Below are 55,045 nucleotides of genomic sequence, written 5' to 3'. Positions count from 1 at the left end.
CTGGGCGCTTCGCTCAGTCTGCTGGGGCCGTGCATCCAGATCGCCGGCTGCGTGCTGGCGCCGGCCTCGCCCTTTCCACTGCTGCTGGGGCACGCGGTGTATGCGCTGGGCCATGGCCTGCACCAGCCTTGCGGCCAGGCGGGCGCGGTGGGTGGCCTGCCGCCGCAGCTGGCCGGGCGGGCCGTGTCGTGTTCGGGCTTCGCGATCATGTGCGTGGCCTTCTGCGCCGGCCAGCTGGCGGCGCAATTTGTCGATCCGACCATGCGCCACGGTGCCTGGCCGATGGTGTTGCCCATGGCGCTGGCAGGCGTTGTGCTGGTCCTCATCGCCTTTGTCTGGCTGCCGTGGCTGTACCGGGTGCGGTCAGCGCAGAGGGTTCAGCCCCGGTCATGACACTGTTCATGCATCCGCGCGGTATTCCCCCCGATGCTTCATGAACCGGTGGTAGGACATGCGCAGGTGCAGCTGCATCACCTGGCGTGCCAGCTCCCCATCCCTGGCACGTATGGCGATCACCAGGTCGCAGTGGTGGTGCAGGCTTTGCACCAGCTCTTCGGGCGTGTAGATGTAGAACGACCGCTTGATGATCGGCATGTCGATCATCGTCGCCAGCATGGTCTTGAGGCGCGGCGAGCCCGATGCCTCGATCAGCGCGTGGTGAAAATCCCGGTTGGCTGACTGCACCTCGCCAATGCCGTCGTGGCCAGCGGCAATGCCGGCCTCCATGCGCTGGTTGCTGGCCTCCAGCTCATCGGCCAGCCCCTCGCCGCCGCGCGTGGCCGCGAGGAATGAGGCGTACGGCTCCAGCAGCATGCGCAGCTGGAAGGTCTCCTCCACATCCCAGTCGCTCCACTCCGACACGCGGATGCCCTGGCCCGCGCCATCGGTGGCCAGGCCATCTTCCACCAGGCGGTGCAGCGCATTGCGCACCGGCGTGCGGCTCAGTCCCAGGTCGCGGGCAATGGGCTCCTCCTTGAGCTGTTCGCCGGGTCGGTAGTGGCCGCCGATGAGCCGCTGCCGCAGAACCTCGTACGCCTTGTCTTTCACGTTTTGCACTGTGTTTGCACCAAGTGGGTGGGGATGGTGCGCCGATTCTAGGTGACGACGGAGGGGCTCGCTGCGCTGCGCTCCATTCGGAAAAATACAAAACAAGTACAAATATCCGCAGTTCTACGGGAAATCTCTATGAGTGGATCGCAGGTGCACTCCATAGACTGCGCGAAATGTTTTAAATTTGTACTTTTATGAAGTTCGCAATACTGGGTGGTGGAATGGTCGGCGCCTGCTACATGCAGGCCTTTGTGGAGCAGGGGCACAGCCTGGTGGGCCTGTGCGACCTGCAGCCCAACGCTGCGGTGGCCGACGCCGTGCAGGCCGCTGGTGCGCAGGTGCATACCGCGCCCGGTGCCTGGCTGGCCGAGGCCGACGTGGTGGTGAGCGCCGTGTTCGGCACCGTGGCGCGCAGCCTGTTCGAGGCCTGCCTGCCCCATCTGCGCGATGGCGTGGTCTATGTGGACATGACCACGGCCGACCCGCAGGAGATGCGCGAATGCGGCGAGCTGGCCCGGCGCGTCGCCCAGGGCAGGGCGGTGCACTTCGTGGACGTGGCCATCACCGGCGCGGTCAACCTGGGCGGCAGAAAGACGCCGCTGCTCGTGGCCGGTGGCAAGGCCGGTTTTGTACAGGAATTGTTCTTGCCCCTTGGCGGCTCGGTTCGCGTGGTGGGCGGGCAGCCGGGCGATGCCGCCGCGCTCAAGCTCCTGCGCAGCATCTACACCAAGGGGACCGAGGCGCTGGCCGTGGAGTGCCTGGTGACGGCCCAGCAGATGGGCCTGCGCGAGCAGCTGCATGCCGTGCTGCAGGACATCGACGAGACACCGCTGCGCACGCTGATGGAGTCCATGGTGCGCACGCACATCCCGCACTCCGCACGCCGCCGCAACGAGGTGGCCGAGGCCCGGCAGCAGATGGCCCGCAACGGCCTGGCGCCCATCGCCTCGCCCGCCGTCGAGGCGCTGTTCGCCGCCACGGCCCGGGCGCATGCGGCGCAGCCGTTCACCGGCACCTCCACCGACGAGGCCATCGATTGGCTGGGCAGCCACGTGCTCGCCAGCCAAGCCTGATCAACGTACCCCTGCGCCAACCGACACCACCAAAGGAGACATCCGCAATGACGACCCCGACCCGACGCCGCCTGGCCCTCGCCGGCCTGCTGGCACTGACCGCTGCCGCCATGGCCCCGGCCCATGCCCAGGGCACCTATCCGCAGCGGCCTATCAGGTTCATCGTGCCCTTTCCGGCCGGTGGCGGCACCGACAACCTCACGCGGCTGGTCGGCACCAAGCTCACCGAGGCCCATGGGTGGGCCATCGTGGTGGAGAACAAGCCCGGTGCCGGTGGCAACCTGGCTCTGGACCAGGTGGCCAAGGCCCCCGCCGACGGCCTGACCCTGGTGATGGCGCAGACCGACAACGTGGTGCTCAACCCGCTGCTGTACTCCAAGCTCACCTACAACCCCGACAAGGACCTGCGCGCCGTGGCCCTGGTCGCAGCCGGCCCGGCCGTGCTCGTGGTGAATGCCGATTCGCCGTACAAGTCCCTGGACGACATCGTCCAGGCGGCGAAGAAGGACCCCGGGCGCCTGAGCTTTGCCACGCCGGGCACCGGCACCATTTCGCACCTCATCAGCGAGGCCTGGCAGAAAAGCTCGAATGTGAAGTTCACCCACGTGCCGTTTCGCGGCATGGCGCAGGCCATGCCCGACCTGCTGGGCGGGCGCATCGACATGTACATGGGCTCCGTCCCCACGCTGCTGTCGCACATCCAGTCGGGCAAGGTGCGCGCCATCGGCGTGACCACCGCGAGCCGCTCCAAGCTGCTGCCCAACGTGCCGACCTACACCGAATCCGGCATCAAGGGCGTGGAGCTGGCCAGCGTCTGGGGCGTGATGGCCCCGGCCGGCACTTCCGACGCCATCGTCAAGCAGCTCAACGAAGCCATCAACAAGGTGGTGAACGCACCCGACACGGCCAGGAAGATCGCCGACTCCGGTGCCGAACTCATCACCGGCACACCGCAGGACATGGCCAGGCTCTACGCCAGCGACCGCGCACGCCTGGCACCCATCGTCAAGAGCTCTGGCACCACGCTCGATTGAGCGGCACGGCTTTCATTCCATCCACTCTGAGAACCACACCATGATCGGTCTTCAAATTCTGAAGCGGCAACGCGCTGTCAGCCTTGATATTGCCAGGCGCTATCTCGACGTGCCTGTTGCCAACGTCAGCGACTGCATGGCCCGCATGACGGCTGGCGGCGCGCGGTTGCGCCCCATGCACGGCGGCGGGCGCATGGCCGGCCCCGCGTTGACCATCAAGACACGCCCGGGCGACAACCTCATGCTCCACAAGGCACTTCAACTGGCCAGCCCAGGTGACGTGATCGTGGTGGATGCGGGGGGCGACCTCACCAACGCACTCATCGGAGAAATCATGGTCGGAGACGCCATGCGTCGTCAGCTGGGCGGCATCGTGATCAATGGCGCGATCCGGGACGCGGCATGGATTCGTGCAGGCAGCTTCCCGGTATTCGCCGCGGGCGTCACGCACCGCGGACCCTACAAGGACGGCCCTGGCGAAATCAATGTGCCCATCGCCATCGATGGCATGGTGATCGAGCCCGGTGACCTCATGATTGGCGATGACGATGGCTTGCTGTGCGTACCGCATGCGCAGGCGCAGGCCCTGCTGGATGCAGCACACGGAAAGCAGGTCGTTGAGGCCAGGATGGTGGCCGACATCGCTGCCGGCACCTACAGCGCGCCATGGATCGACGAGACGCTCAAGCGTCTGGGGTGTCCGATTCAGCCGTAGGGCCGGCGCTACATCATCCATACAGCACTCATCCAGCACCCATCACCCGTCCGCCTCAGGCCTCGGCCAGCGCCTTCAGATGGCTTTCCAGGCCGCCCGTGCCGCTGGCCGCGTTCACATGGTCGAAGTAGCCGTACCAGCCGCTGGCCTTGATGCCCGCCAGCAGGGCATCGCGCGCGGCGGTATCGGGAAAGCGCCAGATGCCCAGGAAGCGGTGCGGGCTGGCCTGGTCCAAGCCGCGCTCGGTCTCGGCCAGGGCCAGCACCTGCACGCCCATGACAGCCAGGCTGCCCATGGCGCTGGCAACCGCGTCCAGAAACTGCTGGCGCTGCGCGGCGGGCAGGGCCAGCCAGGCGGGGTTGGGGGAATAGAGCTCGACCAGATAGTGGGACATGGTGTTTCCTGGGGTTGAGGCGCTGTGCGTCGGTTGTGGTGTTGGCATATTGTATGGTGACTAATTATATGTTGGCATCATGGCATGCGGCCTGTGCCGTCCATGGCTGTGCTCTGGCGCTGTCTTCCATCAGGGGTTTGCGCATATCCATATGCGGCAGGCTTGTTTGCGAGAGCCGGGCGGTCCTTTAGGCTGGCGCGCTTTGGCCACGCCATGTCCATCCCCGTCACAACCGTCCAATCCGATTCCCGCCCCGGCGCCTTTGCCATTTCATCCCAACCCGCCACGGCCTTGCACCGTGCCACGCCCGCCACGCTGGCGGCCGTGCTGGAGCAACTGCCCTCGGCCCAGGCCCGATGGGCGCGCGCCGCAGGCTTTGATGCGCAGCCGGGCCGCATCCTGCTGTTGCCCGGCATGCAGGCTGAAGTGCAGAGGGAAGGGCAGAGCGAGGGCGCTGCCCTCGCTGGCGTGCTGGTCGGCGTGGACCCGGACCAGCCGCTGTGGCAGCTGGCCGGCCTGCCGGCTGCGCTGCCGCCCGGCACCTACACGCTCACCGATGCGGATGAGGCTCAGAGGCCGCATCTGCTCCTGGGCTGGGCACTGGGCGCGCTGCCATCGACCCGCCAGGCGCGGCAGTCGGATGCGGCAACCGCTCCATCACTCGCTCTATCACTCGCTCGGTTGGTGGCAAGCCCCGATGAGCAGGCCGCCGTCGCGCCAATGGCCGCCGCCATTGGCGAGGTGCGGCGGCTGGTCAACCTGCCTGCCAACCAGCTGGGTCCCGAACAGCTGGCCCAGGCCGTGGCCGACCTGGCCGCGCGCCATGGCGCGCGCTACCGGCAATGGGTGGGCGACGAGCTGCCTGCCGCAGGCTTTGCGCTGGTGCACGCCGTGGGCCGGGCGGCCCAGACGGCGGCCCAGGCGCCGCGCGTGGCCGAGCTGACCTGGGGCGATGCCGCGCTGCCCCATGTGGTGCTCATCGGCAAGGGCGTGTGCTTTGACTCCGGCGGGCTGGACCTCAAGCCCGCCGCAGGCATGCGCTGGATGAAGAAGGACATGGGCGGCGCTGCGCACGCCCTGGCCCTGGCCGATCTGCTGATGCAGGCGGGCCTGCCCATCCACCTGAAGCTGCTGGTGCCTGCGGTGGAGAACGCCGTGGGCGCCGGTGCGCTGCGGCCCGGCGACATCATCGAGGCCGGTGACGGCCGGCGCGTGGAGATCGAGAACACCGATGCCGAAGGCCGGCTCCTGCTGGCCGATGCGCTGCACCACGCCATTCGCAGCGCGCCCACGCCGCCCGCGCTGCTGATCGACCTGGCCACGCTCACGGGCGCTGCGCGCACGGCGCTGGGGCCGGACCTGCCCGCGCTGTTCAGCAACCATGACGGCTGGGCCGAGGCCCTGCTGGCCCAGGGCCGCGCGCAGGCCGACCCGCTGTGGCGCCTGCCCCTGTGGGCGCCGTACCGCCGCCTGCTCCGCTCCGACCAGGCCGACCTGCTCAACGCCGCCAGCACGCCGCAGGGCGGCGCCATCACGGCTGCGCTGTTCCTGGAGAGCTTTGTGCCGCCCGAGCTGCCCTGGCTGCACCTGGACCTGTTCGCCTGGAATCTGGAGGAGCGCCCCGGCCGTCCCAGGGGCGGCGAGGCCCAGGGCCTGCGCGCGCTGTACGCCCTGCTGTCGCAGCACTTTGCATCTGCGCGCAGCGCATTTGCATAGGCGCAATCGGGCTTTGCGGCGGGCTGGTGGCTCCACACAATCGGCCGTCTGGTGCAGCCGGCGCGGCACCCGCCGCCGCCTTTCTGCGATCTTGTTCCGGCTGCCAGGACACTTCATGACCCAAAGACGCTTCCTGCCTCGCCTTTCCCTGCTGCGCACCCACTTGCGCACCCTGCGAACTTCCGCACTGCTTCCCGCCCTGGCCGCAGCCTTGCTGTGCGCACCGCCCGCCCAGGCCGAAACCCTGCGCTGGGCGCGCTCCACCGACGCATCCACGCTGGACCCGCATGCGCTGAACAACGGCCCCAACCACAACCTGCTGCACCAGATCTACGAGCCGCTGATCATCCGCACGGCCGATGGCAAGCTGCTGCCCACCCTGGCCACGTCCTGGGCGCTGACTGCCGACCCCTCGGTCTGGGAGTTCAAGCTGCGCAAGGGCGTGAAGTTCCATGACGGGAGCCTGTTCACGGCCGACGACGTGCTGTTTTCGCTGCGCCGCGCGCGCTCGGCCACCTCGGACATGCGCTCGCTGCTGACCTCGATCACCGACGTGACCAAGGTCGATGCCTTCACCGTGCACATCAGGACCAACGGGCCCAACCCGCTGCTGCCGGCCAGCCTCATCAACATCCAGATCCTGAGCGCCGCCTGGGCCAAGGCCCATGGTGCCGAGCAGCCGCAGAACGCGCTGGCCAAGGAAGAGAACTACGCCACGCGCAACGCCAACGGCACGGGGCCCTATGTCATCGCCTCGCGCGAGCAGGACACGCGCACCGTGCTGCGGCAGTTTCCCGGCTACTGGGGCAAGGGGCTGTTCCCGCTGGAGATCGACGAACTGGTCTACCTGCCCATCAAGTCCCAGGCCACGCGCGTGGCGGCGCTGCTGTCGGGCGAGGTGGACTTCGTGCAGGACCTGCCCATTCAGGACATTGCGCGCCTGAGCGCCGACCCGCGCTTTCGCATCAACCAGGCCGCCGAGAACCGCACCATCTTCCTGGGCCTGAACGTGGGCACCGCCCCGCTGGCGCATTCCGATGTGAAGGACAAGAACCCGCTGGCCGACCTGCGCGTGCGCCAGGCCTTCCAGCTGGCCATCGACCGGCAGGCCATACAGCGCGCCGTGATGCGCGGCCTGTCCGTGCCCACCAACATCATTGCGCCGCCCTTTGTGCACGGCTACGAGAAATCCTTTGGCGCCGTGGGCAAGGCCGACCTTGTCCAGGCCAGGAAGCTGCTGGCCGACGCCGGCTACCCCAACGGCTTCGGCATCACCCTGCATTGCACGAACGACCGCTACCTGAACGACGAGGCCATCTGCCAGGCCATCGCCGGTTTTCTGGGCCGCATCGGCGTGAAGACCGCCGTGTCGTCCCGGCCGCTGGCCATCCAGACGGCGGCCATCAACAACCAGGAGACGGATTTCTACCTCTACGGCTGGGGCGTGCCCACCTATGACTCGGCCTATGTCTTCGACTACCTGGTGCACACGCGCGGCAAGAATGGCCGGGGCAACACCAATGCCACGCGCTACAGCAATGCCGAGCTGGACAGCCAGATCGTCTCCCTGGCCTCCGAGGGCGATGCGCGCAAGCGCGATGCCACCATCCACTCCATCTGGAGCACGGTGCAAAAGGAGCTGATCTACCTGCCGCTGCACGACCAGATCCAGACCTATGCCATGGTGCGCAAGTTCGACATCCCGGTGAATCCGTCGAACACGCCTTACTTCAAGCTGTTCAAGCAGCCCGGTGCGCGCCAGGCTGCGGTGGCTGGCGCGCAGTGATGCCCGCGCATTCATGAGCGCGATTGCGCAATCGCCGCACAGGTCTCAGCAATGCCTGCGGCCATCGCTCCTACGCTTGCACCCTTGTCAATGCAGGAGTGCAGGCGGATATGGACTGGATGGTGTTGGGGCTGCTGGCCGGCCTGGTGTTGGGGGCATATGACTTTCTGACCAAGCTGGCGCTGGGGGAAAAGTCCGTGCTGGAGGTGGTGTTCTGGTGCTCGGCGCTGGGCGCGCTGCTGTGGCTGCCTTTCGTGGCGATGGGCGATTCCTCGTCCGCCGCGCTGGACCTGCGCCAGCAGATGCTGCTGCTGCCCAAGTCGCTGATGATGGTGGCCACCTGGGTGCTGTCGTACTACTCGGTGAAGGCCTTGCCGCTGTCCATCTCTGCGGGCGTGCGTGCCAGCGGGCCGCTGTGGACGGCGCTGGGCGCGGTGCTCCTGCTGTCCGAGCAACTGGGCTGGTGGCAATGGCTGGGGCTGGCGGTGTCCATGGCCTCGTACTACCTGTTCTCCCTGGTCGGCCGGAAGGAGGGCATAGGCTTTGGCCGCAATCTCTGGGTGCTGTGCATGCTGGCGGCCACGCTGCTGTCCTCGGCCAATGCCCTGTACGACAAGCACATTCTGGCCACGCTGCGCATGGACCTGGTTGCCGTCCAGGCCTGGTCTGCGCTGCAGCGCGGCGCCCTGGCCTTGCTGCTGTTGCCCTGGATCTGGCGCGGGCTGGAGCTGCGCAGCCTGCTGGGACGCAACTGGGCCGTGCCCGCCATTGCGCTGGCCTATGTGCTGGCCGAGTCCATCTACCTGGCCGCCGTGCAGATGGAGGGCGCGCAGATTGCCGTGATCTCGGTGCTGCGCCGCGCCAATCTGGTCATGGTGTTTGCGCTGTCGGCACGGTACTTTGCCGAACGCCATCTGCGGCCCAAGGCGGCGGCCATGGCGGGCGTGCTGCTGGGCATTGCGCTGACCATGGCGCGCTGAGGATGTGAGGGCGTGAACGTGTGAACGTGTGAAGCGTGAACGCGGGTGGCGGGCGGCGGCGCCCGGCTATCCGGCCTCGGCCGCCACCGCACGAATCCAGTCCATGACGGCCGCGCCATGGCGCGAGACCATGGCGCGCTCGGAAGCCAGCAGGAAATAGCTCTGGCTGCAGGGGATGGCCGTGTCCGAGACGCGCACCAGGCTGCGCTCGGCCAGCAGGCGCTGGACCAGGGAGCGGCGGCCCAGCGCAATGCCTTGCAGGTTCAGCGCCGCGTCCAGCATGAAGCCCGTGTCCGAATAGCTGAGCTGGCGCTGGGCTGCCGAGATGCGCAGGCCCGCGGCCTGCAGCCAGGGCTCCCAGGGTTGGCGGCTGTGCGAGAGCAGGTTGGCCCGCCGGAACAGCCCGGCCAGATCCAGGCCCTCGAACTGCTCCAGGTAGCGTGGCGCGGCCACGGCAAACCATTCGTCCTCCAGCAGGCGCTCGCAGTGGAATGCCAGAGGTGCCTGAGGCGCCTGGTGTGCAAAGCGGATGGCGATGTCCGCCTCGCCCTGCTGGAGGTTGACGGTGCGCGTGGTCGGATCGATGGCGATGGAAACGTCCGGGTGGCTGCGCTGAAAGGCCGTGAGCGACGGCACCAGCCGCAGCCGTGCGAACGAGGGCAGGGCGCTGATGCGCACCACGTCGCGCCCCTGCACCAGGCTGCCGAAGGTGGTCTCCAGCGCCTGCAGCGGGGCGCGGGTCTGCTGGTGCAGCCAGGCTCCCTCGGCGCTGAGCGTGACCACGCGCGTGGTGCGGTGGAACAGCGGGGTGCCCAGCAGCTTTTCCAGTTCGCGGATGCGGTGGCTGACGGCGCTGTCCGAAAGGTTCAGTTCTTCGGCCGCCTGCTTGAAGCTCTGGCTTCGCGCCACGGCATCGAAGGCGGCGATGAGGTGAAGGGGCGGGATGTTGCGCATGGCTGGCCGGCATCGTACTGGAGCCGGGCGCGCCGGTGGCCGGCGCCTTCATCCGTGCTCTCATTTTTTGCAAACAGTGACCCCTGAAAACCGCCCATCTCGGACACGGCGCCCCATTCGCAGCGGACAATCGTCAGGCCAGGAATATGACGGGATTTCGACAGTTCCCGCCGCCTGCTGGCCAGCCAAGGACTACCGCGCATGACAGAAGACCCCCGCCGAGATTCCCCCGCAGATGCCGCCCCCGCCGCCGCCCAGGCGCCGCAGACGGCCACGCAGCTGCGCATCGGCACCGTCGCCAAGCTCAATCTCGCCGACTTCCAGAACGCCGTGCCCGCGCTGCTGGAGCTGGCCATCGTCAACGAGGGCGAGCTGCCGCTGCAGGCGCTGAGCCTGCACCTGGCCTCGGAGCCTGCCTTCATCAAGCCGCGCACCTGGCGCCTGGAGTCGGTGGCCGCGCACAGCACCTATGCGCTGACCGACCTGGATGTGGCGCTGGACGGCGCCTTGCTCTCGCGCCTGACCGAGGCCGAGCCCGCCGTGCTGCGGCTGGAGCTGCGCAGCGGCCAGCCGGCAGAGACGGTGCTGGCCCGGCACGAACACCCGCTGGAACTGCTGGCACGCAACCAGTGGGGCGGCCTGGGGCATTTGCCCGAGATGGTGGCGGCCTTCGTGCAACCCAACGATCCGGCCGTGGACCGCATCCTCAAGGGCGCGGCGCAGGCGCTGGAGGCGGCGGGCAAGTCCGGCGCCATCAACGGCTATGAACAGGGGCCGCAGCGGGCCTGGGAACTGGCCTCGGCCATCTGGACCTCCGTGCTCCAGAAGAAACTCAACTACGCGCTGCCGCCGGCCAGCTTCGAGCATGCGGGCCAGAAGATACGCGGCGCGACCCAGGTGCTGGATGCGGGCCTGGCCACCTGCCTGGACCTGACGCTGCTGTTCGCCTCCTGCCTGGAGCAGGCGCACCTGAACCCGCTGCTGGTCTTCACGCGCGGCCATGCCTTCGTGGGCCTGTGGCTGGGCAGGCAGGAATTCTCGACCGCCGTGGTCGATGACATCACGGCCGTGCGCAAGCGGCTCAAGCTGCAGGAGCTGGTGGTCTTCGAGACCACGCTGGCCGCGCAGGGCCAGGCCGTGGCCTTCAGCCAGGCCATTGCCCAGGGCGCGCGCCAACTGGCCGAAGAGCATGAGGACCAGTTCGAGCTGCTGGTGGATGTGCGGCGCGCGCGCATGCAGCGCATCCGCCCGCTGGCGCTGGCCCAGCCGCAGGACGCCGCGCCCGAGGCCGGCGAAGGCCAGGTCGAGCCCCGACTCACCGTGGAGCCGCCGCCCGAACTCCTGCCGCAGGCGCAGACACGCGAAGTGCCCACCTCCCAGCTCGATCCCAAGGACAGGCTGGCGCGCTGGCAGCGCCGGCTGCTGGACCTGTCGCTGCGCAATGCCCTGCTCAACTTCAAGCCCGGCAAGAAATCGCTGCTGCTGCAGGTGGCCGCGCCCGCGCTGGAGGACACGCTGGCCCGGGGCCAGGTGCTCAAGCTGCTGCCCAGCCCCGAGCTCATGCAGGGCAAGGACCCGCGCAGCCAGCCATTGCACGAGGCGCGCAGCCTGGAAGACCTGCGCGGCGCGCACGCCGAAGAGGCGCTGCAGCGGCGCGAGGTCTTCATCGACCTGGAGCCGCTGGAGCTGGACAGCCGCTTTGTGGAGCTGTTCCGCGGCGCGCGCAACGCGCTGCAGGAAGGCGGCGCCAACACCTTGTTCGTGGCCCTGGGCTTTCTGGTCTGGAGCCGGCCCGACAAGCCCGATGTGCGCGTGCGCGCGCCGCTGATCCTGCTGCCCGTCACGCTGGAGCGCAAGAGCGCGCGCTCGGGCTTCACGCTGCAGGCGCATGAGGACGAGCCGCGCTTCAACCCCACCCTGGTCGAGATGCTGCGCCAGGACTTCCAGCTGGAGCTGGGCGTGCCCGCAGGCGACCTGCCGCGCGACGAGGCCGGGCTGGACATCACCGGCATCTGGGCCCGCGTGCGCGAGGCGATCAAGGACGTGCGCGGCTGGGAGGTCAGCGAGGACGTGGTGCTGTCCATGTTCTCCTTCGCCAAGTACCTGATGTGGAAGGACCTGGCCGAGCGCGCCGACCAGCTGCGCAGCTCGCCCGTGGTCGCCCACCTGATCGACACGCCGCGCGAGCCCTATCGCTCGGAGATCGCCTTTCCCGACACGCGGCGGCTGGATCAGGAGTTCGCGCCGCAGCAGGTCTTCAGCCCGCTGCCGGCCGATTCATCGCAGCTGTCGGCCGTGATGGCCGCTGCGCGCGGCAAGGACTTCGTGCTCATCGGCCCGCCGGGCACGGGCAAGAGCCAGACCATTGCCAACCTGATCGCGCAATGCCTGGCCGAGGACAAGCGCGTGCTCTTCGTGGCCGAGAAAATCGCCGCGCTGGACGTGGTCTACCGCCGCCTGCGCGAAGTGGGCCTGGGCGAGTTCTGCCTGGAGCTGCACTCCAACAAGAGCCGCAAGCTCGACGTGCTGGGCCAGCTGCAGAAATCCTGGGACTCGCATGGCCAGGTGGATGCCGAGGCCTGGGCCGCCAAGGCCAGCCAGCTCGGCCGCCTGCGCGAGCAGCTGTCGGCCTATGTGGAGCGCCTGCACCGGCGCCACGCCAACGGCTGGACCATCTACCGCGCCATTGGCGCCGTGGCCGGTGGCGAGGCGCTGCCGCGCTTGGGATTTCACTGGCCCACGCCCCAGGCCCATGACGAAGCGGGCCTGGCCCTTTTGCGCGAGACTGCGGGCCGCCTGCAGGCCAATGCCCAGGCCGTGGGCGCGCAGCATCTGAAGGACGGGCCGCTGGCCACGGTGCAGGCCAGCGACTGGTCCGTGCGCTGGCAGCAGCAGATGGTGGATGCCGCCCAGGCGCTGCACGATGCAGGCCAGGGCTTTGCCGAGGCGGCGCAGCAGCTGGGCCGGCTGCTGCGCATCGAGTGGCCGGCGCTGGGACGCCAGGCGCGCTCGGCGCTGGGCGTGATCGCGCGGGCGCTGCCTGCGGCCGCAGGCCGCAACCTGGCTTTCTGCGTGCTGCCTGACGGCGCGCGCATTGGCGAATCCCTGCAATCGGGGCTGCAGCTGCTGGCGCAGCACGGTGATCTGTCCGCACAGATTCCGGCGCCCTGGCCGGCCGAGCTGCAGGCGCGCCTGGCCCAGGCACTGGACCTGCTGGCGCAGCGCCGGCGCCTGCAGGCCGGGCTGGGCACGCCCTGGCCCGTGGCCCTGGGCGATGAGCTGGAGCGCGGCCTGCAGTGCATCGACGAGATCGCGGCGCTGCGCCAGGGCCTGTCCGTCAAGTACGGCGCGGGCGTGGGCCAGCTCAATGTCTCGCAGCTGCAGCGCGAATGGGCCAGGGCCGGCAAGTCCTTGTGGCCGCTGTCCTGGCTGGGCAGGCGCAAGGTGCGCGCGGCGCTGGAGGCCACCATCGAAGGCGCGGGCGAGCCGCGCGTGGCCGATGACCTGGCCGCCCTGGTGCGCATCCGGGGCCTGCGCGAGGAACTGGACCAGATCCAGCCCGGCGCCGCAGCCGACGGCCTGTGGGCCGGACACCGCACGCGCACCGACCATGCGCGCAGCGCCCTGAAGGCCAATGCGGCCCTGCTGGCCGCGCGTGCGCAGAAATCCTTCTCGCTCGACGGCCTGGAGGCCGTGGCCGAAGGCCATGGCGGCGAGCGCTGGGCTGCCGAAGTGCAGCGCCTGCAGGCCCTGTACCAGATCGACCGCCAGCTCGATGGCTACCTGCCGCTGACCGATGCCAGCCACGGCCTGTGGCGCAGCCTGGAAACCGATGCCCAGGCCTTGCAGGACGCGCTGGCCTTCGAGCGCGAGCGCCTGCAACTGACGCGGAGCGGCAGCCTGATGGCATCGCACGCCGCCGTGGCCCAGGGCCGCTGTGGCGCGGCGCTGCAGCAGGCCCATGCGCAGCTGGCGGCCCGCAGCGCCATCGAGGAACAGCTGCTGGCGCTGGACGAGCTGCGCTTGCGCTGCCCCGGCGTCTGGGACGGCCTGGACACGCGCCCGCAAGCCGTGGAGCATGCGCTGCGCCTGCAGGGATCGCTGCAGGCAGGGCTGACCGGGCTGGGCTGGCAGGAGGCCGAGCTGGCCCAGGCACGCCAGGCCCTGCACCAGGTGCTGGCCTTGCGCAGCGCCGAGCTGGGCGAGGGCGCCGCGGTCGGCATGGCCTGCCAGCAGTTGCTGGACAGCCTGGCCGGCCTGCACGCGGCCATAGACCCCTTCAGCGCGGCGGCAGCCCATGGCGAGCCGCAGCAGCGTGCCCTGGCCCAGCGCACGGCCGAGCAGCTGGCGGCCACGGCGGGCGGCGTGCTGGCCGGGCAGGGCGGCCTGCATGCCTGGTGCGCCTGGCGCAATGCCCAGGCCACGGCCCGCGCGGGCGGGCTGGGTGCGCTGGCCGACGCCATCGAGTCCGGCAGCCTGGCGCCGGCCCAGGCGCCCCAGGCCTTCGAGGTCAACTACGCGCGCTGGTGGCTGGCGCTGGCCGTGGACGAGGACGAGGTGCTCAAGCGCTTCGTCTCTGCCGAGCATGAGCGGCGCATTGCCGACTTCCGCGCGCTGGACGATGAATTCACCTCGGTCACGCGCCAGTGGATACGTGCGCGGCTGTGCGCGGGCCTGCCGTCGGCCGACAGCATCCAGCGCAACAGCGAGTGGGGCATCCTGCGGCGCGAGATCACCAAGAAGCGCCAGCACCTGCCGCTGCGCCAGCTGCTGGAGCAGATCCCCTCGGCCGTGCTGCGCCTGACGCCCTGCCTGCTGATGAGCCCGCTGTCCATTGCCCAGTACCTGAGCGCCGAGACCAGCAACTTCGACATCGTCATCTTCGACGAGGCCTCGCAGATCCCCGTCTGGGACGCCATCGGCGCCATGGCGCGTGCGAAGCAGGTGGTCATGGTGGGCGACCCCAAGCAGCTGCCGCCCACCAGCTTCTTCGGCCGCGCCGACACCTCCGACACCTTCGACGACGACACGCAGGGCGTGGAAGGCGACATGGAAAGCATCCTGGACGAATGCCTGGGCGCCAGCCTGCCCACGCGCAACCTGTCGTGGCACTACCGCTCGCGCCATGAAAGCCTGATCGCCTTCAGCAACCACCGCTACTACGGCGGCGGGCTGGTGACCTTTCCCTCGCCCGTCACCGATGACCGCGCCGTCAGCTTCCACGCCGTGCAGGGCCGCTATGAAAAGGGTGGCGCCCGCATCAACCAGCCCGAGGCCAAGGCCCTGGTGGCCGACCTGGTGGCGCGGCTGCAGTCGCCGGGGTTTGCGCAGTCGGGTGCCACCATCGGCGTGGTCACCTTCAACTCCGAGCAGCAAAGCCTGATCGAGGATTTGCTGGACGAGGAGCGCCGCAAGGACCCGGGGCTGGAGCCGTTTTTCTCCGATGCGCTGCTGGAGCCCGTCTTCGTCAAGAACCTGGAAAGCGTGCAGGGCGACGAGCGGGACATCATGTACTTTTCCATCACCTACGGGCCCGATATCTCGGGCGCCGTGTCCATGAATTTCGGCCCGCTCAACCGCGATGGCGGCGAGCGGCGGCTGAACGTGGCGGTGACGCGCGCGCGGCAGGAGCTGCGCATCTTCTCCAGCCTGCGCGGCGAGCAGATGGACCTGTCGCGCACCCAGGCGGCGGGCGTGCGCGATCTCAAGCACTTCCTGGAATTTGCCGAGCGCGGCCCGCGCGCGCTGGCCGAGTCGCACCATGGCAGCCAGGGCGATTTCGACAGCCCGTTCGAGGCCAGCGTGGCCCAGGCGCTGGAGCGCAAGGGCTGGCGCGTGCACACGCAGATCGGCGCATCCTCATTCCGCGTGGACCTGGGCGTGGTGCACCCGGACCATGCGGGCAGCTACCTGGCGGGCGTGGAGTGCGACGGCGCCACCTACCACCGCTCGGCCACGGCGCGCGACCGCGACAAGCTGCGCGAGCAGGTGCTGCGCGGCCTGGGCTGGCAGATACTGCGCATCTGGTCCACGGACTGGTGGGTCAACCCCGGCGGCACGCTGGAACGCATCCACGCGGCGCTGACCGCGCTGCTGGAGCAGGACCGGCGCAAGCGTGCGGCCGAGGTTGTCGAGGCGCCGCAGGCGGCTGCAGTCGCCGAGGCAGAGCCAGCGCCAGAGACGCCAGAGACGCCTGAGGCGTCCGAGGCATCCGTGGAGGACGGCGAGGCGCATAAGGTCTGAAAGTCGGCCGTGCGCATGAAATGGACACTTGCTGAAGCCAGAGACACCAAGGAAGGGCCGCCCCCGCACCGAGGGTGTCGTCCCCCTCCCCCGCAAAGCGGGTAGAGAGGGGGAAGGCGCGAAGCGCCTCAGGGGGTGTCAGTACTTGTCCGGAACGTACATGTGCTGGGGAACGGGGTTGCGTGTGTATTCGGGATTGCGCGTGCGCTCGGGCAGCACGATGGCCGGGTGCTCTATCTCTTCGTAGGGCAGCTGGGTCAGCAGGTGGGAGATGCAGTTGAGCCGGGCCTTCTTCTTGTCCACGGCCTGCACCAGCCACCAGGGCGCCTCGGCGATGTGGGTGCGCTCCAGCATGGCTTCCTTGGCCTTGGTGTAGTCCTCCCAGCGGCGGCGGCTCTCGAAGTCCATGGGACTGAGCTTCCACTGCTTGAGCGGGTCGTGCACGCGGCCGAGAAAGCGCAGGTGCTGCTCGTCGTCGGTGATGGAGAACCAGTACTTCACCAGCGTGATGCCCGAGCGCACCAGCATCTTCTCGAACTCGGGCACGGAGCGGAAGAACTCCTCGTACTCCTCGTCGGAGCAAAAGCCCATCACGCGTTCCACGCCCGCGCGGTTGTACCAGCTGCGGTCAAAGAGAACGATCTCGCCGCCCGCAGGCAGGTGGGAGACATAGCGCTGGAAATACCACTGCGTGCGCTCGCGGTCATTGGGCGCGGGCAGGGCGGCCACGCGGCACACGCGAGGGTTCAGGCGCTGGGTGATGCGCTTGATCACGCCGCCCTTGCCGGCCGCATCGCGGCCCTCGAAGAGAATGACCACCTTTTTCCTGTGGTGCTGCACCCAGTCCTGCAGCTTGACCAGCTCGCCCTGCAGGCGCAGCAGTTCGCGAAAGTAGGTCTGGCGGCTCACGGAGTCGGCACCGTCCAGATCGTCGCCACCGCTGCTCAGGCGGGCGTCGTCTATCTCCATCTCCAGTTCTTCGTCGTAGCTGTCGAGCAGATCGCGTTCGATGCGCTGCATCAGCGAATCATGGTGGTCGGGCAGAAGTTCGTCGTACATGGTGGGGAATCCGGGCGTCCAGGAGTTGGCGCCTGGGATGGTGGCGTGGATGTGTGACGCGGCTGTGACGGTGCTGCTGGGTGAATACCCTGGCACCGCTCGCCTTCCCGCCGCCTACAGCCACCCCGCCTTGCGGAACTTGTAGTAAAGCAGGCCGCAAACACCCAGCACGAACAGCAGTGCGGCCGGATAGCCGTATTGCCACTTCAGTTCGGGCATGTTCTCGAAGTTCATGCCCCAGACGCCGAAGAAGGCCGTGCAGATGGCGAAGATACTGGCCCAGGCTGCCAGCCGCTTGGTGACTTCGTTTTCCTCGATGGACACCATGGACAGGTTCACCTGGATGGCCGTGCCCACGGTGTCGCGCATGGTGTCGATCTGGGCGTTGATGCGGCCCAGGTGATCCATCACATCGCGGAAGTAGTCCCTGGAGCCCACGCAGATCTGGGGGACGCGCCCGCCGTTGAGCTTGCCCACGGCTTCCAGCAGGGGAGCCACGGCGTGCTTGAGGTCCATGGCGCGGCCCTTGAGTTCATACAGCTGCTTGATGTTGTCGCGCGCCGCGCCCTTGGTGAAGATCTGCTGCTCGATCTGCTCCAGCTCCACTTCCAGCGCATCGATGATGGGAAAGTAGCGGTCCACCACCGCATCCATCAGCGCATACAGCACAAAGCCCGAGCCGTGGCGCAGCAGCTCCGGCTCGCTCTCGCAGCGCTCGCGCACGCCCAGGAAACCGCGCTTGCTGCGGTTGCGCACCGACAGCACATAGTTGGAGCCCACGAAGACATCGACCTCGCCATGGTTGAAGTGGCCGGGCCGCTCGGGCTCGGGCTCCAGCAGGTGCATCACGGCAAACAGCGAACTGCCGTACTCCTCCAGCTTGGGCCGCTGGTGGCCGTGCAGCGCATCCTCCACGGCCAGGGCATGCAGGCCGAACTCCTGGCGCATCTCCTCCAGCTCGGCCGGCGTGGCGTCCGCCAGCGCCACCCAGACGAAGCAGCCGGGCCGTTCTATGTAGTTGCTGATGTCGGCGACGGGAATGTCCGCCAGCTTGGCCCCGTTTTCGTAGGCGACGCAGTTGATCAGCATGGGATATCCCTCGGTAATTCTGGTGCTGGTGATCCTGCCACAACGGGGGAGGGCGGATAGCCTGGAGCAGGTCCGGGGCTGCCGCACATGCGGGCGCCAATCAAGGGCGTGCTTCGGCTATGGTTGGGCCTTTGAGGGAGCGATGTCCGATGAGGGGAGTGAGTGGTGGAGCGGGTGAGAACAAGGGGCAGAGCCATGGCCAGGGCCAGGATTTGCCCAGACTGGTGATCCTGCCTGGTCTGGACGGCACAGGCTTGCTGCTGGCGGAGTTCGCGCAGGTTCTGTCCACGTTCTTTCAGGTGCAGGTCATCACCTATCCGACGGATGAGCCGCTTTCCTATGACGAACTGCTGGGCCATGTGCGAGCCCGTCTGCCCGCCGGGCCGTTTTTGCTGATCGGCGAATCGTTCTCGGGACCGTTGGCGTTGCGCCTGGCGGCGGAGCACCTCACGCGGGTTCGGGGCGTCATTCTGGGAGCCTCGTTCGCACGCCTGGATTTGCCCTTGAAGTCAGTCCTTTCTAGCCTGTCTGGGCTGTTGGCATGGGTCCCGGCGGCATGCGCTCCGATGTGGCTGCTCGATGGAGTGCTGAGCAATGGCCATGCGACAGCGTCCGGGCGCGCCTTGCTCAAGCAGGCCCTGCAGACGGTTGCTCCGGTGGTTTGGGCGGGCCGCGTCCGGCAGGCTCTGGAGGTTGATCTGCTGGCGCAGGGCGTTCGTGTGCGGCAGCCCTTGCTTTATCTGCGAGCCAGCCACGACAGGCTGATGCCAGCCAATGCGGCGGGCCTTGTGGCATCCATATCCGGCAATGCGCGCGTTGAAAGCATTGCCGGGCCGCATTTCATTTTTCAGGCGGAGCCCCAGGCTTGCACGAAGGCCATCGTGGCGTTTCATGAGGCCTGTGTTGCCATGGCCGCGCCACGATAGGTCGGCTTTGCATCAGACAGCCAACGCCTTCTCCCACTCGCCGCCCCTGCCAGCTCCCCGAGCCCGCAATGCCCGCGCAGCATGCGGCTGTCGTCTTCCTTGCGGAACAGGCCGCGCTTTTGCAGCATGGGGAGGACTTCGCTGGCGAACGATTCGAACTGCTGGATGAGGATGGGGGCGCGTAAGCCCAGATTTGCACATCTGGTAACAATACGTGTATAACCTGTCACGACACTGCTGGGCGCCGCCCAGCGCCTGCGATCCAAGGACTTCGATGATCTTTCGCCAGTGGGGAATTGCGTTGGGTGCGTTGGGCCTGTTGGCCTTGAGCGGCGTATCGACAGCCGGTGTGCTGGACAAGATCAATGCCGGTGGCGCGCTGGTGATCGCGCACCGGGAATCGTCGGTCCCCTTCTCCTACATCGACACGCGCAGCGGCAAGCCCGTCGGTTACGCGCTGGATCTGTGCCTTCGCCTGGCCGAGGCGGTGCGCAAGCAGACAGGCAGGAAGGACATGAAGGTGGAGTTCCTGATGGTCACGCCCGCCAATCGCATGGCCGTGATCGAGCAGGGCAAGGCCGACATGGAGTGCGGCTCGACCACGAACAACGCGCAGCGGCGCCAGACCGTGGCGTTCACGGTCCCCCATTTCATCACCGGCGCCCGGATGCTCGTGAAGGCCGAAAGCACCATCAACGCGATGGAGGATCTCAAGGGCAAAAAGCTGGTTTCCACCAAGGGCACCAGTCCGATGGCCCTGGTGACGCAGGCCAACAGGCAGCGCCTCATGGGCATCACCATTGTGCAGGCCCCCGATCACGCGAGGGCCCTGGAGATGGTGGAGAAGGGCGAAGCCGACGCGTTCGTGATGGATGACGTGCTTCTCAACGGGCTGGCCGCTGCACGGCCCGATCCACGCGCCCTGAAGGTGGTGGGCAAGTTCCTGTCCACCGAACCCCTGGCCATCATGCTGCCGAAGGCCGATACCGCGTTCAAGAAACTGGTCGATGAAGAGATGAAGCGGATCATCACCAGCCGCGAAATCCATCCCATCTACGAGAAGTGGTTCCTGCAGCCGATTCCACCCAGCTCCACGAATCTGAACCTGCCGATCAGCTACCTGCTGCGCGACTTCTGGAAGTACCCCACGGCGGACATTCTGCTGTAGGCCTGTCTGTGCAGCCGCAGCGCCGCATCGGTCAAGCCGCCAGCGCTTGCTCCCTTGGGCGCGCGGCTGGGGCATCACCTGCCCCCCTCCCCGCCAGCTCCCCCAGCCCGAAATGCCCGCGCAGCGTGCGGCTTTCGTATTCCTCGCGGAACAGGCCGCGCTTGCGCAGGATCGGCACGACTTCGCTGGTGAACAGCTCGAACTGCTGGTTGAGTATGGGCGGCATGACGTTGAAGCCGTCGGCTGCGCTGTGCCTGAACCAGTCTTCGATGATGTCGGCCACCTGTTCGGGCGTGCCGGCCACGGCCAGGTGGCCGCGGGCGCCGGCCAGGCGCTTGAGCAGGCCGCGCAGGGTGAGGCCGTCGCGCAGGCTGGTTTCCACGTAGCCCACGGCGCGGCTGCGCGAGGCTTCGACCTTGTCGGGATCGGGGAAGTCGTCGCGCGTGAGCAGGCGGTCCAGCGGCACGGCCGAGAAGTCGTGGCCGCCAAAGCGTGCGGACAGGCGGGCCAGGCCGACCTCGATGCTGGTCAGGCTGTCGAGCTCTTCCCAGACCTGGCGCGCCTCGTATTCGGTAGAGCCTATGGCGGCGCTGATGCCGGGCAGGATCACGATGTCCTGCGGGCGGCGGCCCAGCTGCTGCGCCTGTCCCTTGATGTCGGCATAGAAGGCCTGGGCCGATTCCCGCGAGCCGTGGGCCGTGAAGATGGCCTCGGCCCATTGCGCGGCAAAGGCACGGCCCGATTCGGACTGGCCGGCCTGCACGAAGACGGGCCGGCCCTGCGGGCTGCCGGGCACGTTGAGCGGGCCGCGCGTGCGGATGTACTTGCCCTCGAAGTGGACGGGCTGGATCTGCGATGCGTCGAGGAACTGGCCGGCCGCCGTGTCGTCCAGCAGGGCGCTGGCTGGAAAGCTGCGCCACAGCGCATCGATGGCGGACACGAATTCCTCGGCGATGCGGTAGCGGTCGCCGTGGTCCACGTTGTCGGCCAGTCCGAAGTTCAGGCCCGCGTTGGGCGCCCAGGAAGTGACGATGTTCCAGCCCGCCCGCCCTTGGACAGATGGTCCAGCGAGGCGAACTGGCGCGCCAGCGTGTAGGCATGGCTGTAGGTGGTGGAGGCGGTGCCGATCAGGCCGATGCGCTCGGTGCGCAGCGCCAGTGCCGTCAGCAGCACCAGCGGGTCCAGCAGGCCCGAGGTGATCTGCTGGCCGTTCTCGGGCCCGACCAGGCTGTCTGCCAGGAAGACGGCGTCGAATTTGGCGGCCTCGGCGATGCGTGCGGCATCGACGTACAGCTCCAGGTCGGTGAGCGCCTTGCGGTTGGCACCGGGATGGCGCCAGGCGCCTTCATGGTGGCCGCGCGTCATGAGGAACAGGTTCAGGTGCAGTTGCCGAGACATGGGAGCAGTCCTTTGTTGTGTGGGTTGTTTCGCGGGCGGGGCCGGCGTCAGGCGATCTCTGTCTCGACGCCCAGGCTGCGCAGCAAGGTGGCGCGCAGCTGCATGAAGGCAGGATGGTCGGGGCGGCGGGGATGGGGCAGGTCCACGGCGTGGTCTTCGGCGATGCGGCCGTCCCTGAGCACCAGGATGCGGTCGGCCAGCAGCAGGGATTCGTCCACGTCGTGCGTGACGAGGATGACCGTGGGCCGTATGCGCTCGACCAGGCGCAGCAGCAGGCCGTGCATGCGCATGCGCGTGAGCGCGTCCAGCGCGCCGAAGGGCTCGTCGGCCAGCAGCACGTGCGGGTCGCGCAGCAGGCTGCGGGCCAGCGATGCACGCTGCTTCTGGCCGCCCGACAGCGTGGCGGGCCAGGCGCCGGCCTTGTCCTGCAGGCCCACGTCGTGCAGGATTTGCCGTGCTGCGGGCAGCACGGCACGCGCGTCCAGACCCAGCGTGAGGTTGTCCAGCACCGACAGCCAGGGCAGCAGACGCGCGTCCTGGAACAGCACGGAGACATTGCCCTGCGTACTGGCCGCGCCGCTGGACTGCGCATGGCCGTCCAGCCCGGCGAGCGCGCGCAGCAAGGTGGTCTTGCCCGAGCCGGACTCGCCCAGCAGGGCCACGAACTGGCCCGGGGCAATGTCCAGGTCGATGGCGTCCAGCACGTTCCTGCCGCCAAAGCTGCGCGTGAAGCGCTGCAGCCGCACGGCGCCCGGGGTGGGGTGATGGCTCATGATCCCAGCGACCTCCGGTAGGACAGCACGTGCGCCTCGATGCGGCGCACCACGGCGTCAGACAGCAGGCCCAGCAGGGCGTAGATGAGGATGCCTACCACGATCACATCGGTCTGCCCCCAGTCGCGGGCGCGGTTCATGAGGTAGCCGATGCCGGTCTGCGTGTTGATCAGCTCCAGCACCACCAGCGCCGTCCAGCACAGCGACACGGCAATGCGCAGGCCCACGAAGAAGCCCGGCAGCGCCCCTGGCAGCGCCACCTTGCGGATGAATTCGGCGCGTGACAGGCCCAGGGTCTGGGCCAGCTCCACATGGCCGATATCGATGCCGCGCAGGGCCGCGTGGGTGTTGATGTAGACGGGCACCAGCACGGCCGTGAAGATCAGGAAGATCTTCATGGATTCGCCAATGCCCAGCCAGATGATGGCCAGGGGAATCAGCGCCAGCGTGGGCACGGCGCGCTTGATCTGCACCAGGCCGTCGAGCAGGGCCTCGCCCGTGCGCGTCAGGCCCGAGGCCAGGGCCAGCAGCACGCCAGCCACCACGCCCAGCAGCAACCCGCTGTAGGCACGGCCTGCCGATGCCAGCAAGTGGGGCAGCAGGCTGCCGTCGGCCACCATGCCGTAGCCGGCGACCAGGGCCTGCGAGGGCGCGGTCAGCGTCTCGGGTGAGAGCCAGCCCAGGCGCGAGGCCGCCTCCCACAGCACCAGCAGCAGGCCGGGGCCCACCAGCAGCGCGCCCTGCGACAGGCGCGCGGGCACCAGTTGCACAGCGGCCCGGGTGGCGGGCGCGGATTGAGCGGTGGCTGCGGTGGCCGGTGCCAGACCGGCCGCGTTGATGTCCAGTTGCGCTTGCGTCATCGTGTGTTTTCTGGCCGGTTCATCGGTTGGCCACGATCACGCGGTCGTAGGTGGACACGAAGGAGCCGGCCGCATCCAGCCGCTGCGGCAGGCTGCCGGCGGCGTGCAGGATGTCGATCAGTTTCTGGTGGTGGGGCTGCGCCTCGGCGGCCGTCTGGAACAGCAGGTCGGACTGCGATGCCAGGATGGCCGCCGTGCTCTCCGCATCGATGCGCTGGAACTGCGTGTAGTAGTGGCGGCCCCATTCCTGCTCGTGGCCATTGCTCCACTTGCCTGCGCGCACGAAGGCGCCCAGGAAATCGACGATGGCCTGGGACTTGGCCGGGTCGGCCAGCACGTCGGGCCGTGCGTAGATGTACGAGGTGGCGGGCAGCAGCGTGCGCTCCTGCGGATCGGGCACGGGCCGCGCGCCGATCTGCTTGCCCAGGCGCGTGACATGGGGCTCCATGAGCACGGCCACGTCCACGGCCTTGGCGCGCAGCGCGTCGTTGAGTTCGGCCACGCGCAGGTTGACAAGCTTCACGTCGGCCAGCGTCAGGCCCGCGCGTGTCAATGCCTCGATCAGGAAGACCTGGCGGCCCGAGCCTTCCACATAGCTCAGGCGCTTGCCGCGCAGGTCGGCCAGGCGCTCTATGCCTGCATCGGCGCGCTGCACCAGCCGGTACTGGGCGCGCTCGCGCGTGAAGGTTGCGATGATGGGCAGCTGCACGCCGGCGGCGCGCGCCTGGATGGGCGGCGTGTCGCCCACATAGGCAATGTCCAGCGCGCCTGCGCGTATGGCCTCGAAGATGGCCGGGCCGCCCGCGAAGTTGGGCAGCTCCAGCTGAAAGCCCAGGCGCTTGCGCTCGCCGCTGGCATCCATCAGGTGGCGCAGCAGCTCGCTCTGGTCGGCAACGACCAATCGGGTCCTGGGGTCGGCCGCAGCCCGTGCGGCGGTGGTGGAAGCCAGGGCGGCAGCGGCCAGCAGAGAAGGGCCGGCCAGCAGGAAACGACGCTTGTTCACGCGCTCCATCCTCAAAAGATTGCAATGGGATGGATGCTAGTTAGCGTGCTTCAGTTGTGAAAATACCGATTCCGTATTTGCAAACGCGCGCCACGCACATGGGCGTGGCGCGGGGGGAGGTTCAGCCGAACACCGGGCGCATGAAGCTGCGCTCGTAGCTCAGGATGCAGCGCGTGTCCTCCGCGTAGCGGAAGGCGGCCTGGCACTCGGGGTCCTGCATGGACTTGATGCGGTACTCCTCGTACAGCGCCATGCTGGGGAAGCTGAACATGGCCAGCGCCACATTGTTGGCGCCTTCGGACGGCAGGAAGTAGCCGTGGTGCTTGCCGCCGAATTTCTCGACCAGCGGAATCCAGGTCTTGCCGTACTCCTCGAATTCCTTGGCCTTGAACGGGTCGATGATGTAGCGCAGGTAGCAGGTGATCATGTCTGAAAAGAGAAGGGAAGCGAAGCCTAGAGTTTGAACGATGCCGTCAGGCGGGAGAGCTTCTCCGACTCCTGCTGCAGCACCTGCGTGGCGGCCGAGGACTGCTCCACCAGTGCGGCGTTCTGCTGGGTCACGCGGTCCATGTCGGTCACGGCATGGCCCACCTGCTCGATGCCGGTGCTTTGCTCGCGGCTGGCCGAGGCGATCTCGGTCACGATGCCTGTGATGTTGCGCACCGTGGTGACCACTTCGCGCATGGTCTGCCCGGCCTGGTCCACCAGGGTGGCGCCGGCATCCACACGCTCCACCGAGGCCTGGATCAGCGTCTTGATCTCGCGCGCGGCCGAGGCGCTGCGCTGCGCCAGGGTGCGCACCTCGCCCGCCACGACCGCGAAGCCGCGCCCCTGGTCGCCAGCGCGCGCAGCCTCCACGGCCGCGTTCAGCGCGAGGATGTTGGTCTGGAAGGCGATGCCGTCGATCACGCCGATGATGTCCACCACGCGGCGCGACGAGGTATTGATCTCGCCCATCGTGCTCACCACCTGGTCCACCACGGTGCCGCCGCGCTCGGCCACCGCGCAGGCGCCCGAGGCGATCTGGCTTGCCTGCTGCGCGTTTTCCGCGTTCTGGTGCACGGTGGCGGTCAACTGCTCCATGGACGCCGCCGTTTCCTCCAGCGAACTGGCCTGCTGCTCCGTGCGCTGCGACAGGTCCAGGCTGCCCGTGGCAATCTCGCCGGCCGAGCGGTGGATGATGCCCGCCGTGTCATGGATGCGCGTCACCAGTTGGCGCAGCTGCTCGCTCATGCGCTGCACCGCCGCGATCACGCTGCCTTCCGGTGCGTGCGATGCCCCCTCCAGCCCGGTTTGCGACAGATCCCCGGCGGCGATGCGGTTGGCGATCGCTGCCGCCACGGCCGGCTCTCCGCCGATGGCCTGGAGCACGCTGCGCGTGACCATCCAGGCGATCAACGACAGCAGTGCGCCCAGCACCGCCAGCGCCGCCACCGACTTGATGATGGTGGCGATGAAGGCCTGCTGGATGTCGTCCACATAGTCACCCGCGATCAGGTCCCAGTTCCAGGAGGTGGATCGCTTGGCATAGGCCAGCTTCTCGCTGGGCTCCTTCGCGCCGGGACGGGGCCACCAGTAGGTGAGGTAGCCGTTGCCCTGGGCAGAAGCGCCCACGGCGGCAATGCTGCGGTAGAGGTAGCTGCCCTTGGCGTCCTGGAAGCCGGCCATGTTCTTGCCGTTGATGCCCGGGCTTGCGGGGTTGTTCAGCACCACGGAATCCGTCGTGATGCTGGTGATGTAGCCCGCACCACCGGCATAGCGCAGCTGCCCCACGCGGGCAATGGCCGTGGCCTTGGCGTCTTCTTCAGGCAGCTTGCCGGCCTTGGCCTCTGCCGCAATGGCGGCAATCAGGCTGTCTGCCGAATCGACAAAGTCCCGCAGCGCCTGCTGCCGGGCCTCATAGGCCTTGCTGCGTGCCTGGTAGGCGTTGAACAGGGTCAGCGCAAGCAGCGCCAGCAGGCAGAAAACCAGCGGAGCCAGCAGTTTCTGGCGAAGGGACAGGGCAGGCATGGAAGCGGGTTCGAAGAAGAGGCAGGGACGCCGTGAATGCTACAGAAACTTCTTCTTTGGTTTCATGTGTTTACAAATTTTTCCGCGCTCGCACAGTGCCGGCGCGGCCCCGTTTCTGCGGAACCTGTCCTGCCGCTGCCAACCTCGGCACCAGCGCGTGCACCGCACTGCCAGGCTTGCGGTCCATCACAAGGGAGAATCACCCCATGCAAGAAACTCCGCCCCCCGCTGCCCAGCCCCGCAATCCGCTGCACGGCGTCACGCTCGAAGCCATCGTCCGTGCCCTGGAGGCCCGCTATGGCTGGCCCGCCCTGGCACGGCAGGTTCCGGTGCGCTGCTTCACGCTGGACCCCAGCGTCAGCTCCAGCCTCAAATTCCTGCGCAAGACGCCCTGGGCGCGCGAGAAGGTGGAAGCGCTCTATCTGGACATGCTGCGCAAGGACAGGCGCAGCCCCGCTTCCACAGACTGAAGGCGCGAGCCGGATGCCACCGGACAAGATGTCCAGTGCGCAGGCACAGGCTGTGCCTATCATCGGCACCGTCTCCGATCCCGCAACCCTTTCAGACACCACCATGACCCAGAGCCAGAACCCTGTCGCCGTGATTGCCTCCGCCATGAAGACGCACGGCATCGTGCCTGCGGATTTCGACATCGCCTCCATCGAGGACGAGTACGCCTTGATGGCGGCACTGCGCCAGCACACCAAGGCCGCCCAGGTCAAATTGTTCGATGGCGGCATTGGGGAAGACAACGAGGCCGACGAAGACTACGTGGCCCTGCTCAAGCGCTTCGCCAAGGCTTGCGGTGGCGCCATCGGCTATGAGGGCATCGAATCCGGCATGGAGGGCGACACCGTCACGCTGCGCTTCCAATCGGGCGGCCAGGAACACAGCTGGTCCTTCGAGCAGGACGGTGACCGCGTCAGCGAGGAGTTCCTGGACTTCATCATTGACCACTCCAAGTCCTGCACGGCGGGGGAGTTCATCAATCTGCTCGACGAGAACTCGCTGCTGACAGGCTTTGTGCCCAAGGACATCTCCAGGCTGCTGTACGAGCACGACATCGTTTACTGAGTGCGGATGGCGGTGGCGGCGCACCCGCCTCGACTTCACATCACGCGCACGCCCAGCCCGCCCACCAGTTCGGCAGCCTGCTCATGCGAGATCAGGCTGCCCTTGAAATGCTGGCTGAGCGAGGCAATCGTCAAGCCGCGCAAGTCCGCCGAGCGCAGGTCCGCGCCATCGAACCGGGCATTCTTGAGATGGGCATCGCGCAGGCTTGCCTTGTGGAAAACGGCATCGCGGAAGTCGCAGCCGGCCAGATCGGCATCGCTGAAGTTCAGGCCTTCCAGCGTTTTCTTGCGGAAGGACATGCCGCGCAGATCGGCACCAATCAGCAGGGACTCATGAAAATCAATGCCCAGGGTTTGCGCACCGCCAAACCTGGCGCCGGTCAGCTTGACTTCAAGAAAGCGCGCTGAGGCCAGCTTGGCCAATTCCCAGTTGGTGTTGTTCAGGTCGCTCTGGCAAAACAGGGCATCCGTCAGGTTGGCCAGCCGAAAATCGGCGCGGCCCGCCTTGCAATGCAGCCAGCGGGTGCCGGCCAGTTGGCAGCTTTCAAAGCAGGTGTCGGCAAAACTGCACTCCACAAATTGCGCGCCCTGCAAATCGAGTTGATAGAGATTCAATCCATCGAATTCGCATTGCTCGAAACCCAGGCCATGAGAGGCTTCTTGTTTCAATAGCTCCGACAAACGGTCCTCATCAAAAATCTGATTGACGATGGTTTTTGTGGAAGGCGTTGTTTGCATGGTCAATATCAGGCATGGCGTATTTCAGAAAGGCTGGGCAGTGTATGGCCTTGCCGCGCCCAGGTGTGAAATGTCCTTGGGATTTTCCAAGGGCATGCATTGCGCAGTTTGACGGATGAGAAAACCTGTGAGCACACGGGTTGCGGGCTGCTTCCGGCGCCGGTTCCGCCCTCCAGGATGGGCGGAGCCGGCGTGCCCGCGTCCCCCGTGGCTGCGTACCGGGAGCTTGCTGGCCGGGGGCTTGCTGACCAGGTCGCGGCTTGGCGGACATGCATCTGTCGAAAAACCCTTACAGGAAGATGCTATTTGATATTACAAAATGTGTCTCTCGTGGCGAGGGTGTCAGTAAATAATCTGCAGAAAATATGGTTGGCACGCCAGCTGTATTTTTACCAATGCAGTTCTCTGGCAGCCTCAACGAATAATTTATTTGAAATCCAGCAAATATCTATGACCGGAATTATCCAGCAAACACTCCAAAATGATATTGATGCCTTGATCCATGATTGGATGGCCCAGGCCAGCGTGGGTGATTCCACGCTCGGGAAGAATGCTGAAAAAGATGCGCGCGGGATTATCAACGCCATTGTGGGCGCCTTCGCTTCCGGCGCCGATCCGCAAAGGTTTTCGGACGAGGGCTGGAATCCCGCGCGGCGCCTGCTGGCCGAGCTGTCCCGCACCCGCGCCGCCCAGGGCCAGCGTGCCGGTGAAACCAGCCAGTTCATTCTGTCGCTGAAAAAGCCGCTGTTCGCACACATCCAGCGCGGGCTGTCGGGCGATCCTGCTGCGGCCATCCAGGAAATCTGGAGTGCCACCGTGCTGGTGGACAACATGGCCCAGCACACGGTCAGCAGCTTCCAGCAGGCACGCGAGGAGATCATCATCCGCCAGCAGGAAGAGCTGCTGGAGCTGTCCACCCCCGTCGTCAAGCTGTGGGAGGGGGTGCTGGCCATTCCGCTGATCGGCACGCTGGACAGCAACCGCACCCAGGTGGTGATGGAGTCCTTGCTGCAAAGCCTGGTGTCGACCGAGTCGGAGCTGGCCATCATCGACATCACCGGCGTGCCCACGGTGGACACGCTGGTGGCCCAGCACCTGCTGCGCACCGTGACGGCCATTCGCCTGATGGGCGCGGACTGCATCATCAGCGGCATCCGGCCCCAGATTGCCCAGACCATCGTGCACCTGGGCATCGACATGCGCGACATCACCACCAAGGCCACGCTGGCCGAGGCGCTCAAGCTGGCCATGGGCAAGACCGGCTGGCGTATCACCCGCCAGACACAGGAGTGAGCCATCCATGGACCGCATTCCAATCCTGCGCATGGGCGATGTGCTGCTGGTTTCCATCCAGATCGACATGCAGGACCAGACGGCGCTGGCGCTCCAGGACGACCTGGCCGAGCGCATCGCGAGCACGGGCGCCAGCGGCGTCATGATCGATATCTCGGCGCTGGAGGTGGTGGACTCCTTCGTCGGGCGCATGCTGGTGACCATCTCGGGCATTGCCCGCATCCTGTCTGCCGCCACCGTCGTGGTGGGCATGCAGCCTGCCGTTGCAATCACCCTGGTGGAGTTGGGCCTGTCCCTTGGCGGGGTCAGGACGGCGATGACCGTCGAGAGGGGAATGGCCCTTTTGCGGGCCCAGCAGTCGGGAGCCACCCTTGGAACATGATCGCAGCGGCCAAATGCCGTTACAAAACGAGCAGCAGATTGTTGCCACGCGCCAAACGGTGCGCTCGCTTTGCCAGATGCTGAAGTTCTCGCTGGTCGATCAGACAAAGATGATTACCGCTGCAAGCGAGCTGTCCCGCAATACGCTGATTCATGGAAAAGGTGGCCACATGAACTGGGCCATCATCGAAGTCAATGGAAAACAGGCCTTGCAATTGATTTTTGAAGACACAGGGCCTGGAATCAAGGATCTGAAAATGGCCATGACCGATGGTTTCACCACCGGCATGGGAATGGGCCTGGGCCTGCCGGGAAGCAAGCGGCTGGTGAATGATTTCAAGATAGAAACCGAGCTGGGCCAGGGCACACGAGTGAGTATCACCAAGTGGAAGTAATCCGGGGCTGGACCCATCGTTCATTTCCAATAGGCGATGCGAGCCGTGTGGGTGAGGTCAGGCGCCATGTGGTTGCACTGGCCTCCGACATGGGCTGGGGCGACGAGGACATGGGCCGTTCGGGGCTGGTGGCGACCGAGCTGGCCACCAACCTGGTGCGGCATGCCCGGGATGCTGAAATCTGGATAGCCGCGCGGCCGCCCCTGCATGACATCGAAATCATCTGTGTCGATCGCGGCCCGGGCATCGAGGACATCGCCACCGCCATGCAGGACGGGGTGAGCACCGGCTCGGGCTCGCCGGGCACGGGCCTGGGGGCCATCTCCAGGGTGGCCGACGACTTCTTTGTCGTCTCCGAAGCCACCGGCACGGTAAGCCTGGCGCGGCTGCGCGAAGGCCGCAGGGCGCCGTCGGCACTGTCGCTGCGCATGGGCGCCGTTTGCCTGGCGGTTGCGCCCGAGACCATCAGCGGCGACGCCTGGGCGGTCAGGTCGGGCGCGGGGCTGGCCGAGGTGCTGGTGGCCGATGGCCTGGGCCATGGACCGCTGGCGGGCGAGGCGGCCCGTGCGGCGGTCGATGTCTTTGCGTCGCAGAACTGGAATGGGAAAGGGAACGGCGGTGCCGATGCCGCCGTGCCGCTGGACGAGTTCGTGGCCCAGTCCCATGCAGCGCTGCGCGGCACGCGCGGGGCGGCCCTGTTGGCGGTGCGCTTTGGCGCACAGGCCGTGCACAGCTGCGGTGCGGGAAACATCAGTGGCAGGCTTTTCAATGGCGTGGCCAGCCTTTCCCTGAGCAGCCAGCACGGCACGGCAGGTGTACAGATCTCGCGGCCCAGGGTGGCCGACTGCTCCAGCCTTGACCATGGCGTTCTGGTGCTGCACTCCGACGGCGTGTCTGCCCGCTGGAAGCATGAGGACTATGCGGGCCTGCTGGGCAGGGACCCCGGCCTGCTGGCCGCCTGCCTTCTCTGGCACAACACCCGCAGCAGGGATGACGCCACCGTGGTCGTCCTCAAGGCCGAGGAAAAGCAATGAACGAAGACGATCTCAAAGCTGAACTGGAACTGTGCCGCGCCGAGATCAGGTCCTTGCGCGAGGAGCTGGACGAGACCAATCGCGGCGTGGTCGCGCTCTACGGCGAGCTGGATGTGCAGGCCGAGAAGCTGCGCAAGGCCACTGAGCTCAAGAGCCATTTCCTTTCCTACATGAGCCATGAGTTCCGCACGCCCATAGGCGCCATCCGCAGCAACGCGCGGCTGCTGCTGGACCATGTGGATGGACCGCTCACCACCGAGCAGACCCGGCAGGTCGGCTTCATCCAGGAAACCGCCGCCGAGTTTTCCGAGATGGTCAACGACCTGCTCGACCTGGCCAAGATCGAGGCGGGCCGCCTGGAAATCTCGCCGGGCTGGTTCGAGATGATGGATTTGTTTGCCGCCTTGCGCGGCATGTTCAAGGCCATGGCGGACAACGTGGAGTTGAGCCTGGTGTTCGAAGAGCCCGGTGATCTGCCGCGCTTCTACACCGACAACCGCAAGCTCTCGCAGATCCTCAGAAACTTCATCTCCAATGCACTGAAATTCACGCCGCAGGGTGAGATAAAGGTGTCGGCCGAACTGGTGGGGGACATGCTGGTGAAATTCTCGGTGGCGGATACCGGCATAGGCATCGCCTCGGAATTCCACGATGCGATTTTCAATGACTTCACCCAGGTCGATTCACCCATCCAGAAGCGCCTGCGGGGCACGGGCCTGGGCCTGGCCCTGTCCAAGCAGCTGGCGCAGCTTCTGGGGGGCTGGGTGGAAGTGCAAAGCGCCCTGGGCGAAGGCTCGACCTTTTCCGTGATCGTTCCCGCGCATCTTCCGGTCGATACCAAGGATCTGAAGGCCTGATACGGCCAAGCCGGTCTTCATCCCATCAAAAAACAACAGGAACATCATGCCCAAGAACACGACTGGAATGATTCTTCCCTCATTCGACCGAAGCCTGCACACCATTCTTGTCGTTGACGACAACCCTGCCACGCGCTACTCCACGGCACGGGTCATCAGGGCGGCGGGATTCCAGACGGTCGAGGCGGAAACCGGGGAAAAGGCCATTGCCCTGTCGGAGACCGGCGTGGCAGCCGTGGTGCTGGATGTGCACTTGCCCGATATCTCGGGCTTTGACGTATGCCGCACCATCCGCGGTGCGCGGCATACCAGCCTGATTCCCGTGGTGCACCTGTCGGCCGAGTATGTGAAAAGCAACCACCAGGTGGCGGGCCTCAACGCCGGGGCCGACGCCTACATGGTGCACCCCGTGGAGCCGCAGCTGCTGATTGCCACGCTGCATGCCCTGATCCGCGCACGCCTGGCGGAAGACGGGCTGCGCCGCAGCGAGTCACGCTTTCGCGCCATCTATGACCAGGCGCCGGCGGCCATGATGCTGGTCAGCGCCGGCGGCCTGATCAGCGATGCCAACTCCCAGGCGCAGGCACTGCTGCAGCGCGGCATTGACGACCTGGCGGGCAAGCCGCTGATCGGCTTTGTTCCGCAGGCCGTTCGGGAAAAAGCTGCGCAGCAATTGGCCGAAGACCCCGAAAAGTCCTGGCGCGGCGAGTTCCCCATCCTCCCGGCAGACGGGCAGGAGCGCCTGATCTCCTGGAAGTTCTCCGATCCCATCGAGCCCGGCATCCGCCTGGCCGTGGCCCAGGACCTGACGGAGTCCCTGGAGTTCGAGAGGCAGCGCCAGCAGATGCTGGAGCAGGAGCAGGCGGCGCGCGTGGCCGCAGAGCGCATCAGCCGCACCAAGGATGATTTTGTCGCCGTGCTCTCGCATGAACTGCGCACCCCGCTGTCCCTGCTCAACGGGGGCACGCATTTGCTCAAGCGCGCCAACCTCAGCGAGGCCATGCTCAAGAAGGGCATAGATGCCATCGAGAAAGGCGTGAAGGCACAAAGCCGCATCATTGCGGACATTCTGGATATCTCGCGCCTGACGACGGGAAAACTCAATCTGCACCGCGAGGAGGTCAATGTCTGCTCATTGGCCGTGCAAAGCCTGGAGCCCTTGCGCGACAACGCCGCCGACAAGAACATCACCCTGCAGTTCGAGGCGCCGTCCGATGAAATCATGGCGTGGATCGATGTCACGCGATTCCAGCAAATCCTGTGGAACCTGGTCTCCAACGCCATCAAGTTCTCCAATGCGCGCAGCGTGGTGAAGGTGGGCCTTGAAATCAGTGACGAAAGCCTGGTGATGAGCGTGGCGGACGAGGGCGTGGGCATCGCGCCTGAATTCCTTCCGCATGTCTTCGAGCGCTTCTCGCAGGCCTCCGCCCCCGCCACCCGTGGGCATTCCGGCCTGGGATTGGGGCTGTCCATCGTCAAGCACCTGGTGGAGTTGCATGGGGGCACCGTGCGCGCCCACAGCGAAGGCGTGGGCCGTGGCGTCACCATGCGGGTGGAGATTCCGCTGCACGAGGCAAGCGCCTCCCAGGCCGACCCGATGAATGTGCATCTTGAAAATGGCGAATCCCTGAAAGGCAAGGACATCGTCATCGTTGAAGACAATGCGGACACCAGCGAAATGCTGAAAGTGGTGCTGACCGACCAGGGCGCCACCGTCAGGAGTGCCGAGAACTTCGACCAGGCCATGGCCCTGGTCCAGGCGCAGTGGCCCAGCCTCATCGTCAGCGACATAGGGCTGCCGGGAAAGGACGGGTTCCAGCTGGTCAAGGCCCTGCGCGAAGCGGAGGCCGCGCACTTTGGCGGAACAAGACAGGTGAAGATCGTGGCGCTCAGCGCCTTTGCCCGGGAGCAGGACCGCACCCAGGCGCTGCAGGCAGGCTTTGACCACTATCTGGAAAAGCCGCTGCAGCCGCACCTCCTCATCCGGGTGCTGCTGGAGCAGGGCTGATCGTCTGGCCCAGCGCCTGGGCCAGGAACTCGGCCGTGACGCGCACCCGGGTCGTGCGCTGCAGGTCGGGGTGCATGACCTGCCAGACCTCGTAGTCGTCCGAGCGCTGGCGCTGGGGCCAGATGCGCAGCAGGCCTTCGCGCTCGCCCATGCTCACGGGCATTTCGCCCAGGCCGATGCCGGCCGCCACGGCCTTGCGCACCAGCAGGCTGGAGTTGGCGGCCATGGCGATCCGGGCCTGGCGCGCGGGCACATCGACCATGGTGGGAACGGGCCGCTGTTCCAGAAAGGGGCCATAGACCACGAGGTGGTGGCCGCGCAATTCGTCCTCTGCCGACGGCTGGCCAAAGCGCGCCACGTAGGCGGCGCTCGCAAACAGTCCCACGGGCCAGGCGACCACGCGGCGCACCACCAGCTCGGGTGCCTCGGGGCGAACGTTGCGAAACGCGATATCGGCCTGGCGGCGGCCCAGGTTCAGCATGTGCGTGGACACCTCCAGATCCACGCGGATGCCGGGCCAGCGCTGCTGCAGGCGCTCTATGGCGGGCAGCAGGAATTCGGTGGCGATCGAGTCGGTGCTGGTCACGCGCACCAGGCCGGCCGGGCTGTCGTCCAGCCCCTCGATGCGCGTGCGCAGGTCCAGCGCCGCGCCTTCCATGCGCCGCGCGGCGCCCAGCGCGGCCTCGCCGGCGGCGGTGAGCAGGTAGCCATCCCTGGCGCGCAAAAACAGCTTGCTGCCCAGCTCGGCCTCCAGCGCGTTCAGGCGCCGGCCCACGGTGGCCTGGTCCACGCCCAGGCTGCGCGCGGCGGCGCGCAGGGAGGGCGTGCGCGTCAGCGCGAGGAAGATGCGGGTGTCATCCCAGTTCATGGCGGTTTTGGTGATGCAGATTTGCAGCACTGTAGAGCGAAATCGCTGCGTTTGAGCGGCTTGGAGCAGTCGTAAGCTTTGGGTATCGGACCTTCAACCCTTTTTTGAATACTCATTGCGCAATGAAAGACAGCACAAGCATGCAAGCCATTGTTTTCGACGACTTCGGCGGCCCCGAAGTGCTCGTGGCCCGCGACGTGGCCCGGCCCGAATTCCGGCCCCATGACCTTCTGGTGCGCAACGCCGCGATTGGCGTGAACCGTGCCGATGTATCCCACCGCAAGGGCGCCTATGGCCGCGCCCACTTTGGCGAATCCGACCTCATGGGCCTGGAGATCGCCGGCACCGTGGTGGAGGTGGGCGCGCAGGTGCAGGGCTTTGCCGTGGGCGACCGCGTCATGGGCATCGTGGGCGGCGGCGCCTATGCCGAGCTGTCGCGCATCGACCACCGCATGGCCATGCATGTGCCCGAGAGCCTGTCGCTGACCGACGCCGGCGCGGTGGCCGAAGTCTTCGTCACCGCGCATGAGGCGCTGTTCCACCTGGCCAGCCTGCAGCCTGGCGAATCGGTGCTGATCCACGCGGCGGGCAGCGGCGTGGGCTCGGCGGCCGTGCAACTGGCGCATGCGGCCGGCGCGCGCGTGTTTGCCACGGCCAGCGGCGACAAGCGGGACGCCGTCACGGGCCTTGGCGCCGACGTGTTCATCGACTACCGCAGCGAAGACTTCCAGGCCGTGGTGGCCGACAGGACGGGCGGCAAGGGCGTGGACGTGGTGGTCGATTTCATTGGCGCCCCCTACCTGGAGCGCAATATGCGCTCGCTGGGCATGGGCGGGCGCATGGTCTGCGTGGGCCTGCTGGGCGGCGCGCTGGCGGCGGCCGTGCCCATGGATGTGCTGCTGTACAAGCACCTGCGGATCTTCGGGACGGTGATGAAGTCGCGCCCGCCCGAAGTCAAGCAGGCCATGGTCCAGCGCTTCGCCCAGCGCTGGCTGCCCGCGCTGGCGGCCGGCACCATCCGCCCGGTGATCGACAGCACCTACCCGCTGGCCGAGGCCGCGCAGGCGCACCGGCGCATGGAATCGGGCCAGAGCGTGGGCAAGCTGCTGCTGATCCCTGAGCAGGCAGGGCAGTAAGGCGCCTGCCCGGGGCGCGCATCCCCTGGGCAGGAATCCTCAAGTTCTGCAATATTCCAAGTCTCCGGATGCGCGCAGCCCCGCGCGCATCCAGTCTCTCAACCAGGAGCGATGACCCCGGCCGCCCTCCCGCGCCGACATCGAGCCGCCTCTCCAGGAGATATCCATGATTGTTGAAATTGCCGAGCTGAGGGTCGACCCCGCCAAGCACGAGGAATTCGGCCAGGCCCTGACCCAGGCTGTGGCCGACGTGCTGTCCAAGGCCGGTGGATACCGTGGGCACAGCATTCTTGCCTGCATGGAAACGCCCGGCCGCTACGTGCTGCAGGTGAACTGGGAGACCCTGGAAGACCACACCGTGGGCTTTCGCGAGTCACCCGCCTTCGCGCAATGGCGCGCCATCATCGGCCCGTACTTTGCGCAGGCACCGCATGTGGAGCATTTCGTGGTGAGGGATGCGCGGGCGAACTGAGCCTGGCATCTGCGGCCGCGCCGCCCGCCCTTCGTGGGCGGGGCGGGCGGGCGGGCCGGCGCTGGGGGCGGGCTTGCATACGCAGCGTTTCAGGGCTGGTATGGCACATCGGCAGCAATGCATTGATTTGATAACTGTTGATAAATGCGCTAGGCTGTGTTGCAGTTTCAAACCCCACGAGGAGGGCGCAGCATGATTTCTGCAGATTTGGGCAAGCAACTCGAAGGCTATGTCCAGCAGCTTGTCGACACCGGGCGGTACGGATCCAAGAGCGAAGTGTTGCGTGAGGGGGTTCGGCTGGTGCAGGACAGGGAAACCAGGCTGACTGCGCTCGACGCGTCCATCAGGCGCGGATTGGCTGATGCGGACGCGGGGCGCACAAAGCCAGCTGGTGTTGTGTTCGACAGACTGGAAGCCAAATACCGCGCAATGGCCGAACAGGCCGACAAGAACAACCAGTCCGCATGATTGTTGAATTCACGGGCAATGCGGAATGCGACCTGGAGCACATCGCTGACTACATAGCTCAGGACAATCCGCGCCGCGCACTGTCATTCGTGCAGGAGTTGCGTGACAAGTGCGAAGCCCTGGCACGCAGGCCATTCGCTTCTCCGCTGGTACCCCGGTATGAAGGCCACGGCATTCGTCGGCGCGTGCATGGCAACTATCTGATCTTCTACCGCGTGGCCGAGCAAGAAGAGCGGACCGTCATTCTTCACATCCTGCACGGCGCAATGGACTACGCCGCTGTTTTGTTCGAAGAGGGTGAGTAGTAGTAGCAGTAGCGGGCCAGCCCGTGCGAGCAAGGGCTGCGCACGCACTCAGCCCAGCTTGTGCCGTGTCCTGAGCAGTCCCACACCCAGCGCGATGAAGGTGCCGCCCACGATGCGGTTGAACAGCTTGGCGTGTGCCACCAGGTGGCCCTTGATCAGGGAGGTGAGCAGCACGTAGCAGGCGTGCGAGATCAGGGCGCAGACCGCGAAGGTGGTGGTCAGCACCAGGTACTGCGTGAGCAGCGGCTCGCCCGGGACGACAAACTGGGGAAACAGCGCCGAGAAGAACAGGATGGCCTTGGGATTGGTCAGCGACACGCCCATGCCCTGGGCCACCAGTTGCCAGTTCTTGCGCTCGCGCCGCTGGGTGGGGGCCAGGCCCGCATCGCTGCCCAGCAAGCCGTCCTTGCTGCGCCAGCGCTTGACGCCCAGCCAGATCAGGTACATGGCGCCCGCCACCTTCATGGCCAGAAATGCATGGGCCGACATGGCGAGGATGGTCCCCATGCCGATCATCGCCAGCCCGGACACCACAAAGATGCCGACCGAGCTGCCCAGCGAGCTCAGTGCCGTTCGCCTTGCGCCCACGTCCACCGAGTTGGAGATGGCCAGCAACACGGCGGGGCCGGGGGTGAAGCACATCAACAGCGAGACGCCGCAGAAAACAAGCCAGTGGGCGATGGTCATGATCGGGGGGAGGTCGGTGGGGGAAGACAGCCAACATTCTCGTGCAATTGGGGGGTCTTCGCGGCCTTGGCGTTGCGAATGGCACCGGCCCGTGCAAACAGCTGCATGGCCCAGCCCGCGCAGGCCGCCGCACAGGCCCAGACCAGCCCCCAGCCCTGGGCCGACAGCAGATGCGGTATGGCCAGGGGCACCAGAAAACAGACCGCGAACACGGAGGTATTGGCCATGCCCAGCGCCGTGCCCGCGCGGGCCGCACCGGCCAGCCCGGCCAGCTGCGTGTAGGCCACGCCATGCCAGGCGGACACGCAGATGCCGCAGATGCCCAGCATCACCATGAGAGCCCCGCCCATCGCAGCAGACCCGGCCGGGTGGCCGGCCCAGCTCAGGACCGCAAGGCCCGCGAACAGCGCCAGGGTGAGCTGGCAGCAGGCGCGCAGAAAGGCGGGCCTGTTCCGGTGCCTGTCGGTCCAGCGGCCGCTCCAGATCCGCAAGGCCATGGAAGCCAGTTGCACGACCGACATGAGGGCCGCCGCCGCCCCCAGACCCAACTGGGCATGGTCATGCAGGAATACCGTACCGAAGGACAGCACGGCGAACTGCGGGGCGCACAGGATGCCGATGCCGGCGGCCATGCGCCAGGCCTGCCGATCGCGCAATGGTCCGGGCGTGGTGGCTCCGGCGTGGTGCGGCGCGGCGGCCTTGCTTTGAAGCGGTGACTGCGGCGGCTCCTGAATCCACAGCGCGGCGAATGCGGCAGCCCCAAGGCACAGCGCAGCCAGCACGCCATAGACGGCGGCAAAGCCTGCATGCGTGGCCAGGCTGGTCAGCAAGGGCGCGCCGATGGCGCCACCCAGCGGCACGGCGGTCTGGCGGATGCTCATGGCCAGGCCGCGCTCGCCTTCGGCAAACCAGCCCATGACTGCCCGGCCGCTGGCGCCGTTCACGCTGCCGCCCAGCAGCCCCACCAGCACCAGGCCGCCAGCCAGCAAGCCAAACGGCGGGATATGGGCCGGCGATGGCGAAGCCCATAGCGCCATGGCCGCCAGGGCCATGGCCGTGCCGCACAGGCCGAGCAGCAGCACCGGCCGGTCACCCCAGCGGTCCGTCAGCAATCCCCAGGGCAATTCACTGAGCGCAATGCCCAGGCCCATCAGCCCCAGCGCCAGGCCCAGCGTCCGGGTGTCCAGCTGGTAGCCCGAACGCATGAGGATGGCCGTCATGGGAATCCCGCTGAAAGCCACGGAAAACGCGGCATTGGCGATGACGCCTGCCGCCAGCACCTTCCATCGGTGGCGGAGCGGGGAGGGCAAGGGCAGGAGGGGGCCCGGATTGGCGCCGGGTGCAGGAGAAGAGGAGGTCATGGGCGGCAGTATGTTGGGCCTTAACCATCCTGAAAATCACATAATTTCGTATCTACAATCCATTTTTTCAGCACGATTGGGGCTTGGCAATGACACGCGTTCTCTATGACCTGGATGTGCTGCGCACCTTTTGCACCGGCGTCGAACTAGGCAGCTTTGCCCGGGCGGCAGACCGGCTGGGCCGCTCCACATCCGCCGTCAGTGCCCAGCTCAAGAAGCTGGAGTCCCAATGCGGCACGCCCTTGCTGCGCAAGTCCGGCCGGGGGCTGGTGCTGACGGAGGCGGGGGAAACCTTGCGCGGCTACGCGCTGCGCCTGCTGGAGCTCAACGACCGCGCCGTGGCGGCCGTGCGCGGCAGCGAGCTGCGCGGCCTTGTGCGCCTGGGCCTGCAGGAAGACCTGGGCGAAAGCGTGCTGCCCCATGTGCTGGGGCAGTTCGCACGTGCCCACCCGCACGTGCGCATCGAGGCCAGCGTGGCCCGCAGCGATGAACTGCGCGAACGCATGGCCCTGGGCCAGTTCGACCTGGCGCTGCTCTGGGATGTGGGCATGAACCATGCCTGCGTGCATGGCGAGCACATCATGCGGCTGCCGCTTCAGTGGATTGGCCCGGCATCGCTGGATGCGGCCGAGGCCGGCTGGGCGCGCGGCCTCAACGGCGGGGCGCAGGGCGATGAGGCGCTGCCCCTGGCCATGCTTGAGGCGCCTTGCCCCCTGCGGGACATCGTGACGGCCGCCCTGGACAAAAAGGGCCTGGCCTGGCGGCACGCCTTCAACAGCGCCAGCCTGACCGCCGTCTGGGCCGCCACGGCGGCCGGCCTGGGCCTGTCCGTGCGCACGCCGTTCGGCCTGCCCGCCCACGTCAGGCCGCTGGATGCGCAGGCCCTTGGCCTGCCGGCCCTGCCGTCCATGGACCTGATCCTGGGCCGCGCCGCGCTGGATGCCCCGGAGCCCGTGGACCGCCTTGCGCGCATCCTGGTCGATGCCGTGCGCGAGCATGTGGGCAGGCAGGAAATCGCAATTTGAATTTATTTCTTCGTGATCAGGCCACTGAAATATTCATTCAGGTCACGAAAATCCTTCACCGTCCAGGCATGGGGCGGTACTTTCACGCCGTTTTCCCGCAAGGTCCTGGGAATCAAATCTCCATTCGGGCGAAGAATGACGGACGAGACAATCACGCCCGGATAATCATGCAGCCTTTTTCTGAAGGCGGCGGTCGTCAGGTCGGGCGTGGGAGGGTTGCTCTTGTTAGCCAGCGGGCCCGTGCCCCTGGCGTCTGCCCCGTGGCACATGGCGCATCTCGATGAATAGAGCTGCTTCCCATTGCTGTTGTCCGCAAAGCAGGTCGATGCCTGAATGGCCAACGATATTCCCAATGACGCGGCGAGGAGTATTTTCATTTGCTCGTGGATTTTTTGTATGAATCTGATCCGCCGCGATCATATTGCCTTCCACGGCCACGCTGGAAGCTTGCCCTGCCAGCCACGCGCCCACGAAAAAGCCCTGCAGTGCAGGGCTTGTGAAGCTTGTGAGTGAGGCGAGAGGGCGCGCCTGGCTTACTTCTTCGCGTATTCGAACTTGGGCAGTGCCTTCAGCGCGTCCTTGGTGGCGCCGGGCAGGGTGATCTTGTTGTTTTCCACGCGGAACTGGTTCACGGGAATGGCCACGTCATGCTTGCCCATGCCCAGGAAGCCGCCTGCGCCGATGATGGCGTACGACACGGCCTTGTCGGGTGCGACGATCACATCGTCGATCTTGCCCACGGCCTTGCCTTCCTCGTTGTAGACGCTCTTGCCCAGCACGGACTTCTTCAGGCTCCAGCCGGTGGCCACGGCCTGGACTTCAGTGGCCGCCACGCCCAGCGTGGTGGTGCCCGCCACGGGCTGGGCCCAGCTGGTGGAGGCTGCACCTGCGATCAGTGCGGCAGCGATCAAACCCATCTTCAGCGTCTTGTGACCTGTCATAGAGAACTCCTGGAAAACAAAATTTGAAGCCCTCATTAGGAGCGCTGCCCAAGCGCACGGAGATCGGAAAAGCAAGCAAAGGCCTGTCAGCCAATCGAGCGGCGCGGCGAGGAGCTTGCCTACAAGCTCCCGCAACCGTGCGCTGGCGGGGTGCAGGCCCCCAATCAGATGGCGCTCAGATGCTCATACAGAATCACCGAGCCGATGCCGATCAGCAGCACACCGCCAACGGCCTCCGCCCAGCGGCCCGCAATGCTGCCCAGCAGGCGGCCGACCATGACGCCCAGGGTCACCATGGCGAAGGTGGCGAAGCCGATGGCCAGGGCAACGGTGGTGATGCTCACATCCAGGAAGGCCAGGCCCACGCCCACGGCCATGGCGTCGATGCTGGTGGCGAATCCGGTGGCCACCAGCAGCCAGAAGCCGTGCCGGGCGGGCTTGGCCTCTTCTTCGCCGTCAGCGGCCTTGAGGGCGCCCAGCAGCATGCGGCCGCCCAGCACCAGCAGCAGCACGAAGGCAATCCAGTGGTCCCATGCCTTGACGTAGTCGGAAGCCGCATAGCCCAGCGCCCAGCCGGCCAGCGGCGTCAGGGCTTCGATGACGCCGAAGATGGCGCCTGTGCGCAGGGCTTCGGACCAGCGGGGTTTGAGCAGGGCGGAGCCCTTGCCCACGGCAGCGGCAAAGGCGTCGGTGGACATGGCAAAGGCCAGGAGCAGGATGGATGCGGCGTTCATCTGGGAGGGGTTCTTCACGGCCGGGCAAGCGCACAACGGCACTTCACCGCTGCCCGACCTTGTGACCTGTGTCGCGGTGAAATGCCGATGGTCTCGCCAACCGAAGAACGGATGCCTGCGCCACAGCATGCAGGATGCCGAGTGTGTTGACGCAGGCGCTTGCAGGTTGCAAGCAGGCTACTCCCCAAGGGATGCGTGATTCTAGGAGCGCAGGGCGTGATCGGGGCCTATGCCCCCATCGGCATGCGGCTCTCTGGAAATGATTCGTATCTTCGTGGCTGCCGCTATTTTCCGTTGGCGTACCGATTGCGCTCTTCAACGAATTTCCTGATTTCCGACGCTTCAATGGGCCTGCTGAAATAGTAGCCCTGTATTTCATCGAAACCCAGGGAAACCAGTAAATCAAAGACTTCGGCGCTGTCAACGCCCTCTGCCACCAAGCGATAGCCAAGATCCGAGGCCATGGTCATGATGGATTTCAATACGGACAGGGCCCGGTCATTGGTATCGATGTCGCAGACCATGGACCGGTCTATCTTCAATATCTCGGCAGGCAGATTCTTGAGCGATGCAAGATTGGAATATGCGGCGCCAAAATCATCCAGTGCAACCTTGATGCCGAGTTTCCTGATCTGTTGAAGCGCCTGAACCGTGCCATGGCCTGTCAGCACATCGCTTTCTGTGCACTCGATCACGATGTTTTCCAGCGGAACGCCGTGCTGGTTGCACATGGCGTTCAGGTAGTCCGGAAAATCGACCTCATCCAGATTGCGCGGGGAGATGTTGATGGAGACCTGAAGATCGAGTTTCTCGGCTTTCCAGGCCGCCACCTGCGCCAGCGCCGTTTTGATCACGAACCGTGTCAGGCTGTGGATCAACGGCGTGGCTTCAACCAGAGGGATGAATTCGCTGGGCGGGATTTCTCCCATTTGTGGATGCTTCCAGCGTATGAGCGCCTCCAGCCCCTTGCAGCTGAAACTGTGGTTGTCGAATTTGGGCTGGTACACCAGCCGCAGCTGCCCATTGCCCAGCGCACGCCCGAAGTCCCGCAGGAGCCGATAGGACCTTTGCTGGAGACTGTCCTCATTCTCCTCATAGCGGTGAAATGATCGTGCGTTGTATCCGGCCTGCTGCACGCACACCATCGCCTTGCGGATGACATCGTCCACCTCGTCCTGGTTCAGGTAGAACCGCACCACGCCTGCCCTGGGTTGAAGTTCGAACCGCAGATCGGCGCTGGTGATGGGTTTTTGCAGGTACTCCAGCAATTGGTTGACCAATGCCTCCTCATCTTCTTGCCTGCCGGCGCTGATCACCCAGGCAAACCTGGCCAGGCCCACGTGGTAGACGGTTGCGTGCGGCCCCGTCATGTCCGTGACTGCCTTGGCAATGTCACGCATCAGCTGCTCGACATAGTTCAAGCCCAGCGCATTGCTCATTTCCAGCAGGCTGGCGTGGTTGAGCACCTCCATCAATACCAGACCGCGTGCCGATCCCGGGGCCAGAATGCAAAGGCTCTTCAGGTCCAGCTTGAGTTGCGTGCGATTTGGCAGGCCCGTGACTTCGTTTATTTTTCCAATTCTGTGATGGTAGTGAAGTTGAGCCTGAACGATGGCGGCCATGGCTTGCAGTTGCTGGCCTTGCTCTTCGGAGAATGTCCTGGGCTGGGTATCGATGATGCACAGGCTGCCGATGGCGTGGCCGGATTCCATTATCAATGGCACACCTGCATAGAACCTGATATTGGGCTTGTGGGTGACCAGGGGATTTTCTGAAAATCTGCTGTCCAGGTGCGTATCGGGAATCACCATGATTCCTTCGTTTCTGATGGTGTGGTCACAGAAGGCATCCGTGCGAAGGCTGCCATCCATATCCACACCCACCGGTGCCTTGAACCATTGCCTGTGCTCGTCCAGAACCGTGATGATGGCAATCGGTGCCATGAACATGCGGCTGGTGAGCTCGGTGATGCGCTGAAATTCCTTTCTGGCATTCAGGTCCAGGATTTCAGCGGTCTGCAGTCCGAGCAGTTGCTCTTTCTCGGATTCGGTAGTCCAACGGGTAAGCATCGATTTCCTGCCTCAGTGAACCCATACTATAAAACTGCCGCGCCTTTGGGGGGCAAAGGGATTACTGGGCGTCCAGCAGCGGTAAAAGCTCCTGCAGTTTTTCCAGTGCGCCTGGGCCTTGAAGCTCGGAGATGGTGCCCAGCGGCTCCGAGTCTTCCACGATCACATAGGCCATGGACCACTTGGCAAAACGCCTTTGATCAAGGCGTGCCTGCGGAAACAGGGGCGTGAAGTTGATGTGTCTTTCGTCGCGCGAGATGGACTCCACCAGCAGCGCCAGTTGCTCTGGCGGCCCTTCGACATACTGGAAGAAGCGTTCACCGTCGAAAACCAGCATGCCCGTGATCCCGGCCGACCAGTTGAAGGTGCGCGCCGCCTTGATGATCGCCGCGATGCATGTGGTGTCAGCCCCTGGGGCCAGCTGGCTGTGATAAAGGAAACATTCGAGAGAATTTTCTTGCATACCCTCCGCCTTTCTGAGTTGTTGGGCGGCGATGGTATGCGTTGCGCGAGGGGGGTCACGTAGGTGCGCAACCCGTTGTTGCATATGTAACCATACTGCTTGCACCCTGGGCCTGGGCGGCTGCGGGGCCCAAGGACAACAAGCCCCCACAGACGCTGGCGGGCAGGGCTTGCGGGGGCTTGTGCAAGAGGCGGAGGGTGTTCCTGGCCTGGATTGACGTGGCCGGCCTCACAGGCGCGGCATCGCCCTCATTGCTGCTGCTTTTGCGGCAAGGGCTGGCCTATCTGTCGCTGGTTGGCCTTGGTCTGCTGCTGGGTGTAGTTGCCGTCGCTGATGGGCTGGCCCATCTGCATGGGGACATACGAACGGTGATGGGACCCTGCCATGGGAATGAGCTGCTTCATGGAGAGAACTCCTGATCCGGCGGGTGGCGGCTGGAGGCCGATGTCGCCGGTCTTTAGGGGTTGCGGGACGAATGCAGCAAGTGTGTGGCGCGCCGTGAAATCCGGGTGTAGGAAAGATCGGAAGCCGTGTAGTCATGCCTGCGCAAATGCAAGAAAGCGCTGACCTGCACGAAGGGGCAGGGCACCCCTTGGCACAGATCAGCGCTGTACAGGCCGCGCCTTGTTTGTCAGAACTTCAGGCTGTCACTGCCTTCCGCGCGCAGCGTCCTGGCGTCGAAGTCCACCGAGAAATGGTCGCTGGGCTTGCCCGAACCCAGGCCCTTGAGGATGGAGAACACCTGCTTGAAGCTGTACTGGAAGGGCTGGCCCACGGGCGTGCTGTCGGCCAGCTTGTCGCCCGTTTTCTGGGGCGCCGAGGTCAGGGCAGGGAAGGCGCTCATCAGCAGGCGGTACTGCTCCACGCGCTGCTTGCCCATGTCGTTCAGCGACAGGCCGCCCGCGTAGACGGTGCGGTGGAAGTCGCCGTAGAAGGTATAGGCCGACACATTGGCCAGCGCGTTGAAGTCCACGCCCGCGGCCTGGGCCTTGGCGCGGGCGGCGTTCTCGGCCACGCTCCAGTCGGATGCCCACTGCGCGGCATTGCCGGCCACGGGGCTGCCTTGCAGGCAGCCGGCGCTGGGCTTGAAGGGCACGGCAACGCCTTGCGCGGCCAGGCCGGCGAGCTGGGCGTAGGTGACCTTGGTGTCCAGCTGGGCCATGGTCAGCATCTGCTGCAGGTTGAGCTGGCTGACCAGGTCCTTCATGTCGCAGGCCCAGTACTCGTCCAGGAAGCGCAGGCGCGACAGCTCGCCGAAGTAGCGGCTGGTGAAGTCGCCATAGCTGGTGCTGGACAGAATGGCCTTGTCCCAGCGGCGCTTGGCGTCCTCGGGCTTGCTGCTGCCTTCCACGTACTTCCATTCCATCTCGTACAGCGGAAAGAGCTCGTTGAAGCGCGGCACGTTGTTCAGCGCCACGGTCTGCACGTCCACCTTGCGCGGCGTGTCGAAGCGCACGATCTTGTAGGCCGCGCCGTAGACGGCCAGCGACGGCGACTGCACGTTCACCAGGTACTTGCCGCTCTTGCTCAGGTAGTCGTTGGTGCCGTTGAAGTGCATATGGCCGCCGATGTGCAGCGGCAGGCCCGTGGCGGCCACCGCCTCGGCCGTGGCCTGCTCGGGCACGCGCGCCGTCTGGAAGGCGCCGGGCTTGAAGGCGGCCTTGATGGCATCGGTCTGGTTGGCGTAGAAGTCCATGGTCGGGTAGTGCGAGAAGGCCACCAGCTGCTTGCCCTGGGCCTTGGCGCGCGCGCTCACCGATTCGATCCACGCCATCACGCTCTTCTTGTGCGTGGTCATCTTGTTCCAGCCTGCATTGCCGGCGCCGGTGAAGCCCTTGGGCGAGTTGGGCTTGGCGGGGTCCAGCTTGTCCGGCACGAAGACGTTGGCGTCCACCGACAGCAGCCACAGGCCCTTGACGGGCTCGACCAGGTAGCTCACATCGGCAATGCTGGTGCAATTGGTGTAGCCGGCCTGCTTGAACCTGCCGCCTTCGCCTTCCTTGCAGATCTCGTAGCTGCGCTGGCCCAGCTGGGCCTGTCTGGCCGCCTCGGCATAGCTGTACTTGTCCTGCGCGTAGGTGCTGTAGGGGGTCTCCCAGTACACGTCCTTCTCATTGGGCATCAGGCCGTAGGGGGCCAGGTCGCGCAGCAGCGAGGCATAGCCTTGCTCCATCAACTGGTCGGTACAGACCACGTTGGCTTCGGCGTTCAGGCAGCCCTGGTAGTTCTTGGCGTAGACCTTGACCGTGCTGCCGTTGGCGGCCATGAAGTCGTCCTTGCCCTTTTCGTCATCGTCGTAGGGGGCGACAGGGTCATGGTTGCCGGGCGCGATGAAAAAGCGCATGCCCTTTTTCTCGTACTCGGCCAGCACGGCGCGAAAGCCGTTCACGTTCAGCGGCTGGCCGTCGTCGGAGAAGTCGCCGGGAAAGGCCACCAGCTTCACGCCCTTGGCCAGCGAATCGTCCAGCGCGGCGCGGAAGGCGAAGTAGTTCTCGTTGAACAGCCGCGTGGAAGTCAGCTGCGCATACATGGTGCGGATGGTGGCGAACATGCCATTGGCCGTGGGCACGCCCTTGAAGCTGCTGTTCTTGAGGTCGCCGTACACGTCCTGGAAATGCACATCGGCCATGAAGGCCACGGCCTGGCTGTTCGTTCCCCCATCTGCCCTATCGCCATCGCTTCCACCACAACCCGCCAGGGCCAGCGCTGCGGCACCGGCCACCATTCCCAATTTCCAGACTTGCATTCTTCGTGTTGCGCGGGGCGCTCTGATTGACAAAGTCCGGCATTGTCTGCAGCCCATGTTTCATGGGTGTGACAGGGCAACCCAGCCAGGCGTGTTAGACGGCGTCCGACTTTTGCAGGGGGAGGGCGCGCAGCGGGCACGCCGATTGCTACGTCTCCATGGCCTGCAACCACAGGCGGAGAGTGCCCATGAATTCCATGAATCACCCCTTGCTGAGGCTGGCCGATTCAACCCCGGCCCTCAGGTCCGGCAAATACACGGATTACCGCAGGTCGGCCGTCTTGCCGCAGCTGCGCAGAATCGGCGTGTTCCGCGCGCGCCGCTTTGGGGATCTGCTGTGCGCAACGCCCGTTCTGCGTGCATTGGCTGCGGCCTGGCCCAAGGCACGCATCACCCTGGTGGGGCTGCCCGAGGCCGAAGGCCTGGCGCAAAGGCTGTCTTCGGTCGATGACTTCGAGCTGTTTCCCGGCTGGCCCGGTCTGCCCGGCGTGCCCTCGGCCAAGGCCGATGAATACAGCTTCTTCCAGCGCCGCATGCGTTCGCGCCGCTTTGACCTGGTGGTGCAGCTGCACGACTCGGGCCGCAACACCAATGCCCTGGTCGCCAACTTTGGCGCGCGCCGCAACGCGGGCTTTGCGGACCCCGATGACTGGGTGCCCGAGGCGGATGCGCTGCGCTTTGTGCCCTGGCCGGGGCAGGGCAGCGAAGTGCTGGGCCTGCTGGCCCTGACCGACTACATGGGCCTGCCGCGCCGCGGTCTCAAGCTGGACCTGCCGTTGAATGCCGATGACCGCGCCCGCGTCCGCCCGCTGCTGCCCGCAAGCCGCCGCTACGCCATCGTGCACCCGGGCGCGCGGCTGGCTGTGCGCCGCTGGTCCGCCAGCGGCTTCGCGGCCGTGGCCGACCGGCTGGCGCAGGCGGGGCTGGAAGTGGTGCTCACCGGCAGCGAGGACGAGCGCACCCTGGTCGCATCGGTGGCCGCGCAAATGCGCCACCCCGCGCTGGACCTGAGCGGCCGCACCGACATCTGGATGCTCGGCGCGGCGCTGGCATCGGCCAGCGTGGCCGTGTGCAACAACACCACCGTCTCCATGATGGCTGCTGCCCTGGGCACGCGCAGCGTGGTCGCCTCGCAAGCCGGCGAAGTGGACCGGGGCCCGCCGCTGGACCCGCAGCGCCACCGGGTCTTCACCCCCGGCAGCGATGCGCATGCCGCCGAACTGCTGGCGCAGGCAGCGCTGGCGCTGGCGGATGAAGAGCTGGCGTGAGGCATGTCCAGGGCCAGGGCACCCTCGGCACCCTCGGCGCCCTCAGTGCGGCCGCCCGGGCGCAAGCGGGACCAGTTCCATCCGGTCCCGTCCCTTGCGCTTGGAGGTGTAGAGGGCTTCGTCGGCCTGCTTGAGCCAGTGGGACAGCTCCACCCCGGGCTGGTCGAACAAGGTGGCACCGATGCTCAGCGACACCGGTTCCGGCGTCTCGAACATGGTGCGCGCCTGCTGCGCGAAGGCCTCGCGCAAGTCCTGGCCCAGCGCCTGTGCTGCGGCGTGGTCGACGCTGCGCAGCACGATCACGAACTCGTCCCCGCCCAGCCGTGCGGCCAGTGCGCCGCGCGGCAGCGCGCTGCGGATGAGATCGCTCAGGGTCAGCAGCAGGCGGTCGCCGGCATCGTGGCCGTGCAGGTCGTTGACCTGCTTGAAGTGGTCGATATCGATCAGCAGCAGGGCGCAGGGGCTGGCCGCTGAGGCCTGCTCCAGCAGCTGGGGTGCGCGCAGATAGAGCGCGCGGCGGTTGTCCAGGGCGGTGAGCGGGTCGCGGGCGGCGATCTGCGCGATGCGTTCCTCGCGGCGATGGCGCTCCGTGCCGGTCATGGACATGGCGAGCAGCATGATCGCCATCACGCCTTCCACCAGCGAGACCAGGATCACCGTGCCGTGGAAATTGGCCAGGTTGATGAAGGTGTCCAGCGCCACGGCCGAGGCGGCCTTGGCGAAATAGAACAGGCCGTGGGCCAGCAGAACGAAGCGCAGCTGCGCCGCGCCCACGCCCAGCGTGCCGCCGTGCGGGCGCAGCAGCAGGCCGGCGCGCAGGCTGATGACGGCGATCAGCAGCGACTGGATGCCCAGCATTGCCCTGGACCACCACGGTCCGCTGGGCATGAACAGCATTGCCAGCCAGACGACGGCCACCAGCCACCACAGGCGCGGCAGCCGGGTGTGCGTGAACGCGGCAACGCCGGCCAGGAACAGCCAGTGCGCGCAGATCAGCAAGCCGTTGGGAAACCAGATGCCCAGCAGCACATGGCCGCTGGAGCGCAGCAGGGCCAGCACACAGCCCACGGCGATGATGGCAAACCCCCCGCTCCACAGCAGCAGCGAGCGTTCGCGCACGCTGCCCCATTCCGCAGCCAGATACAGCGCCGAGGCGGCGGCCATGGCCGTGGTGAGAACGAGCAGGGTGAAGGGATCGAGAACCATGGACGATGAAGATATCGGCGCAGGCAGGCCCCGTGCAATAGCTGCCAGGCAAGGCGCAATGCGGCGCAGGTCGGGGCCGTCGCATTGAAATGGAGCGGAGCGCGCGGGCCGAATTGTCGCAGGATGCGGGCCTTCAGGCCCTTGCTGCGCGGCAGTCCGTTGGGTGGAAGTCACGGATCGGGCGGCCCGTGAACGGGAGCCCGTTGCCTGATTTCCGGCCTGATTTCCGTGATGCAGCCGCCGTGGCGCTGGTCAGCGCGGATGCGGCTGGAGTCTTGAACAGCCCGCCACAGCGGAGCACCGAGGGTGCGGTGACCGGGAAGCCGGCTGTCAGATAGCCGCTGCGTGCAGGCGGGTATTGAAAAGTGGCCCTTGCGTGAAGGCGGCCAGACGCTTGGCCAGCCACAGCACGGCCAGGTCCACCAGCGGCTCCACCAGCACCACGCACATGTAGGCGGCACCAAAGCTTGCGACCTCGGTCATGGTGGCCAGGCTGGCGCCATGGCCGTAGATGGCCCAGAAGGCGACCCACAGCACGATGCCGCCCTGGTAGGTGGTGGACAGGGCCAGGGCCTGCCGGTAGCTGATGTCCACATAGGCCGTGCCGGCCGGAATCAGCCGGCGCGCCAGCTGGCTCACCGCATACAGCGGCACCAGCAAGGTGGTGACGTTCATGCCGTACTGCGGCAGGTCGAAGGGTGCAAAGAACAGGCCCTGGACCAGCAGGCCGCACGCCAGGCCAATGGCCGCAGCACCCGCGCCGAACATCAGCAGCAAGGTCGAGCCCAGAATCAGATGGACCTCGGATACGCCGACCGGCTCATGCGGAAACACCTCGAAGAAGCTGAACACCAGCGCGGTGGTGATCACGCTGCGCACCAGCAGCGCGAGCGCGCCGCCGTTGTCGCGCAGGCTTTGCCGTGCCAGGGCGGCGGTCAGGCCGAAGGCCGCTGCGGCAGTGACGTAACTGAGGGCGATTTTCTCGGGGCTGACGACGCCGGGTTCGATGTGCATGGGAGGTCCTGAACAGGCAAGGTCCGTTGGAGAGCCGGCGGGCACCGACTGCGCAACGGCAAAGGCACCGAGCATAGCCGGGGACGGTGTGCTGCGCCATGTTCATTTCACGCGTGTGGCCACGCTGTAGTCACGCTGCCGCACTTCGGATAGCCATCGGTTTCACGCGCTCGCTCTCACGCCGGGCTCTCGGCCGCTTTTTCGCATGGCCAGGAATCGCTGTGCTGTTCCGCGCAGATCTCCCGTACGCACCCGCGCAGCCACCGGTGCGCCGGATCGGCATGCAGCCTCGGGTGCCACAGGAGTGAAACCGTGATCTCCGGCACAGGGACCGGAAGGGGGAAGCTGTGCATTCCGGCACGCAGGCTCCCCGTGTGCCGTTCGGGAACACTGGCGATCAGGTCGGAGGCCCGGGCCAAGGCCAGCGCCGCTGAAAAGCCGCCAACGATCGCAACGATCTGCCTTTGCAGGTCGAGAGAACTCAAGGCTTCATCGATGGGGCCCTTGTCCTGCCCTCGCCGGGACACGAGGATATGCCTGCCGGCCGCATAGCGCGCGGGCGTGATCTCGCCCTGGCTCAGCGGGTGCCCCATTCGCACGACGCCAATGAAACGGTCTCGGAACAACGCCTGCGCACGCACCTCCGGTCCTATCGTGCTCCCGACAACGCCGGTCTCCAGATCGACCGTGCCGTCGCGAAGCGGGCCGCTCCCTTTGTTTGACTTCTGCACAAAGCAAAGGCGAACGCCAGGCGCTTGCTCGCCGACGCGGGCAATCAGGTCCGGTCCGAAATTCTCCACAAAGCCTTCGCTGGTCCGCAGTGTGAACGTCCGGACCAGCTGCTGGAGGTTGGGCTGCTCGGCAGGGCGCAGAACCGCTTCCGTGTCCTGCACGAGCTGGCTGACCCGCTCGCGGAGTTCGAGCGCCCGAGGTGTGGGAACGAGGCCGCGACCGGCCCGGACCAGCAGCGGATCGCCCGTCGTCTCCCGCAAACGCGCCAACGCCCGGCTCATCGCTGACGGGCTCAGCCGCAACCGTTGGGCGGCGCGCGCCACGTTGCCTTCCGCAAGCAGCACATCCAGGGTGACAAGCAGGTTGAGATCGGGTCTTGACATGGATCGACCGTAGCACGGCGTGTGGTGACATGGCGCCAGACGCACGAATAAAGTGAAAGTGGTGCGCCTTCCGCCATGCCGGGCAGGGAACTACGCTTCCGATAGCTCAATTTCGGGAGTCACCAACGATGAAAATCACACCAGAATCAGCCACGACAGCAAGAGATGGGATAGCCGCTGACAGGGCAGAGCAGACGCCGTCGATTCGGTGGGTGCTTGCCAGCCTTTCGCTATCGATGTTGCTGTCATCGCTGGGCACCAGCATCGCCAATGTGGGGTTGCCTACCTTGGCTCAGGCGTTCGGCGCCTCTTTCCAGCAGGTCCAGTGGGTCGTCCTTGCCTATCTGCTGGCCATCACCGCCCTGATCGTCAGCGTCGGGCGGCTCGGTGACGTCATGGGCCGCCGACGGCTGCTGCTGGTCGGCATCTTCCTGTTCACGCTGGCCTCGGTCCTTTGCGGCCTGGCGCCCACGCTCCGGCTGCTGATTGCCGCCCGGGCGGTGCAGGGTCTTGGCGCGGCCATCATGATGGCCCTCACCATGGCGTTTGTCGCCGGGACGGTGCCGAAGGAAAGGACCGGCAGCGCCATGGGACTGCTCGGAACGATGTCCGCAATGGGCACCGCTCTCGGCCCATCGCTGGGCGGCGTTCTGATCGCCGGACTCGGTTGGCAGGCGATCTTTCTCGTCAACGTACCGCTGGGTATCGTGGCATGGGTTCTCGCGCACCGTTACCTGCCCGCCGATTGCCGGGGGGAGAAGACGGGGCGGGCCCGCTTCGACAATCTGGGCACCTTGCTGCTGGCTGTGACGCTTGTGGCGTACGCACTGGCCATGACGCTGGGGCGCGGAAGTTTCGGTCCGCTCAACGGGGCTCTTGTGTTGGCCACTGCCTTGGGTGCCGTGCTCTTCGTGCTTGCCGAGGCGAAAGCCGCATCGCCCTTGATTCGATTGGCGATGTTCCGTGATCCAGGCTTCAGCGCAAGCCTTGCCATGAATGCGCTCGTCTCGACGGTGATGATGTCGACGCTGGTGGTGGGGCCGTTCTACCTCGCCCGTGCGCTCGGGCTCAACGAAGCCATTGTTGGCATCGTGATGGCGGTGGGCCCGTTGATTGCCATATTGAGCGGTGTCCCCTCTGGCCGTGCCGTCGATCGTTGGGGCGCGCCATCCATGGCCATCGTCGGGCTCATCGCCATGGCGGCGGGGGCATTTGCACTGTCCGTGCTTGCGTCGATGTTCGGCGTGGCGGGATACGTTGCTGCCATCGTCGTCCTGACCCCTGGATATCAGCTCTTCCAGGCGGCCAACAACACCGCCGTCATGGCGAATGTCCGTCCAGACCAGCGCGGCGTCATCTCGGGCATGCTCAGCCTGTCGCGCAACCTCGGGCTCATCACCGGGGCATCCATGATGGGGACGGTTTTCGCGCTCGCTTCAAAGACGCCCGACATCGCAACGGCGCATCCCGAGGCCGTTGCCAACGCGATGCGGATCACGTTCGCAGTCTCGGCCGTTCTGATCGTCGTTGCCCTGGCCATGGCAATGGCAGTTGCAAGCCGTGCTCTCGCGACAAGCCGTTCGTGACGAGGCTCAGTGCACCGGCCGGCTCAGCCGCCTGCTCGCCCTCGATATCGCGTAGTTCACCAGGCAGTACAGCACCGCCACCACCAGGTACACGGGCACCAGCGCGTGGTAGTTGGCGATGAGCACCTTGGCGTTCTGCATGAGCTCGCCATAGGTGACGATGTAGCCGAAGGTGGTGTCCTTGACCACGATGACCAGCTGCGCGACCAGGGCCGGGACGATGTAGCGCAGGGCCTGCGGGAAGACGACGAACCGGAAGACCTGGACCTCGGTCAGCCCCAGGCTTCGCGCGGCATCGGTCTGGCCGCGAGGGACTGCCAGCACGCCTGCGCGGTAGACCTCGGCCACCACGGCGGCGGTGCTCAGGCCTATGGGCAGGGTCAGCATCCAGTACGTGCCGAGCTTGATGCCGGCTGCGGGAAGCACCAGAAAGCACACGTAGATGAGCAGCAGCGTGGGCGTGCCGCGCAGGAATTCGATGACGGCGATGCTGGGCCAGCGCACGATGCGGGGCCGCGCCAGGCGCCCCGCCAGCAGCACCAGCCCAAGGCTCAGCGCAATGACGGCGGCCATGGCCGAGGATGCCAGCGTGCCGAGCAGGCCCTTGGCCAGAAAGGCCCAGGTGGTGGGCCAGGCGAAGAATTCCCAGAACCGGGCCTCGAGCTGGCCTGCGGAATGAAAACGCCACACGACGCCCGCAGCCAGCGCAATCAGCCCGGCCGCGGCGATCAGGCTGACCACCTGCGTGATCTTCCTGGCCTGCGGGCTGGGCGCGCCAAACAGAATGTCTTCCAGAGAACGGCTCATCGCAGTATCCGCAGCTTCTTTTCCAGGATGGCGCCCACCCAGGCAATGAGCAATCCGGTGGCCACGTACAGGGCGGCGGCCACCGCGAACGCGGCCATGCCGGCGGCGGAGTCGTTGGCTATCTTGGACACGAGCGCAGTGAGCTCCCGGCCCGCCAGCGGCACCTGGGACGCCAGCGAGGTAGACAGCATCAGCGCAATGAGCAGCGACGTCATCGGCTGCACGACCGAGCGCAGCGCCTGAGGCAGCACCACGGCCGAGATGATCTGCATGGGCCGCATGCCCAGGCTGAGCGCGGCCTCGATCTGGCTGCCGGCAATGGTGTTGATGCCCGCGCGCAGATAGTCTGCCGTGAACGCGGAGCAGACCAGGGTCAGGGCCAGGATCACGCTGGGCTCATAGTCGATCACGACATTGAGATCGGGCAGCGCGAACACGATGAAGATCAGCAGCGCCACGCTGGGAATGTTGCGGAAGATCTCGACGTAGGCGGTCAGCACGAAGCGCAGCGGCGGCAGCGGAAGCAGCCTGAGCACCGTCACGACCACGCCCAGCAGGAAGCCGGGCAGGAACGAGAAGGCGGTGAGCTTCCAGGTCAGCAAGAGGGCCTGCCAGAAGGCAGGCCCGTGGTCGGCGAGGAGCCGGGAGATGTCACCCATCGTTCAGGGCAGGGCGGGCGGCGTGGGAACGGCCGTGCTGCCGGTGCGCTGTCCGATGGAGACGGTCCACAGCTTGGCCCAGGTGCCATCGGCTTCGATTTTCTT

The 55,045-nt window shown here is 66.2% G+C and carries 52 protein-coding genes, 1 pseudogene and 1 riboswitch (2 of these 54 only partly in view); of the genes and pseudogenes, 25 read left to right on the top strand and 28 right to left on the bottom strand.

Annotation, left to right across the window (positions count from 1 at the left end):
* Positions 1 to 393 carry the end of an MFS transporter gene (locus CLV01_RS20765; protein ID WP_099733315.1) on the top strand. 861 nt of this gene lie to the left of the window's left edge, so 393 of the gene's 1,254 nt are visible here — the last part of the coding sequence; its start codon lies off the left edge, out of view; the stop codon is at positions 391 to 393.
* Positions 394 to 399: 6 nt separating this feature from the next.
* Here the strand turns inward: CLV01_RS20765 and CLV01_RS20760 are convergent, their stop codons facing one another.
* Positions 400 to 1,056 (bottom strand): GntR family transcriptional regulator, encoded by a 657-nt coding sequence (locus CLV01_RS20760; protein ID WP_012206234.1) that lies wholly within the window; start codon positions 1,054 to 1,056, stop codon positions 400 to 402.
* Positions 1,057 to 1,244: 188 nt separating this feature from the next.
* Here CLV01_RS20760 and CLV01_RS20755 point away from each other — a divergent pair, with 188 nt between their 5' ends.
* Genes CLV01_RS20755 through CLV01_RS20745 form a run of 3 tightly spaced genes read left to right on the top strand, consistent with a single transcriptional unit; the run spans position 1,245 to position 3,872 of the window.
* Positions 1,245 to 2,123, top strand: coding sequence for an NAD(P)-dependent oxidoreductase (locus CLV01_RS20755; RefSeq protein ID WP_097202017.1), 879 nt, complete (start codon positions 1,245 to 1,247; stop codon positions 2,121 to 2,123).
* 47 nt (positions 2,124 to 2,170) lie between these two features.
* Positions 2,171 to 3,157, top strand: coding sequence for a Bug family tripartite tricarboxylate transporter substrate binding protein (locus CLV01_RS20750; protein WP_099733316.1), 987 nt, complete (start codon positions 2,171 to 2,173; stop codon positions 3,155 to 3,157).
* A 40-nt stretch (positions 3,158 to 3,197) separates the two neighbouring features.
* The gene (locus CLV01_RS20745; RefSeq protein ID WP_063325658.1) at positions 3,198 to 3,872 is read left to right on the top strand and encodes an RraA family protein; all 675 of its coding nucleotides are present in this window, start codon (positions 3,198 to 3,200) and stop codon (positions 3,870 to 3,872) included.
* Positions 3,873 to 3,927: 55 nt separating this feature from the next.
* Here CLV01_RS20745 and CLV01_RS20740 read toward each other — a convergent pair whose 3' ends face one another.
* Entirely contained in the window at positions 3,928 to 4,266 is a 339-nt protein-coding gene (locus CLV01_RS20740; protein WP_099733317.1) for a DUF6616 family protein, read from the bottom strand.
* A 213-nt stretch (positions 4,267 to 4,479) separates the two neighbouring features.
* On the opposite strand from CLV01_RS20740, the gene CLV01_RS20735 reads away from it, so the two are divergent.
* From CLV01_RS20735 to CLV01_RS20725, 3 genes are all read left to right on the top strand, one after another.
* Positions 4,480 to 5,982: a leucyl aminopeptidase family protein gene (locus tag CLV01_RS20735; protein WP_099733318.1), complete on the top strand. Its 1,503-nt coding sequence runs from the start codon at positions 4,480 to 4,482 to the stop codon at positions 5,980 to 5,982.
* Between the two features lie 115 nt (positions 5,983 to 6,097).
* Positions 6,098 to 7,768, top strand: a complete 1,671-nt coding sequence (locus tag CLV01_RS20730) for an ABC transporter substrate-binding protein (protein ID WP_099733319.1) — start codon at positions 6,098 to 6,100, stop codon at positions 7,766 to 7,768.
* Between the two features lie 110 nt (positions 7,769 to 7,878).
* A complete protein-coding gene (locus tag CLV01_RS20725) occupies positions 7,879 to 8,748 on the top strand; it encodes a DMT family transporter (RefSeq protein WP_099733320.1) in 870 nt (289 codons plus the stop codon).
* 66 nt (positions 8,749 to 8,814) lie between these two features.
* On the opposite strand, the gene CLV01_RS20720 is transcribed toward CLV01_RS20725, so the two are convergent.
* Positions 8,815 to 9,702, bottom strand: a complete 888-nt coding sequence (locus CLV01_RS20720; protein WP_099733321.1) for a LysR substrate-binding domain-containing protein — start codon at positions 9,700 to 9,702, stop codon at positions 8,815 to 8,817.
* A gap of 201 nt (positions 9,703 to 9,903) precedes the next feature.
* Between CLV01_RS20720 and CLV01_RS20715 the strand changes: the two genes are divergently transcribed.
* Positions 9,904 to 15,945, top strand: coding sequence for a DUF4011 domain-containing protein (locus CLV01_RS20715; RefSeq protein WP_099733322.1), 6,042 nt, complete (start codon positions 9,904 to 9,906; stop codon positions 15,943 to 15,945).
* 138 nt (positions 15,946 to 16,083) lie between these two features.
* Here the strand turns inward: CLV01_RS20715 and ppk2 are convergent, their stop codons facing one another.
* Together ppk2 and corA are read right to left on the bottom strand one after the other, a co-directional pair.
* The gene (gene ppk2 / locus CLV01_RS20710) at positions 16,084 to 17,004 is read right to left on the bottom strand and encodes a polyphosphate kinase 2 (RefSeq protein WP_043821211.1); all 921 of its coding nucleotides are present in this window, start codon (positions 17,002 to 17,004) and stop codon (positions 16,084 to 16,086) included.
* Positions 17,005 to 17,118: 114 nt separating this feature from the next.
* Complete coding sequence (corA, locus tag CLV01_RS20705; RefSeq protein WP_012206223.1) at positions 17,119 to 18,093, bottom strand: magnesium/cobalt transporter CorA; 975 nt, start codon at positions 18,091 to 18,093, stop codon at positions 17,119 to 17,121.
* A gap of 224 nt (positions 18,094 to 18,317) precedes the next feature.
* On the opposite strand from corA, the gene CLV01_RS20700 reads away from it, so the two are divergent.
* Positions 18,318 to 19,019: an alpha/beta fold hydrolase gene (locus CLV01_RS20700; protein WP_139093410.1), complete on the top strand. Its 702-nt coding sequence runs from the start codon at positions 18,318 to 18,320 to the stop codon at positions 19,017 to 19,019.
* Positions 19,020 to 19,293: 274 nt separating this feature from the next.
* A complete protein-coding gene (locus tag CLV01_RS20695) occupies positions 19,294 to 20,187 on the top strand; it encodes an amino acid ABC transporter substrate-binding protein (RefSeq protein ID WP_099733324.1) in 894 nt (297 codons plus the stop codon).
* A gap of 31 nt (positions 20,188 to 20,218) precedes the next feature.
* Here the strand turns inward: CLV01_RS20695 and CLV01_RS20690 are convergent.
* The 6 genes and pseudogenes from CLV01_RS20690 to CLV01_RS20665 all read right to left on the bottom strand — a co-directional run bounded on the left by CLV01_RS20690 (position 20,219) and on the right by CLV01_RS20665 (position 26,231).
* Positions 20,219 to 21,552 (bottom strand): annotated as a pseudogene (locus CLV01_RS20690) (LLM class flavin-dependent oxidoreductase).
* A gap of 80 nt (positions 21,553 to 21,632) precedes the next feature.
* On the bottom strand, positions 21,633 to 22,358 hold the full coding sequence (locus CLV01_RS20685) for an ABC transporter ATP-binding protein (protein ID WP_099733326.1): 726 nt from the start codon (positions 22,356 to 22,358) through the stop codon (positions 21,633 to 21,635).
* Entirely contained in the window at positions 22,355 to 23,218 is an 864-nt protein-coding gene (locus CLV01_RS20680; protein ID WP_013801848.1) for an ABC transporter permease, read from the bottom strand. The genes CLV01_RS20685 and CLV01_RS20680 overlap by 4 nt, the downstream gene beginning before the upstream one ends.
* 19 nt (positions 23,219 to 23,237) lie before the next feature.
* Positions 23,238 to 24,230, bottom strand: coding sequence for an ABC transporter substrate-binding protein (locus tag CLV01_RS20675; protein WP_099733327.1), 993 nt, complete (start codon positions 24,228 to 24,230; stop codon positions 23,238 to 23,240).
* A gap of 112 nt (positions 24,231 to 24,342) precedes the next feature.
* Positions 24,343 to 24,648: an NIPSNAP family protein gene (locus tag CLV01_RS20670; RefSeq protein WP_012206218.1), complete on the bottom strand. Its 306-nt coding sequence runs from the start codon at positions 24,646 to 24,648 to the stop codon at positions 24,343 to 24,345.
* A gap of 26 nt (positions 24,649 to 24,674) precedes the next feature.
* Complete coding sequence (locus CLV01_RS20665; RefSeq protein WP_063325648.1) at positions 24,675 to 26,231, bottom strand: methyl-accepting chemotaxis protein; 1,557 nt, start codon at positions 26,229 to 26,231, stop codon at positions 24,675 to 24,677.
* 206 nt (positions 26,232 to 26,437) lie between these two features.
* Between CLV01_RS20665 and CLV01_RS20660 the strand changes: the two genes are divergently transcribed.
* Together CLV01_RS20660 and CLV01_RS20655 are read left to right on the top strand one after the other, a co-directional pair.
* Positions 26,438 to 26,701 carry a VF530 family DNA-binding protein gene (locus CLV01_RS20660; protein ID WP_034395743.1) on the top strand — a complete coding sequence of 88 codons (264 nt, stop codon included), beginning with the start codon at positions 26,438 to 26,440 and terminating at the stop codon, positions 26,699 to 26,701.
* Between the two features lie 103 nt (positions 26,702 to 26,804).
* Entirely contained in the window at positions 26,805 to 27,305 is a 501-nt protein-coding gene (locus tag CLV01_RS20655) for a hypothetical protein (RefSeq protein ID WP_143290011.1), read from the top strand.
* Positions 27,306 to 27,340: 35 nt separating this feature from the next.
* Here the strand turns inward: CLV01_RS20655 and CLV01_RS20650 are convergent, their stop codons facing one another.
* Positions 27,341 to 28,042, bottom strand: a complete 702-nt coding sequence (locus tag CLV01_RS20650; RefSeq protein WP_043821199.1) for a pentapeptide repeat-containing protein — start codon at positions 28,040 to 28,042, stop codon at positions 27,341 to 27,343.
* Between the two features lie 450 nt (positions 28,043 to 28,492).
* Between CLV01_RS20650 and CLV01_RS20645 the strand changes: the two genes are divergently transcribed.
* Genes CLV01_RS20645 through CLV01_RS20620 form a run of 6 tightly spaced genes read left to right on the top strand, consistent with a single transcriptional unit; the run spans position 28,493 to position 34,010 of the window.
* On the top strand, positions 28,493 to 29,335 hold the full coding sequence (locus CLV01_RS20645) for an STAS domain-containing protein (RefSeq protein WP_012206214.1): 843 nt from the start codon (positions 28,493 to 28,495) through the stop codon (positions 29,333 to 29,335).
* Positions 29,336 to 29,342: 7 nt separating this feature from the next.
* Entirely contained in the window at positions 29,343 to 29,717 is a 375-nt protein-coding gene (locus CLV01_RS20640; protein ID WP_012206213.1) for an STAS domain-containing protein, read from the top strand.
* Positions 29,707 to 30,111, top strand: coding sequence for an anti-sigma regulatory factor (locus CLV01_RS20635; RefSeq protein ID WP_012206212.1), 405 nt, complete (start codon positions 29,707 to 29,709; stop codon positions 30,109 to 30,111). Before CLV01_RS20640 ends, CLV01_RS20635 begins: the two co-directional genes overlap by 11 nt.
* Positions 30,102 to 31,145 carry an ATP-binding protein gene (locus CLV01_RS20630; protein ID WP_099733328.1) on the top strand — a complete coding sequence of 348 codons (1,044 nt, stop codon included), beginning with the start codon at positions 30,102 to 30,104 and terminating at the stop codon, positions 31,143 to 31,145. The genes CLV01_RS20635 and CLV01_RS20630 overlap by 10 nt, the downstream gene beginning before the upstream one ends.
* Positions 31,142 to 32,002, top strand: a complete 861-nt coding sequence (locus CLV01_RS20625; RefSeq protein WP_012206210.1) for a sensor histidine kinase — start codon at positions 31,142 to 31,144, stop codon at positions 32,000 to 32,002. The genes CLV01_RS20630 and CLV01_RS20625 overlap by 4 nt, the downstream gene beginning before the upstream one ends.
* A gap of 46 nt (positions 32,003 to 32,048) precedes the next feature.
* On the top strand, positions 32,049 to 34,010 hold the full coding sequence (locus CLV01_RS20620; protein WP_099733329.1) for a hybrid sensor histidine kinase/response regulator: 1,962 nt from the start codon (positions 32,049 to 32,051) through the stop codon (positions 34,008 to 34,010).
* On the opposite strand, the gene CLV01_RS20615 is transcribed toward CLV01_RS20620, so the two are convergent.
* Complete coding sequence (locus CLV01_RS20615) at positions 33,982 to 34,878, bottom strand: LysR family transcriptional regulator (protein WP_013801859.1); 897 nt, start codon at positions 34,876 to 34,878, stop codon at positions 33,982 to 33,984. The genes CLV01_RS20620 and CLV01_RS20615 overlap by 29 nt on opposite strands.
* A gap of 140 nt (positions 34,879 to 35,018) precedes the next feature.
* Between CLV01_RS20615 and CLV01_RS20610 the strand changes: the two genes are divergently transcribed.
* The 4 genes from CLV01_RS20610 (at position 35,019) to CLV01_RS20595 (ending at position 37,259) form a co-directional block, all read left to right on the top strand.
* Positions 35,019 to 36,014 (top strand): NAD(P)H-quinone oxidoreductase, encoded by a 996-nt coding sequence (locus CLV01_RS20610; RefSeq protein WP_099735086.1) that lies wholly within the window; start codon positions 35,019 to 35,021, stop codon positions 36,012 to 36,014.
* A 166-nt stretch (positions 36,015 to 36,180) separates the two neighbouring features.
* Complete coding sequence (locus tag CLV01_RS20605; protein ID WP_099733330.1) at positions 36,181 to 36,486, top strand: antibiotic biosynthesis monooxygenase family protein; 306 nt, start codon at positions 36,181 to 36,183, stop codon at positions 36,484 to 36,486.
* A gap of 192 nt (positions 36,487 to 36,678) precedes the next feature.
* The gene (locus tag CLV01_RS20600) at positions 36,679 to 36,954 is read left to right on the top strand and encodes a type II toxin-antitoxin system ParD family antitoxin (protein WP_099733331.1); all 276 of its coding nucleotides are present in this window, start codon (positions 36,679 to 36,681) and stop codon (positions 36,952 to 36,954) included.
* A complete protein-coding gene (locus tag CLV01_RS20595; protein WP_099733332.1) occupies positions 36,951 to 37,259 on the top strand; it encodes a type II toxin-antitoxin system RelE/ParE family toxin in 309 nt (102 codons plus the stop codon). Before CLV01_RS20600 ends, CLV01_RS20595 begins: the two co-directional genes overlap by 4 nt.
* A 48-nt stretch (positions 37,260 to 37,307) precedes the next feature.
* Here CLV01_RS20595 and CLV01_RS20590 read toward each other — a convergent pair whose 3' ends face one another.
* Positions 37,308 to 37,946 carry a LysE family translocator gene (locus tag CLV01_RS20590; protein ID WP_099733333.1) on the bottom strand — a complete coding sequence of 213 codons (639 nt, stop codon included), beginning with the start codon at positions 37,944 to 37,946 and terminating at the stop codon, positions 37,308 to 37,310.
* The gene (locus tag CLV01_RS20585) at positions 37,943 to 39,307 is read right to left on the bottom strand and encodes an MFS transporter (RefSeq protein WP_099733334.1); all 1,365 of its coding nucleotides are present in this window, start codon (positions 39,305 to 39,307) and stop codon (positions 37,943 to 37,945) included. The genes CLV01_RS20590 and CLV01_RS20585 overlap by 4 nt, the downstream gene beginning before the upstream one ends.
* A gap of 89 nt (positions 39,308 to 39,396) precedes the next feature.
* Between CLV01_RS20585 and CLV01_RS20580 the strand changes: the two genes are divergently transcribed.
* Complete coding sequence (locus tag CLV01_RS20580; protein ID WP_099733335.1) at positions 39,397 to 40,332, top strand: LysR substrate-binding domain-containing protein; 936 nt, start codon at positions 39,397 to 39,399, stop codon at positions 40,330 to 40,332.
* 2 nt (positions 40,333 to 40,334) lie between these two features.
* Here the strand turns inward: CLV01_RS20580 and CLV01_RS20575 are convergent, their stop codons facing one another.
* The 7 genes from CLV01_RS20575 to CLV01_RS20550 form a co-directional block, all read right to left on the bottom strand.
* Positions 40,335 to 40,709, bottom strand: coding sequence for a c-type cytochrome (locus CLV01_RS20575; RefSeq protein WP_099733336.1), 375 nt, complete (start codon positions 40,707 to 40,709; stop codon positions 40,335 to 40,337).
* 156 nt (positions 40,710 to 40,865) lie between these two features.
* The gene (locus CLV01_RS20570; RefSeq protein WP_034395775.1) at positions 40,866 to 41,273 is read right to left on the bottom strand and encodes a PRC-barrel domain-containing protein; all 408 of its coding nucleotides are present in this window, start codon (positions 41,271 to 41,273) and stop codon (positions 40,866 to 40,868) included.
* A gap of 164 nt (positions 41,274 to 41,437) precedes the next feature.
* Positions 41,438 to 42,007, bottom strand: a complete 570-nt coding sequence (mntP, locus tag CLV01_RS20565) for a manganese efflux pump MntP (RefSeq protein ID WP_043824905.1) — start codon at positions 42,005 to 42,007, stop codon at positions 41,438 to 41,440.
* Positions 42,008 to 42,023: 16 nt separating this feature from the next.
* A riboswitch (yybP-ykoY riboswitch) is annotated at positions 42,024 to 42,205 on the bottom strand.
* Positions 42,206 to 42,291: 86 nt separating this feature from the next.
* Positions 42,292 to 44,076: a putative bifunctional diguanylate cyclase/phosphodiesterase gene (locus tag CLV01_RS20560; protein ID WP_099733337.1), complete on the bottom strand. Its 1,785-nt coding sequence runs from the start codon at positions 44,074 to 44,076 to the stop codon at positions 42,292 to 42,294.
* A gap of 61 nt (positions 44,077 to 44,137) precedes the next feature.
* A complete protein-coding gene (locus tag CLV01_RS20555; RefSeq protein ID WP_257221593.1) occupies positions 44,138 to 44,458 on the bottom strand; it encodes a BLUF domain-containing protein in 321 nt (106 codons plus the stop codon).
* Between the two features lie 329 nt (positions 44,459 to 44,787).
* Positions 44,788 to 44,943, bottom strand: a complete 156-nt coding sequence (locus tag CLV01_RS29230; RefSeq protein WP_012206197.1) for a hypothetical protein — start codon at positions 44,941 to 44,943, stop codon at positions 44,788 to 44,790.
* 227 nt (positions 44,944 to 45,170) lie between these two features.
* Positions 45,171 to 47,264 (bottom strand): metallophosphoesterase family protein, encoded by a 2,094-nt coding sequence (locus tag CLV01_RS20550; protein ID WP_013801870.1) that lies wholly within the window; start codon positions 47,262 to 47,264, stop codon positions 45,171 to 45,173.
* Between the two features lie 209 nt (positions 47,265 to 47,473).
* On the opposite strand from CLV01_RS20550, the gene CLV01_RS20545 reads away from it, so the two are divergent.
* Entirely contained in the window at positions 47,474 to 48,553 is a 1,080-nt protein-coding gene (locus tag CLV01_RS20545) for a glycosyltransferase family 9 protein (protein WP_099733338.1), read from the top strand.
* A 42-nt stretch (positions 48,554 to 48,595) separates the two neighbouring features.
* On the opposite strand, the gene CLV01_RS20540 is transcribed toward CLV01_RS20545, so the two are convergent.
* The 3 genes from CLV01_RS20540 to CLV01_RS20525 all read right to left on the bottom strand — a co-directional run bounded on the left by CLV01_RS20540 (position 48,596) and on the right by CLV01_RS20525 (position 51,888).
* Positions 48,596 to 49,759 carry a GGDEF domain-containing protein gene (locus CLV01_RS20540; protein WP_043824911.1) on the bottom strand — a complete coding sequence of 388 codons (1,164 nt, stop codon included), beginning with the start codon at positions 49,757 to 49,759 and terminating at the stop codon, positions 48,596 to 48,598.
* A 330-nt stretch (positions 49,760 to 50,089) separates the two neighbouring features.
* A complete protein-coding gene (locus CLV01_RS20530; protein WP_034395797.1) occupies positions 50,090 to 50,773 on the bottom strand; it encodes an energy-coupling factor ABC transporter permease in 684 nt (227 codons plus the stop codon).
* Between the two features lie 176 nt (positions 50,774 to 50,949).
* Entirely contained in the window at positions 50,950 to 51,888 is a 939-nt protein-coding gene (locus CLV01_RS20525) for a LysR family transcriptional regulator (protein ID WP_099733339.1), read from the bottom strand.
* Between the two features lie 128 nt (positions 51,889 to 52,016).
* Here CLV01_RS20525 and CLV01_RS20520 point away from each other — a divergent pair, with 128 nt between their 5' ends.
* Entirely contained in the window at positions 52,017 to 53,474 is a 1,458-nt protein-coding gene (locus CLV01_RS20520) for an MFS transporter (protein WP_099733340.1), read from the top strand.
* Positions 53,475 to 53,480: 6 nt separating this feature from the next.
* On the opposite strand, the gene CLV01_RS20515 is transcribed toward CLV01_RS20520, so the two are convergent.
* The 3 genes in view from CLV01_RS20515 to CLV01_RS20505 are tightly spaced (at most 3 nt apart) and all read right to left on the bottom strand, a layout consistent with a single transcriptional unit that may run on beyond the window.
* Positions 53,481 to 54,281 carry an amino acid ABC transporter permease gene (locus tag CLV01_RS20515; protein ID WP_013801876.1) on the bottom strand — a complete coding sequence of 267 codons (801 nt, stop codon included), beginning with the start codon at positions 54,279 to 54,281 and terminating at the stop codon, positions 53,481 to 53,483.
* Positions 54,278 to 54,940, bottom strand: coding sequence for an amino acid ABC transporter permease (locus tag CLV01_RS20510; RefSeq protein WP_034395807.1), 663 nt, complete (start codon positions 54,938 to 54,940; stop codon positions 54,278 to 54,280). The genes CLV01_RS20515 and CLV01_RS20510 overlap by 4 nt, the downstream gene beginning before the upstream one ends.
* Positions 54,941 to 54,943: 3 nt before the next feature.
* On the bottom strand, positions 54,944 to 55,045 hold the final stretch of the coding sequence (locus CLV01_RS20505; protein WP_013801878.1) for a glutamate ABC transporter substrate-binding protein. Its footprint extends 801 nt past the window's final position; 102 of the gene's 903 nt are visible here — the last part of the coding sequence; the start codon falls outside the window, past its right edge — the gene reads right to left on this strand; its stop codon occupies positions 54,944 to 54,946.

This window comes from Delftia sp. 60 (genome assembly GCF_002754395.1).
In the GTDB taxonomy this organism is placed as follows: domain Bacteria; phylum Pseudomonadota; class Gammaproteobacteria; order Burkholderiales; family Burkholderiaceae_C; genus Comamonas; species Comamonas acidovorans.
This window is presented reverse-complemented; position numbering and strand designations above follow the sequence as displayed.

Excerpts from the sequence above, each read along its gene's own strand:
- CLV01_RS20515 (WP_013801876.1), bottom strand. The coding sequence starts at position 54,281 with ATGAGCCGTTCTCTGGAAGACATTCTGTTTGGCGCGCCCAGCCCGCAG.
- CLV01_RS20575 (WP_099733336.1), bottom strand. The coding sequence starts at position 40,709 with ATGAAAATACTCCTCGCCGCGTCATTGGGAATATCGTTGGCCATTCAG.
- CLV01_RS20755 (WP_097202017.1), top strand. The coding sequence starts at position 1,245 with ATGAAGTTCGCAATACTGGGTGGTGGAATGGTCGGCGCCTGCTACATG.
- CLV01_RS20660 (WP_034395743.1), top strand. The coding sequence starts at position 26,438 with ATGCAAGAAACTCCGCCCCCCGCTGCCCAGCCCCGCAATCCGCTGCAC.
- CLV01_RS20670 (WP_012206218.1), bottom strand. The coding sequence starts at position 24,648 with ATGATCACCTGCTACCTGCGCTACATCATCGACCCGTTCAAGGCCAAG.
- CLV01_RS20750 (WP_099733316.1), top strand. The coding sequence starts at position 2,171 with ATGACGACCCCGACCCGACGCCGCCTGGCCCTCGCCGGCCTGCTGGCA.
- CLV01_RS20610 (WP_099735086.1), top strand. The coding sequence starts at position 35,019 with ATGCAAGCCATTGTTTTCGACGACTTCGGCGGCCCCGAAGTGCTCGTG.
- CLV01_RS20665 (WP_063325648.1), bottom strand. The coding sequence starts at position 26,231 with ATGCCTGCCCTGTCCCTTCGCCAGAAACTGCTGGCTCCGCTGGTTTTC.
- CLV01_RS20740 (WP_099733317.1), bottom strand. The coding sequence starts at position 4,266 with ATGTCCCACTATCTGGTCGAGCTCTATTCCCCCAACCCCGCCTGGCTG.
- CLV01_RS20530 (WP_034395797.1), bottom strand. The coding sequence starts at position 50,773 with ATGCACATCGAACCCGGCGTCGTCAGCCCCGAGAAAATCGCCCTCAGT.
- CLV01_RS20595 (WP_099733332.1), top strand. The coding sequence starts at position 36,951 with ATGATTGTTGAATTCACGGGCAATGCGGAATGCGACCTGGAGCACATC.
- CLV01_RS20645 (WP_012206214.1), top strand. The coding sequence starts at position 28,493 with ATGACCGGAATTATCCAGCAAACACTCCAAAATGATATTGATGCCTTG.
- CLV01_RS20520 (WP_099733340.1), top strand. The coding sequence starts at position 52,017 with ATGAAAATCACACCAGAATCAGCCACGACAGCAAGAGATGGGATAGCC.
- corA (WP_012206223.1), bottom strand. The coding sequence starts at position 18,093 with ATGCTGATCAACTGCGTCGCCTACGAAAACGGGGCCAAGCTGGCGGAC.
- CLV01_RS20540 (WP_043824911.1), bottom strand. The coding sequence starts at position 49,759 with ATGGTTCTCGATCCCTTCACCCTGCTCGTTCTCACCACGGCCATGGCC.
- CLV01_RS20695 (WP_099733324.1), top strand. The coding sequence starts at position 19,294 with ATGATCTTTCGCCAGTGGGGAATTGCGTTGGGTGCGTTGGGCCTGTTG.
- CLV01_RS20625 (WP_012206210.1), top strand. The coding sequence starts at position 31,142 with ATGAACGAAGACGATCTCAAAGCTGAACTGGAACTGTGCCGCGCCGAG.
- CLV01_RS20550 (WP_013801870.1), bottom strand. The coding sequence starts at position 47,264 with ATGGTGGCCGGTGCCGCAGCGCTGGCCCTGGCGGGTTGTGGTGGAAGC.
- CLV01_RS20570 (WP_034395775.1), bottom strand. The coding sequence starts at position 41,273 with ATGACAGGTCACAAGACGCTGAAGATGGGTTTGATCGCTGCCGCACTG.
- CLV01_RS20600 (WP_099733331.1), top strand. The coding sequence starts at position 36,679 with ATGATTTCTGCAGATTTGGGCAAGCAACTCGAAGGCTATGTCCAGCAG.
- CLV01_RS20545 (WP_099733338.1), top strand. The coding sequence starts at position 47,474 with ATGAATTCCATGAATCACCCCTTGCTGAGGCTGGCCGATTCAACCCCG.
- CLV01_RS20620 (WP_099733329.1), top strand. The coding sequence starts at position 32,049 with ATGCCCAAGAACACGACTGGAATGATTCTTCCCTCATTCGACCGAAGC.
- CLV01_RS20590 (WP_099733333.1), bottom strand. The coding sequence starts at position 37,946 with ATGACCATCGCCCACTGGCTTGTTTTCTGCGGCGTCTCGCTGTTGATG.
- CLV01_RS20655 (WP_143290011.1), top strand. The coding sequence starts at position 26,805 with ATGACCCAGAGCCAGAACCCTGTCGCCGTGATTGCCTCCGCCATGAAG.
- CLV01_RS20525 (WP_099733339.1), bottom strand. The coding sequence starts at position 51,888 with ATGTCAAGACCCGATCTCAACCTGCTTGTCACCCTGGATGTGCTGCTT.
- ppk2 (WP_043821211.1), bottom strand. The coding sequence starts at position 17,004 with ATGTACGACGAACTTCTGCCCGACCACCATGATTCGCTGATGCAGCGC.
- CLV01_RS20680 (WP_013801848.1), bottom strand. The coding sequence starts at position 23,218 with ATGACGCAAGCGCAACTGGACATCAACGCGGCCGGTCTGGCACCGGCC.
- CLV01_RS20560 (WP_099733337.1), bottom strand. The coding sequence starts at position 44,076 with ATGCTTACCCGTTGGACTACCGAATCCGAGAAAGAGCAACTGCTCGGA.
- CLV01_RS20725 (WP_099733320.1), top strand. The coding sequence starts at position 7,879 with ATGGACTGGATGGTGTTGGGGCTGCTGGCCGGCCTGGTGTTGGGGGCA.
- CLV01_RS20605 (WP_099733330.1), top strand. The coding sequence starts at position 36,181 with ATGATTGTTGAAATTGCCGAGCTGAGGGTCGACCCCGCCAAGCACGAG.
- CLV01_RS20745 (WP_063325658.1), top strand. The coding sequence starts at position 3,198 with ATGATCGGTCTTCAAATTCTGAAGCGGCAACGCGCTGTCAGCCTTGAT.
- CLV01_RS20615 (WP_013801859.1), bottom strand. The coding sequence starts at position 34,878 with ATGAACTGGGATGACACCCGCATCTTCCTCGCGCTGACGCGCACGCCC.
- CLV01_RS20715 (WP_099733322.1), top strand. The coding sequence starts at position 9,904 with ATGACAGAAGACCCCCGCCGAGATTCCCCCGCAGATGCCGCCCCCGCC.
- CLV01_RS29230 (WP_012206197.1), bottom strand. The coding sequence starts at position 44,943 with ATGAAGCAGCTCATTCCCATGGCAGGGTCCCATCACCGTTCGTATGTC.
- CLV01_RS20650 (WP_043821199.1), bottom strand. The coding sequence starts at position 28,042 with ATGCAAACAACGCCTTCCACAAAAACCATCGTCAATCAGATTTTTGAT.
- CLV01_RS20585 (WP_099733334.1), bottom strand. The coding sequence starts at position 39,307 with ATGACCTCCTCTTCTCCTGCACCCGGCGCCAATCCGGGCCCCCTCCTG.
- CLV01_RS20580 (WP_099733335.1), top strand. The coding sequence starts at position 39,397 with ATGACACGCGTTCTCTATGACCTGGATGTGCTGCGCACCTTTTGCACC.
- CLV01_RS20730 (WP_099733319.1), top strand. The coding sequence starts at position 6,098 with ATGACCCAAAGACGCTTCCTGCCTCGCCTTTCCCTGCTGCGCACCCAC.
- CLV01_RS20675 (WP_099733327.1), bottom strand. The coding sequence starts at position 24,230 with ATGGAGCGCGTGAACAAGCGTCGTTTCCTGCTGGCCGGCCCTTCTCTG.
- CLV01_RS20735 (WP_099733318.1), top strand. The coding sequence starts at position 4,480 with ATGTCCATCCCCGTCACAACCGTCCAATCCGATTCCCGCCCCGGCGCC.
- CLV01_RS20685 (WP_099733326.1), bottom strand. The coding sequence starts at position 22,358 with ATGAGCCATCACCCCACCCCGGGCGCCGTGCGGCTGCAGCGCTTCACG.
- CLV01_RS20510 (WP_034395807.1), bottom strand. The coding sequence starts at position 54,940 with ATGGGTGACATCTCCCGGCTCCTCGCCGACCACGGGCCTGCCTTCTGG.
- mntP (WP_043824905.1), bottom strand. The coding sequence starts at position 42,007 with ATGAACGCCGCATCCATCCTGCTCCTGGCCTTTGCCATGTCCACCGAC.
- CLV01_RS20720 (WP_099733321.1), bottom strand. The coding sequence starts at position 9,702 with ATGCGCAACATCCCGCCCCTTCACCTCATCGCCGCCTTCGATGCCGTG.
- CLV01_RS20640 (WP_012206213.1), top strand. The coding sequence starts at position 29,343 with ATGGACCGCATTCCAATCCTGCGCATGGGCGATGTGCTGCTGGTTTCC.